Source organism: Pseudomonas sp. TE3899 (genome assembly GCF_056279105.1).
This window is the reverse complement of sequence record NZ_JBWBQR010000001.1, coordinates 4914340-4971035: the sequence shown is the minus strand read 5'-3', so window position 1 is coordinate 4971035 and position 56696 is coordinate 4914340. Positions and strand designations below refer to the sequence as shown.

The following is a 56696-nucleotide window of genomic DNA, read 5'->3' as shown; positions in this document are numbered from 1 at the left end:
TATTTGCCGGTCGCGACGTTGATCAGCGATCCCCAAGGCCGGATTTTGCTCGGCAACCGCAACGCTCGAGACGTGTTTGGCGCTGAGCTGGCCGGTGATGACGTGCTCGAGCAATTGGCGCGCCTGGGTTACCCGGAACTGCTCGATGGATCGCGCCCGCCCTTGTCGACTTTGGCCCTGGTCGAGTTCAGGGATATCAAGGGTCGTAGCCTGCGCCTGGAGCGTGCGGCACTGCTGCCAGTGGACGGTGAGACGCCGATCGGTTGGCTGCTGAGCCTGACCGACCTGAGTGTCGAACGCGATGCCGAGGAACAACGTGGCGTGCTGCTGCGTTTTTTGTCCCATGACCTGCGCGCGCCGCATTCGGCGATCCTGGCCCTGCTCGATGTGCATCGCCAGCAAATCGGCGGCGATACGCAGCTGTTCGATCAGATCGAGCGCCAGGTGCGCAGGGCGTTGGACCTCACGGACGGTTTCGTGCAATTAGCCAGAGCCGAGTCCGAGACCTATGAATTCCAGCCCAGTCTGTTCGCCATGCTGGTGCTGGATGTGTTCGACCAGGCCCTGAGCATCGCGCAGCTGAAACAGATCGAGTTGGTCCATTACCTGGAGGACGATGCCCAGGAAAGCCTGATCATGGCCGATCAGGGGCTGCTGACCCGTGCGTTGTTCAACCTGTTGGAGAACGCCATCAAGTACAGCGATGCCGGCACGCGCATCAGTCTGCAAGTCAGTTGCAGTGCAGGATGGCTGAAGTGTGAACTGGCCGATCAAGGCAAAGGCATCGCCGCCCATGAGTTGCCTGAGCTGTTCAATCAGTACCGACGCTTTTCTTCGGCTCAAGGTATTGATGGCGTGGGATTAGGGTTGTCGATGGTTAAAGCCGTGGTGGATCACCACGGTGGGCAGATCGAGTGCCAGAGTGAGGTGGGCAAAGGCACCCGTTTCAGCCTGCATTTTCCCCTGCTGGATCAGTAAATCGCGGGCATAAAAAACCGGCTATATCAGCCGGTTTTTTTACGTCCGAAAAAAACTTATGCACCTTTTCCGGAATTTTATGAGCTTAAGAAATATGTATATAAATCATAGCTATACAGACTAAATCCGCTGTTTTTCAACAAAACGGTACACAGGTTATCCACAGAATCTCAGACAGCCACTTGATCCGTCGCGGCGGGGGCCTGAGGGGCCGGTGGCAGCGAACCCATATCGCGTTGCATCTGTTCGTTCCAGGCCTGGACTCGATCGTTCAGCGCAGCAATGGCTCGCGGCCCGCTGCCCTCGGCGTACATCGGTTCGCCGATGATCACAGTGATCACGCCTTGCTTCTTTGCCCAACCGGTTTTCGGCCAAAACTTGCCGGCATTGTGTGCAATCGGCAGCACCGGAAGTGCGGCGTTGACCGCCAAAGCGCTACCGCCCCGTGAGAACTTTCCGACAGTGCCGTAGGGAACACGAGTGCCCTCAGGGAAGATCAGCACCCAGACGCCGTCCTTCAGCAACTCATCGCCCTTTTTCGCCACATGCTTGAGCGCGGCTTTCGGGTTATCGCGGTCGATGGCGATCGGTCGCAGCATCGCCATCGCCCAACCGAAGAACGGCACAAAGAGCAGGGAACGCTTGAGGACCTGGCTCAACGGCTCGAAATAAGCCGAGAGAAAGAACGTCTCCCAAGTGCTCTGATGATTCGATTGAATCACGCAAGGTTGGTCCGGCACGTTCTCGGCACCCTTCACTTCATAGCGGATGCCCAGGAACACTTTGCTCAACCACAGCGCGCAGCGGCACCAGTACACATTGATAAAGCGATAACGCGCCTTGAACGGCAGAAATGGCGCGATAAAAAAGCTCAGGCTGCACCAGAGCAACGAGCTGGTGCCCAGCAGCAGGTAAAAGAGGAAGGTTCTGATGGCCTGCAATATCGACATGGTGACGTTTACCGTGCGGGCTCTGCCCGTCTATATAAAGCGCAATCCCGATCAATCCTTGGTCAGGAATCTCGAAACGCTCTAATTGTGGATAAGTTCTGCGGCAATCGCCGCCAGATCGTCAAAAATCAAGGTGCCTGCCGGTAGGGCCTTGCCCAAAGTCTTTTCGCCTTTCCCGGTCTTTACCAAAACTGGCTGAGAATCGACGGCTTTTGCGGCTTCCAGGTCACCAAGGGTATCGCCGACAAACCATAGATCAGTCAGCGACACGTTGTAATGCGCGGCGATGGTTTTCAACATCCCGGGTTTTGGCTTGCGGCAATCGCAGCCGTCGTCCGGCCCGTGGGGGCAATAGACGATCAGCCCGACCTCACCACCCTGCTCCGCCACCAGTGAGCGCAAGCGCTCGTGCATGGCGTCCAGGGTGGCGATGTCGTAATAGCCGCGAGCGATGCCCGACTGGTTGGTAGCGACCGCCACCGTCCAGCCGGCCTTGCTCAACTGCGCGATGGCTGCGATCGAACCGGGGAGCGGAATCCACTCCTCCACCGACTTGATGTAAGCGTCGGAGTCGTAATTGATCACCCCGTCCCGATCGAGAATCAGCAGTTTCAAACTGTCTTACCCCAGCAGCGAAATGTCGGCAACGCCGAGGAACAGCCCACGCAGACGCGACAGCAAGGCATAACGGTTGGCGCGCACCTTGGCATCCTCCGCATTGACCATCACCGCTTCGAAGAACGCATCCACCGGCTCGCGCAAGGCAGCCAGGCGCGCCAGCGATTCGCTGTACTGACGCGCAGCGGCCATCGGCTGGACAGCCTGGTCAGCCTGCTGGATCGCCGAGTACAGGGAGAACTCGTTGGCGTTGTCGAAGTACTTGGCTTCCACTACCGACGGAATCGAGCCTTCGGCTTTGCTCAGCAGGTTCGAAACGCGCTTGTTCACCGCAGCCAGGGCGGCGGCTTCCGGCAATTTGCGGAACGCTTCTACCGCTTGAACACGCTGATCGAAGTCCAGTGCGGAACCCGGTTTCAGCGCACGCACCGACAGGTAAGTGCCGACATCCACGCCTTCGTCTTCGTAACGGGCACGCAGACGGTCGAAGATAAACTCCAGCACCAAATCGTTCAGGCCGGCAGCCTTGATCTTGGCGCCGAACGCGTTCACGGCAAAAGCCACGGCGTCGTTCAGGTCGAGGTCGAGCTTCTTGTCGATCAGGATGCGCAACACGCCCAGTGCCGCACGGCGCAGGGCATACGGGTCTTTGCTACCGGTAGGCAGCATGCCGATGCCGAAGATGCCGACCAGGGTGTCGAGTTTGTCGGCGATGGCCACGGCCGCACCGGTCAGGGTGGTCGGCAGTTCAGCGCCGGCACCGCGAGGCATGTACTGCTCGTTCAGGGCCAGAGCGACTTCTTCCGGCTCGCCGTCGTTGAGGGCGTAGTAGTAACCGGCGACGCCTTGCATCTCCGGGAACTCACCGACCATCTCGGTCGCCAGGTCGCACTTGGACAGCAGGCCGGCACGGGAGGCCCAGGCTGCGTTGCCGCCAATGCGCTGCGCGATGTACGCGGCCAGTTTGGAAACGCGCTCGGCCTTGTCATAGACGCTGCCGAGTTTTTCCTGGAACACCACGTTTTGCAGGCGCAGGTTGAAGTCTTCGAGTTTCTGCTTCTTGTCTTGCTTGAAGAAGAACTCGGCGTCGGTCAGGCGTGGGCGAACCACTTTCTCGTTACCGGCGATGATCTGCTGCGGGTCTTTGCTTTCGATGTTGGCCACGGTAATGAAACGTGGCAGCAACTTGCCGTCGGCATCCAGCAGGCAGAAGTACTTCTGGTTGTCCTGCATGGTGGTGATCAGGGCTTCTTGCGGCACATCGAGGAAACGCTCCTCGAACGAGCACACCAGCGGCACCGGCCATTCAACCAGCGCGGTCACTTCATCGAGCAAGGCTGGAGGAACGATGGCGGTGCCTTCCTGCATGGTCGCCAGTTCTTCGGTGCGCTTGCTGATGATGGCGCGACGCTCGTTGGCATCGGCCAATACGTAGGCTGCACGCAGGTCGGCCAGGTAGTTGGCCGGCGCCGTGATGCGCACGCTTTGTGGGTGATGGAAGCGGTGGCCACGGGAATCGCGGCCAGCCTTCTGGGCGAGGATCGTGCAGTCGATGACCTGGTCACCGAGCAGCATCACCAGCCACTGGGTCGGACGCACGAATTCTTCCTTGCGAGCGCCCCAGCGCATGCGCTTCGGGATCGGCAGGTCGTTCAGGGAGTCTTCGACGATGGTCGGCAGCAGGCTCGCGGTCGGTTTGCCGGCGATGCTCTGGCTGTAACGCAGTTTCGGACCGCTCTGATCGATTTCGCTCAGGTCGACGCCGCACTTCTTGGCAAAGCCCAGTGCTGCTTGGGTCGGGTTGCCATCGGCATCGAAGGCAGCCTGACGCGGCGGGCCGTCGAGGTTGATGCTGCGATCCGGTTGCTGGGTCGCCAGTGCGGTGATCAGCACGGCCAGGCGACGCGGCGCGGCGTACACGGTTTTGGCTTCGTAGTTCAAGCCAGCGGCTTGCAGGCCTTTGTCGATACCGGCCAGGAACGCATCGGCCAGGGTGTTCAGGGCTTTGGGTGGCAGTTCTTCGGTGCCCAATTCAACCAGGAAATCCAGAGCACTCATTGTGCAGCCTCCAGCTTAGCCAACACTTCATCACGCAGGTCCGGGGTTGCCATCGGGAAGCCCAGCTTGGCGCGAGCCAGCAGGTAGGCTTGCGCAACGGAACGCGCCAGGGTGCGTACACGCAGGATGTATTGCTGACGCGCAGTCACCGAGATTGCCCGGCGCGCATCCAGCAGGTTGAAGGTATGGGACGCCTTCAACACCATTTCGTAGCTCGGCAACGGCAGCGGCTGGTCGAGTTCGATCAGGCGCTTGGCTTCGCTTTCGTAGAAATCGAACAGCTCGAACAGCTTCTCGACGTTGGCGTGTTCAAAGTTGTAGGTCGATTGCTCGACTTCGTTCTGGTGGAACACGTCGCCGTAGGTGACTTTGCCCATCGGGCCGTCAGCCCAGACCAGGTCGTAAACCGAGTCCACGCCTTGCAGGTACATGGCCAGACGCTCAAGACCGTAAGTGATCTCGCCGGTCACCGGGTAGCATTCGATGCCGCCCGCTTGCTGGAAGTACGTGAACTGCGTCACTTCCATGCCGTTGAGCCAGACTTCCCAGCCAAGACCCCAGGCGCCCAGGGTTGGCGACTCCCAGTTGTCTTCGACGAAGCGAATGTCGTGGACCAACGGGTCCAGGCCAACGTGCTTGAGGGAGCCCAGGTACAGTTCCTGGAAGTTGTCCGGGTTCGGCTTCAGGACTACCTGGAACTGGTAGTAGTGCTGCAGACGGTTCGGGTTTTCGCCGTAGCGGCCGTCAGTCGGGCGACGACTGGGCTGCACATAAGCGGCGTTCCAGGTTTCCGGGCCGATGGCGCGCAGAAACGTGGCTGTGTGGAAAGTGCCGGCGCCTACTTCCATATCGTAGGGCTGAAGTACCACGCAACCTTGCTCGGCCCAGTATTGCTGGAGGGCGAGGATCAAGTCTTGGAAGGTACGCACGGCTGGCGTAGGCTGGCTCACGTAATTCACCTGTTTCTTGGGCTGCGATTTAAAGAGCGGGAGTATACCCGATTCGTTGCTGCGCACGCCCCCTGGAGCCTTATGCCACGCTGCTTTTGGTGTTCCGAAGATCCGCTGTACATGGCTTATCACGATCAGGAGTGGGGCACGCCGCTACGCGATGCGCAGGGATTGTTCGAGTTGCTTTTGCTCGAAGGGTTCCAGGCCGGCCTTTCATGGATCACCGTGTTGCGCAAACGTGAGCGTTATCGCGAGGTGTTGTTCGGCTTCGACGTACAACGCGTGGCGCAGATGAGCGACGCGGAAATCGATGAATTGATGCTCGATCCCGGCATCATCCGCAACCGCCTCAAACTCAACGCGGCCCGGCGCAACGCCCAGGCCTGGCTGGCGCTGGAGGACCCGGTGGCGTTTCTCTGGTCCTTCGTGGGTGGCAAACCGCTGATTAATCATTTCAAGGATCGCAGCCAGGTGCCGGCCGTGACGCCGGTCGCCGTGGAGATGAGCAAAGGCCTGAAAAAGGCTGGCTTTACGTTCGTTGGCCCGACCATTTGTTACGCGCTGATGCAGGCCTCGGGCATGGTCATGGACCATACCCAGGATTGCGATCGCTACGCGACGCTGGCGAACGGCGGTTAGAATGGCCGCCTCGCACACAGCACAAGATCAGGAGTGACCTGTGGATAAGTTTAAAGGCGCCTTGCTGGTAGGCGCTCTGCGGCTGTTTGCCCTGCTTCCGTGGCGGGCCGTGCAAGCCGTCGGTTCGGCCATTGGCTGGATGATGTGGAAAACCCCCAACCGTTCCCGCGACGTGGTGCGGATCAACCTGGCCAAGTGCTTCCCGGACATGGACCCGGCCGAACGCGAGCGTCTGGTGGGCCAGAGTCTGAGAGACATCGGCAAGTCCCTGACCGAAAGCGCCTGCGCCTGGATCTGGCCGGCCCAGCGCTCCATCGACCTGGTGCGTGAAGTCGAAGGCCTCGACGTATTAAAAGACGCACTCGCTTCCGGCAAAGGTGTGGTGGGCATCACCAGCCACCTCGGCAACTGGGAAGTGTTGAACCACTTCTATTGCAACCAGTGCAAACCGATCATTTTCTATCGTCCGCCGAAATTGAAAGCCGTGGACGATTTGCTGCGCAAGCAGCGGGTGCAATTGGGCAACCGCGTGGCCGCTTCCACCAAGGAAGGCATCCTCAGCGTGATCAAGGAAGTGCGCAAAGGTGGTGCAGTGGGCATCCCCGCTGACCCGGAGCCGGCCGAATCCGCCGGGATCTTCGTGCCGTTCTTCGCCACCCAGGCGCTGACCAGTAAATTCGTACCGAACATGCTCGCCGGCGGCAAAGCGGTCGGCGTGTTCCTGCATGCCCTGCGCCTTCCGGACGGTTCGGGGTACAAAGTGATCCTCGAAGCCGCACCAGACGCCATGTACAGCACCGATACCGAGACGTCCTGCGCAGCGATGAGCCAGGTGGTCGAGCGCTACGTGCGGGCGTATCCGAGCCAGTACATGTGGAGCATGAAGCGCTTCAAGAAGCGTCCACCGGGTGAAGAACGCTGGTACTGACATAAATGGCACGATCTGTGGATAACTACGCCCTGTAGGAGCGAGGCTTGCCCGCGAAGGCGGTGTGTCAGTCAACACAGATGTTGAATGTACCGGCCTCTTCGCGGGCAAGCCTCGCTCCTACAAGTTCAGGTTATCCACAACCCACGTTCAGCAAGGGCGCAGAAGATGTCCGAACACCGCAAATCATTGCGCATCAAGATCAGTCACGAAAGCTTCGGCGAATGCCTGGGCCAGACCCGTAACCTCTCGACGACGGGCGTCTACGTCCAGCATCCGACCCTGTCGGCGTTGCCCAAGGGCGCGGTGGTCTATGGCCAGGTGCAGGGCTTACCCACAGGCGCGCCGCGCGTGCGCATGGAAGTGGTGCTGGTGGACGCCGAGGGGATTGGCCTGCGCTATCTCTGATCAGTGGGCCTGACGATCAAGCTTCTTCAGGAACACCGTCATCTCCTTTTCCGCCTGCTTGTCGCCATGGGCGCGGGCGGCTTCCAGGCCTTGTTCCCAGGCCTGACGCGCGGCGGCATGATCCGACAGCGCCAGATGGGCCTTGCCCAGCAACTTCCACGCCGCCGAATACTTCGGATCGAACTCGACGCAACGCTGGAAATGCTCGGCGGCCTTGGCATTTTCCCCAAGATCCAGATACCCCTTGCCCAGGCCGAAGCGCAGCAATGAGTTATCCACACCCTTGGCGAGCATTTTTTCCAGGGATTCGATCATTTGTTTACCTCTTTCGACAGCGATCGTTCCCACGCTCCGCGTGGGAACGATCAGCTATTCAATCTGTAGGAGCGAGGCTTGCCCGCGAAGAGGCCCTCGGATCAGAAGAAGCTCAACCCGACATGAAAAAGCTTCTCCACATCCCGAATGTGCTTCTTATCCACAAGGAACAGAATCACATGGTCGCCGGTTTTGATCACCGTATCGCCGTGGGCAATGATCACTTCTTCGTCACGAATGATCGCGCCGATGGTGGTGCCCGGCGGCAAACCGATGTTCTCGATGGCCTTGCCAATCACCTTGCTCGACTTCGCATCGCCATGGGCAATCGCCTCGATGGCTTCCGCCGCGCCCCGGCGCAGTGAGTGCACGCTGACGATATCGCCACGGCGCACGTGGGCCAACAGGGTGCCGATAGTCGCCAATTGCGGGCTGATGGCGATGTCGATGTCGCCGCCCTGGATCAGATCAACGTAGGCCGGGTTGTTGATGATCGTCATCACCTTCTTCGCGCCCAAGCGCTTGGCCAGCAACGACGACATGATGTTGGCTTCGTCGTCGTTGGTCAGGGCCAGGAACAGGTCGGCGTCGGCGATGTTCTCTTCCAGCAGCAGGTCCCGGTCCGAAGCGCTGCCCTGCAGGACGACGGTGCTGTCGAGGGTGTCCGAGAGATGACGGCAGCGCGCCGGGTTCATCTCGATGATCTTCACCTGGTAACGGCTTTCAATGGCCTCGGCCAGCCGTTCACCGATCTGTCCGCCACCGGCGATGACGATGCGCTTGTAGCTTTCATCGAGGCGGCGCATTTCGCTCATCACCGCGCGAATATTCGCCTTGGCCGCGATGAAAAACACTTCGTCGTCGGCCTCGATTACCGTATCGCCCTGGGGCAGGATGGGTCGGTCGCGACGAAAAATCGCCGCTACGCGGGTTTCGACGTTCGGCATGTGCTCGCGCAATTGTCGCAGTTGCTGACCCACCAACGGCCCGCCGTAATAGGCCTTCACCGCCACCAATTGCGCTTTGCCTTCGGCGAAGTCGATCACCTGCAAGGCGCCGGGGTGTTCGATCAGGCGCTTGATGTAGTTGGTGACCACTTGTTCCGGGCTGATCAGCACGTCCACCGGGATCGCGTCGTTGTTGAACAGCCCGCCGCGCGTCAGATACGCGGCTTCGCGAACCCGAGCGATTTTGGTCGGGGTGTGGAACAGGGTGTGGGCGACCTGGCAGGCGACCATGTTGGTTTCGTCGCTGTTGGTCACGGCGACCAGCATGTCCGCGTCGTCGGCGCCGGCCTGACGCAGCACCGTCGGAAACGACGCGCGGCCCTGCACGGTGCGGATGTCGAGACGATCACCGAGGTCGCGCAGGCGTTCGCCATCGGTGTCGACCACGGTGATGTCGTTGGCTTCGCTGGCCAAGTGTTCCGCCAGCGAACCGCCGACCTGCCCCGCGCCGAGGATGATGATCTTCATCCAGTCACTCCCTTGAAAATCCGGTTAACCGCGTGCGGCGGCAATCTTGATCAGCTTGGCGTAGTAGAACCCGTCGTGACCGCCCTGCTGGGCCAGCAATTGGCGACCATGGGGCTGCTTGATCCCGGCTGTGGTGGCGAGGTCCAGTTCACGGGCACCCGGCGTGCGGGCGAGGAAGGCTTCGATGACTTCGGTGTTCTCGGTCGGCAGCGTCGAGCAGGTGGCGTAAAGCAGAATCCCGCCCACTTCCAGAGTTATCCACATGGCGTCGAGCAATTCGCCTTGCAGCACCGCGAGTGCGGCGATGTCGTCCGGTTGGCGGGTCAGCTTGATGTCCGGGTGGCGACGGATCACGCCGGTGGCCGAGCACGGCGCGTCGAGCAGGATGCGCTGGAATGGCTTGCCGTCCCACCAGGTCGCGGTGTCGCGGCCGTCGGCGGCGATCAGTTCGGCGCTCAGGCCCAGACGCGCGAGGTTTTCCCTCACCCGCACCAGACGCTTGGCTTCCAGGTCCACCGCCACCACGCCGGCCAGTGCCGGCTCGGCTTCGAGGATGTGGCAGGTCTTGCCGCCGGGGGCGCAGCAGGCGTCGAGTACCCGTTGGCCCGGCGCCAAGTCAAGTAGATCGGCGGCCAGTTGCGCGGCTTCGTCCTGCACGCTAATCCAGCCTTCGGCGAAACCCGGCAGGCTGCGTACGTCGGCGGCGGCGTCGAGAATGATGCCGTCGCGGCTGTAAACGCATGGCGTGGCGGCGATGCCCGCGTCACTCAGCAAGCCGAGGTACGCATCGCGCGTCTGATGGCGACGGTTGACCCGCAGAATCATCGGCGGATGCGCGTTGTTCGCCGCGCAGATGGCTTCCCACTGCTCAGGCCAGAACGCTTTCAGGGATTTTTGCAGCCAGCGAGGATGGGCGGTGCGCACTACCGGGTCGTGTTCCAGCTCGGCCAGCAGCGCTTCGCTTTCCCGTTGGGCGCGGCGCAGCACGGCGTTGAGCAAGGCCTTGGCCCAGGGCTTCTTGAGCTTGTCGGCACAACCGACGGTTTCGCCAATGGCGGCGTGGGCCGGGACGCGGGTGTAAAGCAATTGATAGAGGCCGACCAGCAACAACGCCTCGACATCGGCATCCGCCGCTTTGAACGGCTTCTGCAACAACTTGGCCGCCAGCGCCGACAAGCGTGGCTGCCAGCGCGCAGTGCCGAACGCCAGGTCCTGGGTGAAGCCACGATCGCGGTCTTCGACCTTGTCCATCTGCGTCGGCAGGGAACTGTTGAGCGAAGCTTTTCCGTTCAGGACAGCGGCAAGTGCCTTGGCGGCGGCCAGACGCGGGTTCATTGAGCGTCCACCACTTGGCCGAGCACGGTGCCGACGGCGAATTTCTCACGGCGGCTGTTGAACAAGTCGCTGAAGTTCAGCGCCTTGCCGCCGGGCAATTGCAGACGGGTCAGGCACAGCGCCTGTTCACCGCAGGCGACGATCAGACCGTCCTTGCTGGCGCCGAGGATTTGCCCCGGATTGCCCTGCCCTTCGGCGAGATTGGCGGCCAATACTTTCAGCGCTTCGCCATTCAGCGTGCTGTGGGTGATCGGCCACGGGTTGAAGGCGCGGACCAGGCGTTCCAGCTCAACCGCCGGACGGCTCCAGTCGATGCGTGCTTCGTCTTTGTTCAATTTGTGAGCATAAGTGGCGAGGCTGTCGTCCTGCACTTCGCCTTCCAGCGTTCCGGCAGCGAGGCCGGCAATCGCTTGAATCACGGCGGGCGGGCCCATATCCGCCAGACGGTCGTGGAGGCTGCCGCCAGTGTCTTCGCCAGTGATCGGCGTGGTGACTTTCAGCAGCATCGGGCCGGTATCCAGGCCCAGTTCCATGCGCATCACCGTCACGCCGCTTTCGGCATCGCCCGCTTCAACGGCGCGCTGGATCGGCGCCGCCCCACGCCAGCGTGGCAGCAGCGAGGCGTGGCTGTTGATGCAACCCAGGCGCGGAATATCCAGCACCACTTGCGGCAGGATAAGACCGTAGGCGACCACCACCAGCAAGTCGGGCTTGAGTGCGGCCAGTTCAGCCTGGGCGTCTTCGTTGCGCAGGGTCGGCGGTTGCAGCACCGGGATGTTGTTTTCCACAGCCAGTTGCTTGACCGGGCTCGGCATCAGTTTTTGCCCGCGGCCCGCCGGACGGTCCGGTTGGGTGTAGACCGCGACGATCTCGTAAGGGCTGGCGAGCAGGGCCTTGAGGTGTTCGGCGGCGAATTCCGGGGTGCCGGCAAAGACGATGCGCAGTGGCTCAGTCATGGGAGCAATCTCTGAAAAGAAAAAGGCTTGCCGCAGCAAGCCTTTGAAAGGAGGGCATCAAGCGTTCTGGCGATGGAGCTTTTCCAGTTTCTTCTTGATTCGGTCGCGTTTAAGGTTCGACAGGTAATCGACGAACAACTTGCCGTTGAGGTGGTCGCATTCATGCTGGATGCACACGGCGAGCAGGCCTTCGGCGATCAGTTCGTAGGGTTGGCCATCGCGGTCCAGGGCTTTGATCCTGACCTTTTGCGGGCGATCGACGTTTTCGTAGAAGCCCGGCACCGAGAGGCAGCCTTCCTGGTATTGCTCCATCTCGTCGGTCAGGGTTTCGAACTCGGGGTTGATGAACACCCGGGGTTCGCTGCGGTCTTCGGAGAGGTCCATCACGACGATACGTTTGTGCACGTTGACCTGGGTCGCGGCGAGGCCGATGCCTGGCGCTTCATACATTGTTTCAAAACATGTCATCGACCAACTGACGCACTTCGTCGTCCACTACGGCCACGGGTTTGGCGATAGTGCGCAGGCGCGAGTCGGGAAATTCGAGGATGTCTAAAATGGCCATAAGCTTAATTGCTGCACATGTGAGGTAAAGTCGGGTCGATGGCCTGGCGGGTCCGAAGATGCAGGCTACCGTTGTAAAACGTAGCTCCTTTCTTTGTGAAGAGCCAGGAGCGAGCCACGGGGGCTCTGGCGTTTTACGCGAACGCACATAATAAAGGGATTCACCGCATGAGGAAATCACTACTCGCCTTGCTCCTTCTGGCCTCGGCCGGTTTGGCGCACGGGCAAGTGCAGCTCAAGGAAGGTTTTCCGCAGCAATACACAGTGGTAAGGGGCGACACACTTTGGGACATCTCCGGCAAATTCCTGCGTGAGCCGTGGAAATGGCCCGAACTCTGGCAGGTCAATCCGCAAATCCAGAATCCCAATCTGATCTATCCCGGCGACTTGCTGACGCTCACTTACGTCAACGGCCAGCCGCGCCTGACCCTCAATCGCGGCGAGTCCCGCGGCACCATCAAGCTCTCGCCACGGATCCGCAGCAGCCCGGTGGCCGACGCGATACCGAGCATTCCGCTGCAATCGATCAATAGCTTTCTGTTGAGCAACCGCATCGTCGACAAGGTAGAGGACTTCGACAAGGCGCCTTACATCGTCGCCGGCGATGCCGAACGCGTCCTCAGCGGCACCGGCGACCGCATCTTCGCCCGCGGCCACTTCGACCCGAACCAGCCGGTGTACGGCATCTTCCGCCAGGGCAAGGTCTACACCGATCCGCAGAGCAAGGAGTTCCTGGGGATCAACGCCGACGACATCGGCGGCGGCGAGATTGTCGCGACCGAGGGCGATGTCGCCACCCTGGCGCTGCAACGCACCACCCAGGAAGTGCGCCTCGGTGACCGCTTGTTCAGCGGCGAAGAACGGGCGATCAATTCGACCTTCATGCCCAGCGCGCCGAAGAACGACATCAACGGCTTGATCATCGATGTGCCGCGCGGGGTCACGCAGATTGGCGCGATGGACGTGGTCACGCTGAACAAGGGGCAACGGGACGGCCTGGTCGAAGGCAATGTGCTGGTGGTGATGAAAACCGGCGAAACCGTGCGTGATCGCGTGACCGGCCAACCGCTGAAAATTCCCGATGAACGCGCCGGTTTGCTGATGGTTTTCCGCACCTACGACAAACTTAGTTTCGGGTTGGTTCTTAACGCATCGCGCTCGCTTGCGGTGATGGATAAGGTGCGAAATCCTTAGCCTGCTCCACAAGTTACCAACAGAGTTATCCACAGCTTATTCCCGTTTGAACGGGGCTCATAACGATCAAGGATGATCCATGTCGCTCACTGCTTTTACCCCAGTTTCTCCTGCGGAACTGGAAGCCCGTCTACGCCTGCATCGCCTGCCCGAACTCGGACCGGCGCGATTTAAAAAACTCCTCGAAGCCTTTGGTTCGGCCTCAAAAGCCATTAGCGCGCCCGCCAGTGCCTGGCGTGCGTTGGGGTTGCCGGCGGCCAGCGCCGAGGCTCGACGCTCCAGTGAAATCCGCGACGGCGCCAGCCACGCATTGGCCTGGCTAGAGCGTCCGGCCCAGCATTTACTGATGTGGGACCAACCCGAGTACCCGGCGTTACTGGCGGAAATCAGCGATGCACCGCCGCTGTTATTTGTCGCCGGCGATCCGGGCATCCTCGAAAAACCGCAACTGGCGATGGTCGGCAGCCGCCGTGCTTCACGGCCGGGGATGGACACGGCCGCTGCGTTTTCCCGCAGCCTGGCCGGTGCCGGATTCGTCATCACCAGCGGCCTGGCCCTGGGCATCGATGCTGCCGCACATCAGGCGGCTTTGGACGTGGGCGGGCGAACGGTCGGGGTACTTGGCACGGGACTTGAAAAGTTTTATCCACAGCGCAACCGTCGACTGGCGGACGCCATGATTGCCTCGGGCAGCGCGGTGCTTTCCGAGTTCCCGCTGGACGCCGGCCCGAGCGCCAGCAACTTCCCCCGGCGCAACCGGATCATCAGCGGTTTATCCCTCGGCGTGTTGGTGGTCGAGGCCAGTGTCGCCAGCGGTTCGTTGATTACGGCCAGGCTTGCGGCGGAACAGGGGCGCGAGGTGTATGCGATTCCGGGATCGATTCATCACCCCGGCGCCAAGGGCTGCCATCAACTGATCCGCGAAGGCGCGATGCTGGTGGAAACCATCGACCACATTCTCGAAGCCCTACGCGGCTGGCAACAATTGCCGTTATCCACAGAAACTCCGCAGGCGACCCATCCGTTGCTGATGTTGCTGCACGCGGCGCCGCACACCAGTGAAGCGTTGGCCCACAGTAGCGGGTGGGCCCTGCCCAAAGTGCTGGCGGCGTTGACGGAACTGGAAATGGACGGCCGGGCCGTGTGCGAAAGCGGACGCTGGTTCGCGCGGGTGAGCTAGGTTTTATAAGGAAGATCGGTAAACTGCGCAGAGCCTTATTCCGGAGAGTTTTTTCATGGTCAACAGTTGGCGTGTGCAACAAGCCGCGCAAGCCGTTCGCGCAGGGGCGGTGATTGCCTATCCAACCGAAGCCGTCTGGGGCCTGGGTTGTGATCCGTGGAACGAAGAAGCGGTCAGCCGTTTGTTGATGATCAAGGGCCGGGCCATGGGTAAAGGCCTGATCCTGGTGGCCGACAATATTCGGCAGTTCGACTTCCTGTTCGAAGATTTCCCTGAACTGTGGATGGACCGTATGGCCAGCACCTGGCCGGGGCCAAACACTTGGTTGGTGCCACACCAGAATCTGTTGCCGCAATGGATTACCGGCGTGCATGAAACGGTGGCGCTGCGGGTCAGCGATCACCCGTTGGTGCGGGATTTGTGCGCAGCAGTGGGGCCGCTGGTGTCGACGTCTGCCAACCCGCAGGGCCGGCCGGCGGCGCGCACGCGGATTCGCGTCGAGCAGTATTTCCGTGGGCAAATCGATGGCGTGCTGGGCGGTAATCTCGGTGGGCGCAAGAACCCGAGTGTGATTCGGGATGTGGCGACCGGGCATGTGGTGCGCCCGGGCTAACACCTGAGTGACTTGTGGCGAGGGAGCTTGCTCCCGTTGGACTGCGCAGCAGTCCCCTTCTTTTTAGGGAGAAGCGGGGCCGCTTCGCAGCCCAGCGGGAGCAAGCTCCCTCGCCACAGTGCGGCGTTACGGCAACAACACCGTAGAACCCGTCGTGCGCCGCGCCGACAACTCGGTCTGCGCCTTCGCCGCTTGTGCCAATGGATACTTCTGGCTGATATCGACCTTCAACTTGCCGCTGATGATCATCTCGAACAGTTCATCGGCCATGCGCTGCAAGTTCTCGGCGTTGTTGGCGTAAGTCGCCAGGGTTGGCCGGGTCACGTACAGCGAACCCTTCGCCGACAGAATCCCCAGGTTCACCCCGTCCACCGCGCCCGACGCATTGCCGAAGCTCACCACCAAGCCCCGAGGCTGCACGCTATCGAGCGACGTCAGCCAGGTGTCTTTACCGACGCCGTCATACACCACCGGGACTTTTTTCCCGTCAGTCAATTCCAGCACGCGTTTTGCGACATCTTCGTGGCTGTAATCGATCGTCGCCCAGGCGCCGTTGGCCTTGGCCAGCGCGGCTTTCTCCGCTGAGCTGACAGTGCCGATCAGCTTCACGCCCAGAGCCTTGGCCCACTGGCAGGCCAGGGAACCGACACCACCCGCTGCTGCATGGAACAGGATGGTTTCGCCACCTTTGAGTTCATACGTTTGACGCAACAGGTACTGCACGGTGAGGCCCTTGAGCATCACGCCGGCGGCCTGCTCGAAGCTGATCGCATCCGGCAGGCTCACCAGATTGGCTTCCGGCAGCACATGGACTTCGCTATATGCACCCAGCGGTCCGCTGCCATACGCCACGCGATCACCGACTTTGAAGCGGGTGACTTCACTGCCCACGGCTTCGACGATGCCGGCGCCTTCCGAACCCAGACCGGACGGCAACGCTGGCAGCGGATAGAGGCCGCTGCGGTAGTAGGTGTCGATGAAGTTCAGGCCGATCGCCTTGTTGGTGACGCGCACTTGCTGCGGGCCGGGCTCGGCGGGCTGGTAATCGACATACTCAAGCACTTCGGGGCCGCCATGGGCGCGGAATTGAATACGCTTTGCCATCAGAACTCTCCTTAGGTCGCATTACGAAGCTCCCTATCGGACTCCTATGCTTGATCTTCGTCAACTGCGGCAGGTGTATCGGCGATGTTATGCTACGCGCCCATTTGCGCCGGCCCCCGCTCCCGTGGCGCGCCGCGTAGTTTTGCCCGATTCAAGGTGATGACATGACGACCCGCACCGAGGCCGTAAAAGCCTACCTGCTCGACCTGCAAGACCGCATTTGCGCCGCCCTGGAAACCGAGGACGGCGGCACGCGCTTCGTCGAAGACGCCTGGACCCGCCCGGCCGGCGGTGGCGGTCGCACCCGGGTGATCGAAAACGGCGCCGTGATCGAAAAGGGCGGCGTCAACTTTTCCCACGTCTTTGGCAGCGGTCTCCCACCGTCCGCCAGTGCCCATCGGCCGGAATTGGCCGGGCGCGGCTTCGAAGCACTGGGCGTGTCGTTGGTGATTCACCCGCACAACCCCCATGTTCCGACGTCCCACGCCAATGTGCGCTTTTTCATCGCCGAAAAAGAAGGCGAAGAACCGGTCTGGTGGTTCGGCGGCGGCTTCGACCTGACCCCTTACTACGGCAATGAAGAAGACTGCGTGCACTGGCACCGCATCGCCGAGCAGGCCTGCGCGCCGTTCGGGGCGGACGTCTACCCGCGCTACAAGGCCTGGTGCGACACGTACTTCCACATCAAGCATCGTCACGAACCTCGGGGCATTGGCGGTCTGTTTTTCGATGACCTGAACGAATGGGACTTCGACACCAGTTTCGCCTTCATGCGCGCCATCGGTGATGCGTTCATCGACGCCTACCTGCCGATCGTGCAGCGGCGCAAGAACGATGCGTTCACTGAGAAACAGCGTGAGTTCCAGGAATTCCGCCGGGGTCGTTATGTCGAGTTCAACCTGGTTTACGACCGTGGCACGTTGTTCGGCCTGCAATCGGGTGGGCGTACCGAGTCGATCCTCATGTCTCTGCCGCCGCAAGTGCGCTGGGGCTATGACTGGAAGGTCGAACCGGGCAGCGAGGAAGCGCGGTTGACCGAGTATTTCCTGCAAGATCGTGATTGGTTGGCCAAGGCTTGAACGAGGAATCCTGATGGATCGTTATGTCGTATTCGGTAACCCGATTGGCCACAGCAAGTCGCCGTTGATCCATCGCCTGTTTGCCGAGCAGACCGGTGAGCAATTGGACTACAGCACGTCGCTGGCGCCACTCGACGACTTTTCCGACTTTGCCCGGGCATTTTTCGCTGAAGGGCGTGGGGCGAATGTCACCGTGCCGTTCAAGGAAGACGCCTTTCGCCTGGCCGACAGCCTGACCGAGCGTGCGCAACGGGCCGGTGCGGTGAACACCCTGAGCAAACTGGCTGACGGCACGTTGTTGGGCGACAACACCGACGGCGCCGGGCTGGTGCGGGACCTGACGGTCAACGCCGGTTTCAGCCTCAAGGGCAAACGCATCCTGCTGCTGGGTGCTGGCGGCGCGGTGCGCGGTGCGCTGGAGCCTTTGCTGGCCGAGCAACCGGCGTCGCTGATCATCGCCAACCGCACCGTGGAAAAAGCCGAGTTGCTGGCGCATTTGTTTGCCGATTTGGGGCCGGTATCCGCCAGTGGTTTCGACTGGTTGCAAGAGCCGGTGGACCTGATCATCAACGCCACCTCCGCCAGCCTGTCAGGCGATGTACCACCGATTGCCGCAAGTTTGATCGAACCGGGCAGGACGCTGTGCTACGACATGATGTACGGCAAGGAACCGACCTCGTTCTGCCGCTGGGCCAGCGAACACGGCGCGGCAATGGCGATGGACGGCTTGGGGATGCTGGCCGAGCAGGCGGCGGAAGCCTTCTACCTGTGGCGCGGCGTGCGGCCGGATACGGCGCCAGTGTTGGCCGAACTGCGCCGCCAACTCGGCGCCTAACCCCGCCCTTGTAGGAGCGAGGCTTGCCCGCGAAGCTTTTGGCGTACCTGAGGACGCCTTCGCGGGCAAGCCTCGCTCCTACAGGGGGTCGTGTTTCAATCTTCGAATCGGATTGGGCACCTCTCCGCCCCTTCGAGTTTCCGCAACTCCTCCACCACCGGTGGCCTCGCCCCGCGCAACGTCAGGCTGCGATCCTGTTTAAGCAACCGCCGCGCCTCCTGGTGCAGCATCTCCACGCCTGAATAGTCGATGAAGTTGATGTGCTGCGCCTCTATCACCACCCGCGCGCCATGCATCCGTTGCAGACGCACTTGCAGGTAATGGCTGGCGCCAAAGAAGATCGAGCCGCCGACCCGCAGGATGTCTTCATCGCCATCACGCCAATGCTGCACCCGCGGTTGCGAGGTGCGTTTGAGGTAGAAGAACAGCGAGGCCAGCACTCCGGCGTAGATCGCGGTTTGCAATTCCAGCAGCAATGTCGCGACACAGGTCAGGGCCATGACCACGAATTCGGCGCGGCTGACCCGCAGCAACGCACGAATACCGCGATGGTCCACCAGCCCCCAGGCGATCAACAAAATGCTGCCGGCCATGGCCGGGATCGGAATGTGCGCGATCAACCCGGCACCGAAGATCGCGAACAACGCCACCCACAACGCCGAGAACACCCCGGCCAGCGGTGAGCAGGCGCCCGCTTCATAACTCAGCCCCGAGCGAGTGAATGAACCGGCGGACAGCGACCCGGAAAAAAACGCCCCGACGATGTTGGATAACCCTTGGGCGCGGACTTCCTGGTTGGCGTCGAGCAATTGCTGCGAACGTGCCGACAGGGAACGGGCGATCGACAGGCTCGTCACCAACCCGAGCATGCCCACGGCGACCGCGCTCGGCAGCAGACGCAGGATCAATTCGAGGTCCAACGGCAGCGCGCTGAAGGGCGGCAAGCGTCCGAAAAACGCACTGACCAATTTCACATGGCCGAACATCGACGGCCACAGCCACACCAGCAAACCGCTCAGGACCAGGGCGATCAGCAGCGTCGGCCAGCGCGGCAGTAACAGTTTCAACACGATACCGACCACCACCGTGGCCAGGCCCAGCACCAGCGAAGGTTTATCCACAGCCCCGAGATGCGTGATCAAGGTCATCAGGCTGTTGAGCGCCGTGGCCTGATTGGGCAATTCCAATCCCAGCAGGTTCGGCATCTGCCCGATGGCAATCACCACCGCCGCGCCGAGGGTGAACCCCAGCACCACCGAGTGCGAGACGAAATTCACCAGCGCGCCGAAACGCAGCATCCCCAGCAACCACTGGAAAATCCCGGCCAGGAGTGTCAGAAGCAGGATCAGCGTGATGTAGTCCTGGGACGCGGGCACGGCCAGAGGACTGACGCTGGCGTACAAGACAATGGAGATGGCGGCTGTAGGACCGCAGATCAAATGCCACGACGAACCCCACAAACAGGCGATCAGCACCGGGATGATCGCGGCATACAAGCCGTATTCCGGTGGGAGACCGGCAATCAGCGCGTAGGCAATGGATTGCGGCAGCGCGAGAATCGCGCCGCTGAGGCCGACGATCAAGTCACGCCCGACGCTGGCGCGGGTCTGCCGGGGCAGCCAACTGAGAAACGGGAAGAGTGAATGGCGGCTGGGGAAGGCCATGGGTCCTCTCGGGTGGGAGTTTGCGCAAAGGGTAACAGGACAGACGCTGATCGTTCCCACGCTCTGCGTGGGAATGCCGCCATGGACGCTCCGCGTCCGCTTCGGGAGGTGACGCGGAGCGTCACGGGATGCATTCCCACGCAGAGCGTGGGAACGATCAGTGGAGAGTGTTAAAGCTTGGCTTTGACCGCCCCCAACGCATCCTTGCCATCCACGGTCTTCACCCCATCCAGCCACTTATCCAGTACCGCCGGATTGGCCTTGATCCACGCCTTCACCGCCTCGGCATTGCTGACTTTCTTGTTCACCACCTCAGCCATGATGCTGTTTTCCATTTCCTGGGTAAAACTCAGGTTGGTCAGCAGCTTGCCCACGTTCGGACAGGCCTGTGCATAACCTTTGCGGGTCAGTGTATAAACCGCGCCGGTGTCGCCGAAGTACTTCTCGCCGCCCTTGAGGTAATGCATTTTCAGCTGCACGTTCATCGGGTGCGGGGTCCAGCCGAGGAAGGTCACGAACTTCTGTTTTTTCACCGCGCGGGACACTTCGGCCAGCATCGCCTGCTCGCTGGACTCGATCAGCTTCCACTGGCCCAGCTCGAAGTCGTTCTTCTTGATGATGTCCTGCAACGAGATGTTCGCCGGGGCGCCGGAGCCGATGCCGTAGATCTTTTTCTCGAACTTGTCGGCGTATTTGTTCAGGTCGGAAAAGTTATGCACACCCGCGTCCCACACATAGTCCGGGACCGCCAACGTGAATTCGGTGCCATCAAGGTTTTTCGCCAGTTGCGTGACATCGCCCGTGGCTACGAACTTGTCATAGAAGCCCTGCTGCGCTGGCATCCAGTTACCCAGGAACACATCCACCTGGCCCTCCTTCAAACCGCCAAAGGTAATCGGCACCGCGAGGGTGTCGACCTTGGCCTTGTAGCCCATGCCGTCCAGCAGAAACCCGGTGATGGCGTTGGTGGCGGCGATGTCGCTCCAGCCAGGGTCGGCCATTTTCACCGTGTCGCATTGATCGGCGTAAACCGATGCACTGCCCAGAGCCAGAAGCCCGACCGTCAGTACTGTGGATAACCTTTGCATGGACTTCCCCTTCACATTATTGGTTTTGGCAGGGTTGTGGATAACGTGCTTTGCGCTCCAGATCATCGAGGTCGATGTGGTTGCGCATGTACTGCTGACTGGCGTCCACCAGCGGCTGGTGATCCCAGCTCTTCAGTTTGCCGATGGTCAGGGCGTCGGCGACGAAACGCCGGCGCCGTTGGCTGTCGAGCACCTGTTGGTGGATCGCCGGAATATTCCATTTGGCCCGGGCTTCGGCGAGAAAATCGTCGAAAAGCTGGCGATGTTGCGGCGAATGGCTCAGTTCTTCCTGCTCGCGCGGGTCGTTGTGTACGTCGAAGAGTAGACAAGGGTCGTCTTCGCTGTAGATGAATTTGTAGGCGCCACGGCGGATCATCATCAACGGACTGATGGTGCCTTCGGCCATGTATTCGCCGAACACTTCGTCGTGACCGCCCTGCCCTTGCAGATGTGAAACCAGCGAGCGGCCGTCCAGCGGCAGATTGGCTTCCAGCGTTCCGCCCGCCAGTTCGACGAAGGTTGGCAGCAGATCCGCCGTGGAAACCGCCGCGCTGACCCGGCCTGCCCCGAATTGTCCCGGCGCACTGATCAACAGGGGCACGCGGGCGGCCATTTCGAACCAGTGCATTTTGTACCAGAGGCCACGCTCGCCGAGCATGTCGCCATGGTCGCCGGAGAACACGATGATGGTGTCATCGATCAGACCGGTTTCTTCGAGTGTTTGCAGGAGTTTGCCGACGTTGCTGTCGATATAGCTGCATGCTCCGAAGTACGCCCGACGTGCGTCGCGAATCTTATCCACAGGCAAAGGCTTGTTCCACAGGTCGTAGACCTTGAGCAAACGCTGGGAGTGCGGGTCGAGTTCAGTCTGGGCCGGCGTTGTAGGCAACGGGATGTCGGCGTCGTCGTACATATCCCAAAACGCCTTGGGAATGGTGTACGGGTCGTGTGGGTGAGTCATCGACACGGTCAGGCAGAACGGCTGGTCGCCATCCTCGCGGATGTGGTCGAACAGGTATTGCTGGGCCTTGAACACCACCTCTTCGTCGAAATCCAGCTGATTGGTACGCACGCATGGCCCGGCTTGCAGCACCGACGACATGTTGTGATACCAAGTCGGGCGCACGTCCGGTTCGTCCCAGTTCACTGACCAACCGTAGTCGGCCGGGTAAATGTCACTGGTCAGGCGTTCTTCATAACCGTGGAGTTGATCGGGACCGCAGAAATGCATCTTGCCCGACAGCGCGGTGCGGTAACCGAGGCGCCGCAGGTAGTGGGCGTAAGTCGGGACATCGGCGGGGAAATCGGCCGCGTTGTCGTAGGCGCCGATCTTGCTCGGCAACTGACCGCTGACCAGGGTAAACCGCGACGGCGCGCACAACGGGCTGTTGCAATACGCGGCGTCGAACACCACGCCTTCGGCGGCGAGGCGGCTCAGATTCGGGAGTTTGATCGGCGAAGGCCCGTAGAACGGCAACATTGGCGCGGCCATCTGATCGGCCATGATGAAAAGAATATTCTTGCGCTTCATGTGATCGCGGCATTCCATAGTGAATATTTATGCGAGAGTGCTGCGATCGAGCATGGAGTCCATGCGTTTTACGGTAAAGCCCATGCACGGCAATGACTAGGATAAGCACAGCTTATGTATGACGCCCTTGGTGATTTGTCCCTGGACCTGCTGCGCGCCTTCGAGTCAGCGGCCCGTCAGCACAGCTTCACCGCGGCTGCGGTGGAGCTCGGCACCACGCAGCCTGCGATCAGTCAGCAGATCAAGCGGTTGGAGGAACAGCTCGGCACGCGGCTGTTCGATCGCATCTATCGCGGTATCGAATTGACCGAAACCGGGATGATCCTTTTCGAGCAGGTTCAGCTCGGTTTGCAGAATATCGATGCAGGGTTGACCGCAATCAGCGCTCAGCAATCACATGAAGTGCTGCAAGTCGCCACCGATTTCGCCTTCGCGGCGTATTGGCTAATGCCGCGCCTGCACCGCTTCCATGAAGCCAATCCGCAGGTCGACGTCAGCCTGGTTACCAGCGAGCGCAATCACAACATGCTGCGCACCGATATCGACGTGGCGATCCTGTTTGGCGATGGCCGCTTTAAACAGGGCGAAAGCCATTGGCTGTTCAGCGAGGAAGTGTTCCCGGTGTGCAGTCCGCTGTTGTTAAAGGAGCGCGCCCTGCCCTTGCCGATCCAGTCGCTGCTGGAGTTGCCGCTGCTGCACCTTCGCGGTGAAAACAGCGCCAATTGGTTCGACTGGAGCGGCGTATTCCGTGAGCTGGGGTTAACGTCCGCACCGGCACCGGGGCAGCTGCGTTTCGACAATTACACCTTGTTGATCCAGGCGGCGATCGGCGGACAGGGCGTGGCCATCGGTTGGCGGCACCTTGTGGATAACTTGCTGGCCCAGGGTTTGTTGTGCCGGCCGATTGCCGACACGATTATTTCCCGGTTGGGTTATTACGTGGTGTTGCCCCAGCGCAAACGCCGTGGGGTGTTGATTAAACAGTTTGTGGATTGGTTGATGGCGGAGCAGGCCAGCAGTGCGCAGTCGTTGAACGGTTTGCCGTTACCGTCGATTGCGGTGTGAAAGGCTGGAATCTTTACGGTCCGGAAGCCGCCACAAAACTCACATGCTCCCCGAGGTGCAGATTCAACCGCAGCTCATCGGCAATACCGACGGCCACCCGATTCAATCGCTCTAGCGCTTCGCCCAACCCCGGCTCCAGGCTGCTGCTGACCTGGCTGAAATGCTCGATGGTCAGCCCGGCAGCCCCGCGCGGCGCATCCACCAATGTCCAGTGCAGGCCGCTGCTTTGCAGGGCTTCGAGGATTTCTTCGGCGGCATGATGCTGAAGGTCGTCCTCGACTTCCGCTTCATCGAGTTCGGCAAAATCCCCCACTACGAACAACCGGCCAATGCCGGCGGCTTGCATGCCGTCAATCAGCGCATCCACCGCCAGCACCTGCTCGACCGGACCCGGCACGATGGTTTTTTCCACATGTTCGCTGTTGATCGGCAGGCCCGGTGCGTCCAGCAAACAGATCACCGCCGAACACCCGGCCACGCTTTGCTTGACCCGCTCGGCGTCGAACAGATCACCGTTCTTGGTGCGCAGGCCCGGACGTGGCGCCAGCGCGGTCAGGTCATCGAGAATCGCGATCACTTCATGCTGGCGCCGCAGCATTTCAGCCATCAGCGCACTGCCCAGGCTACTCATGGCACCATAGAGCACCACTTTCACCACCGGGGTTTCGGCATTTTTCATGGCTGAGTTCCTTGTTTCCTAACTATATGGTGTGTGACCTGTAGGAAACGGCAACGGTTCGACCGGGTTTTTCGAGAGGTTCAAATGCAGCAAATCACGGGCTATCACGCCCACGTCTATTTCGACGCCAGTACGATCGACCAGGCAAGGGCCTTGTGTGAACAGGCCGCAACCTTATTCCCTTTGAAGATGGGCCGCGTGCATGAGCGCCCGGTCGGTCCGCACCCGGACTGGAGCTGCCAGTTGGCGTTCGGGCCGGAACTCCTTGGCGAGGTGCTGCCGTGGCTGGTGCTAAACCGCAACGGTCTGGTGGTATTCCTGCACCCGGACACTGGCGATGACCTGCTCGATCACACCGAACACGCCGTGTGGATGGGCGCGATCCGGCCGTTGAACCTGTCTATTTTCTGATCAGATGTTTTCCTCGGCTTCACTGGGCAGGTGCTCGTCCAGGTGCAGCCAGGGCAAGCGGCTGTCGGTCCAGATGTGCCGGTCGGCCGGGGCCTGCTCCGGGTGATCGAGGGTGGCGATCGTCAGGTCAATGCTCTCGGGGCTGAGCTGCGTGATCAGGGCCACCTGTGCCCCACAGGTCGGGCAGAAATATCGCGCGCAGTGTTCAGAAGAGTCGTACCGCGCCGGTGTCCCACCTTTCCATTCAAACGCTGAAACGGGCACGGTGATCCAGGTGGTCACGATCCCGCCGCTGACCCGCCGACAGATCGAGCAATGGCAGTGGGCGATGTCGTGCAGCGGCCCGCTGAATTGATAGCGCAGATGTCCGCAGTGGCAGCCGCCGGTATGAATTTTGTCCATTTTTTGCCTCCTGCCCCGTGTTTCGGGACGTTGAGCCCGTCCGACGGCCGGTTGCCCATCCGGTCAATGCTTTCACCAGCGAAAGCTGGCTGAAAGCTTTCCCCATTAGGATCGCCCCCACTACCGGCAACAGACCGGTTGGCCACTGCCTGTGTTTTATCGCTCGCACGGCCCAATTAACAACAACAATGGTGATTCTGATGTCTTCTGCTACCCGCCGCTTTGCCGCAACTCCCCCCGTACGCCTCGTGCTTCCCGTTCTGCGCTGACCCCACCCGGTTCGCCCATTCCCTAGCCGCGCTACGCCTGGAGTATTCCCATGCTGACTTTCCTTGGCTTTGCCATGGTCATCACGTTCATGTTCCTGATCATGACCAAGCGCCTGTCCGCGCTGATCGCCCTGATTATTATTCCAATCGTCTTTGCCCTGTTCGGCGGTTTTGCGCCGAAGATCGGCCCGATGATGCTCGAAGGCATCACCAAGCTTGCGCCGACCGGCGTGATGCTGATGTTCGCCATTCTGTACTTCGCCCTGATGATCGACTCCGGCCTGTTTGACCCGGCCGTGCGCAAGATCCTCAAACTGGTCAAGGGCGACCCGTTGAAAGTTTCGGTCGGTACCGCCGTTCTGGCGCTCGTTGTCTCCCTCGATGGTGACGGCGCGACCACTTATATGATCTGCGTGGCCGCCATGCTGCCGCTCTACAGCCGCATCGGCATGAGCCCGCGGATCATGGCCGGCTTGATCATCCTGGCCGGCGGCGTGATGAACATGACCCCGTGGGGCGGCCCGACCGCTCGTGCGGCGAGTGCGCTGCACGTGGACCCATCGGACATTTTCGTGCCGATGATTCCGGCGATGCTGGCCGGTGTGGTGGCGATCCTGGCGATTGCCTACTTCTACGGTAAACGTGAGCGCGCGCGCCTGGGTGAATTGCACCTGGCAGGCGACGAAGTGGACCACAGTGAAATCAGCGTTTCGCAGTTCCCGGACGCCCGTCGTCCGAAGCTGATCTGGTTCAACGGCGCACTGACCCTGGCCCTGATGGGTACCTTGATCGCCGGCCTGTTGCCGCTGCCGGTGCTGTTCATGGTGGCCTTCAGTATCGCGATGATCGTCAATTATCCATGCCTGCAACAGCAGAAGGACCGTGTCGCGGCCCACGCCGGCAGCGTGCTGGCGGTGGTCGGTTTGATCTTCGCGGCCGGTATCTTCACCGGTATTCTGTCGGGCACCGGCATGGTCGATGCCATGTCGAAAAGTCTGTTGGCGGTTATCCCGGATTTCCTCGGCCCGTACCTGGCGGTGATCACGGCGCTGGTGAGCATGCCGTTCACGTTCTTCATGTCCAACGATGCATTTTATTACGGCGTGTTACCGGTTCTGGCCGAAGCCGCCAGCCATTACGGCATCACCGCCGTGGAAATGGCCCGTGCCTCGATTGTCGGCCAGCCCGTCCACTTGCTTAGCCCGCTGGTTCCATCGACTTATCTGTTGGTGGCCCTGGCCGGTATTGAATTTGGTGACCACCAGCGCTTCACTCTGAAATGGGCCGTTCTGGTGTGCCTCTGCATATTGGTTGCGGCGTTGCTGATGGGGATTTTCCCGGTTTTCAGCACTCTATAAATCAAAGACTCACCCCGACGGGCCGCGCTTCGCTGGTTGAAGCCCGGCTCTTCTGGGTTTAACACTCGCTCAAAGGAATACACATGGAATGGCTGACCAACCCTGAAATCTGGGTTGCCTTCTTTACCCTGACTGCCCTGGAGATCGTCCTGGGCATCGACAACATCATCATGATTTCGATCCTGGTCAGCCGCATGCCCAAGCACATGCAAAAGCGCACCCGGCTGTTCGGCCTGGCCCTGGCCATGGTCACGCGGATCCTGTTGCTGCTGTCGATCACCTGGGTCATGCGCCTCACCGCCGACCTGTTCGAAGTGTTCGGCCAGGGCATTTCCGGGCGTGACCTGATTCTGTTCTTCGGTGGTCTGTTCCTGCTGTGGAAGAGCTCGCAAGAGATGTACCACGCGCTGGAAGGCGAAGACGAAACCAACGAAGAGCCCAGCGGCAAGGGCGGCAACTTCCTCTACACCATCATCCAGATCGCGATCATCGACATCGTGTTCTCGCTGGATTCGGTGATCACCGCCGTCGGCATGGTTTCCCACGTACCGGTCATGATCGCGGCGATCATCGTCGCCGTGCTGGTGATGATGTGGGCGTCCGGCACCATCAGCGAGTTCATCGACAAGCACCCGTCGCTGAAGATGCTGGCGCTGTCGTTCCTGCTGATCGTCGGTACCGTGCTGATTGCCGAATCCTTCGACGTGCACGTGCCAAAAGGCTACGTCTACTTCGCCATGGCGTTCTCGCTGGCCGTGGAAGCGATCAACATCAAGATGCGCACCGCGATTGCGAAAAAGAAGAAACAGCAGGATCCGGTGAAACTGCGCAAGGACATTCCGGGCCAGTAATCTGCTGTGATGGAGCCGGTGTGGCAAAGCTGCTTTTGTGGCGAGGGAGCTTGCTCCCGCTGGGCCGCGAAGCGGCCCCCATATCGGCGACGCGGTTTATCAGACGAACCGCATTCGCCGGTTTTACGACTGCTGCGCAGCCGAACGGGAGCAAGCTCCCTCGCCACAGTCATGCGGTGACTCCAAATATTGCGCAGGGGCCTTCGGGCCCCTTTTTCATCTCTGTATCAAGCTGTTTTTATGACAGTTTTGTTTCAATCACTTCTTTAGCTATGCGATGCTGGCGCCCAGACCGTTAGCCAACTACAGCTTAAGTACAGAACGTAGAACGTCGCGCGGTACCGTCAACTTGTCCCTTTGGGACGCTACCACCACAGGGGGCCCAGCATGCTGACCCTGCTCAATTTGCTTTCCGCCGTGACCTTGCTGATCTGGGGCACGCACATCGTCCGAACCGGCATCCTGCGGGTCTACGGTTCCAATCTGCGCCATGTGATTGGCCAGAACATGTCCAAGCGTGGCCTGGCGTTCATCGCCGGTATCGTCGTGACCGCCATGGTCCAGAGCAGCAACGCCACGGCCATGCTGGTTACTTCCTTCGTCGGGCAGGGCCTGATGGCGCTGACCCCGGCGCTGGCGACCATGCTCGGCGCCGACGTCGGTACGGCGCTGATGGCGCGGGTGCTGACGTTCGACCTGTCGTGGCTGTCGCCGCTGCTGATCTTCCTCGGGGTGATTTTCTTCCTGTCGCGCAAACAGACCCGCGTCGGACAAATGGGCCGGGTCGCCATCGGCCTGGGCCTGATCATCCTCGCGCTGCAACTGATCGTCGAAGCCGCCGCCCCGATCACCCACGCCCAAGGGGTGAAGGTGATCTTCGCCTCCCTGACCGGCGACATCCTGCTCGATGCCCTGATTGGCGCGCTGTTCGCGATGATTTCCTACTCCAGCCTGGCCGCCGTCCTGCTGACCGCGACCCTGGCCGGTGCCGGTGTGATCAGCCTGCCGGTGGCCATCGGCCTGGTGATCGGCGCCAACATCGGCAGCGGTGTACTGGCGTTCATGAGCACCAGCATGCAGAACGCCGCCGGGCGCCAGGTGGCGCTGGGCAGCCTGTTGTACAAACTGATTGGGCTGTTGCTGATCATCCCGGTGCTCGACCCGCTGGTGCACTGGATCGACAGCCTGGATTTCAGCCCGCAGGAAATGGTCATTGGCTTCCACTTGCTCTACAACACCGCGCGTTGCCTGATCCTGTTGCCCAGCGTCGGGCCGATGGCCAGGCTCTGCGCCTGGTTGTTGCCGGAGCGCCCGGAACTCAACGGCATGGCCAAGCCCCGGCATCTGGACGCGACCGCGCTGGTCACCCCGAGCCTGGCGCTGGCCAACGCCGCCCGGGAAACCCTGCGCATTGGCGATCTGATCGACAACATGCTCGAAGCCATGCTCGACGTGTTGCACGGCAAACAGACCGCCGTCACCCAGGAAATGCGTCGCCACACCGATGACGTCGAAGCGCTCTACAGCGCGATCAAGCTCTACCTGGCGCAGATGCCCCGGGAAGACCTCAGCGATCAGGACAGTCGGCGCTGGGCGGAAATCATCGAGCTGGCGATCAACCTCAAACTCGCCAGCGACTTGATCGAACGCATGCTGCGCAAGGTCCAGCAGCAGAAGACTTCGCAGCGCCGGTCCTTTTCCGACGTCGGCCTGGAAGAGTTGGCGGGGTTGCACAGTCAGTTGATCTCCAATTTGCGCCTGGGGCTGTCGGTGTTCCTCAGCAGCGATCCGGAAAGCGCCCGGCAGTTGCTGCGCGAGAAACGTCGCTTTCGCGCACAGGAACGCCGCCTGGCCCATGCTCATGTCAGCCGTTTGCAACGTAAGATCGTGCAAAGTATCGAAACCAGTTCGTTGCACCTGGAGTTGATCGCCGACATGAAACGCTTGAATTCGCTGTTTTGCAGCAGTGCCTACGCGGTATTGGAAACGTCCGACACCGGTGCGCTGGCGGCTGACGATTTGGCGGACATCACGCATTCACCTTGAACGTCTGACGGTGTGGCCAGTCAGTAACAATGGTTCAGCCTGGAAGCTCGTTATGCGTTGTCTGTTGTTCGCCTGTCTGTTGCTCGGTTCATTCCCTTCGTTTGCCCTGGATCGTTTCCAGGTCGAAGGCTATGCGCTGCCCAACGGCCTGCAATTGCTGCTCAAGCCCGGCAATGACCGTGGGCATGTGGCGATTCGGCTGGTGGTCGGCGTCGGCATCGATGACTTCAAGTGCGATGAAAAGGAACTGCCGCACCTGCTCGAACACCTGCTGTTCAGCGGCATCGACGCCAGCGGTGAAGGGGGGCTGGAAGAACGCATGCAGGCCCTGGGCGGTGAATGGAACGCCTTCACGAGCAACGCCGATACCACCTTCGTGATCGAAGCCCCGGCGAAAAACCAGCGCAAGGTCCTCGACCTGTTGTTGGCGCTGCTGACCCAGACCCGATTTGACGACAACGCGATCAACGCCGCCAAGCAAGTGGTCGAGCGTGAAGACGGCGGCCACTATTCGCACCTGCAGCGCTGGATGGATCGTCAGGACCTGGGCCACACCGCCAGTAATCAACTGGCGGTGGAGCTGGGCCTCAAATGCCCCGAGCGGGCCGAAGTCGATCACCTGACCCGCGAGCAGCTGGATAAGGTGCGCAAGGCCTGGTACGCCCCCAACAACATGACCCTGATCGTGGTCGGCGACCTCGACAAGCTGCTGCCGGCCTATCTGGAACGGGCCTGGGGGCCGCTTGAGGCGGTCGATCCGTCCGAGCATTTGCCGTTGCCGGACATCAAGACCAGCGCGGCCCATGAACGCAGCCTGATCCACGGTTTCGTCGGCGGTGGGGCCAAGCTGCACTGGCTGGTGCCGGAGCCGGTGCTGGAAGACATCCCCGATCAAGCCTTTGACCTGCTCAAGGATTACCTGGATTGGGCGCTCTATCGGCAGATGCGCCTGGCCCATGGTTTGTCCTACGGCCCGTGGGCCGAGCGCGAGTTGTTCGGCAGCGTCGGTTTCATGAGCCTGAATGCCGACCTTGAGCGCGAAAACGTCGACGAAGCCAAGCAAGTGCTGGAAGACATGAAGGCCGAGCTGCTCAAGAACGGCCTCGACGCCGAGACCTTCGACCGCCTCAAGCAAGCCGCTATCGCTCGCCAGTCCTGGGCCGTGCAAGGCAACAGCGCCCTGGCCGATTACTACTGGAGCGCCCTGGGGGATTACGAGGACGGACGCTTCACCAACCCGGCCAAGGAACTGCAAGGGGTGACGCTGGAAGAAGCGAACAAGGCCATGCGCGAGTTGCTGCTGCAGCCGGGGTATTTGCGGATCGAGAAGCCGTTGATCAGTGATGATCAGTTGTTGTGGGTGTTGGCAGGGGTGTTTGGGTTGCTGGTGCTGGGTGTGCTGGGCTGGCGCTTGCATCGCAAACACTAACTACCCTGTGGCGAGGGAGCTTGCTCCCGCTCGGCTGCGCAGCAGTCGTAAAACCAGCCAGCAAGATTTACCTGAAGAAATGCAGTGAATGGTTTTGGGGGCGCTTCGCACCCCAGCGGGAGCAAGCTCCCTCGCCACAGGTCATCATTCACTCTGGTTTTGTGGTTGCCTGAATGTGATCGCCACAAAAGCTCCTCGGCGTTACCCTGTCGAGGATTTTTCCTACGACTAATGTGAACCGCCGAATGCCTACCCTGCCCCTTATCGTCCAGCGCGGTCTTGAATTGATGAAGCGCTATCCGGGGGTGATTGCGCTCGGTGGTTTTATCTCCGGCGTCGGCAGTTTCATGCTGGTGGATCGCCAACAGGGTCTGGCGACCTGGATCACTACGATCATGCTGGTCAGCTGGGTGTGGCTGATGCTGGAAAACAGCCTCACGCAGCTGTTTACCCGGGTGTTCAAACGGGAAATCCCCCAGCCGCTGCTGCGTTACGCGACGCAGATGATCCACCAGGAAAGCCTGTTTTTCGTCCTGCCGTTCTTCTTCATCACCACCACCTGGAACAGCGGCCAACTGTTTTTCACCGGGCTGCTGAGCATCTCGGCGCTGATTTCCATCATCGACCCGCTCTATTACAAATGGCTGGCCCCACGGCGCTGGGCGTTCCTCGCGTTGCACACCCTGACCCTGTTCGCCGCCCTGCTCACCGCCCTGCCCGTGATCCTGCACCTGACCACGTCCCAGAGTTTCAAACTGGCCCTGGGCATCGCCATGTTGTTGTCGTTCCCGAGCCTGGCGTCGATTTTCCCGATCCGCACCGTGCGCAACGCCCTGGCGATCCTGAGCATCACCCTCGGCATCGGCGCCCTCGGCTGGGTCCTGCGTTCGTGGGTGCCGCCGGCGACGCTGTGGATGACCGACGTCGCCATCAGCACGCAAATGCAGGACCGCACCCCCGGCGAGAGCCTGGACGAAGTCAGCGCCGAGCAGATTCGCGGCGGCGGGCTCTACGCCTACACCGCGATCAATGCGCCGCGCGGGCTGGATGAGCGGATTTATCACGTGTGGCAGTTCAACGGCCAAGAAGTCGACCGCATCCCGCTGGATATCCACGGCGGGCGCAAGGAAGGCTACCGGGCCTGGACCCACAAGCAGAACTTCCCCGGCAACCCGGCGGGCAAATGGCAGGTTCGGGTGCTGACCGAAGACGGCCAAGTGATCGGCGTATTGCGCTTCGTGGTCAAGGACAGCACACCGATCAAAGAAAAGTAATCCGGTTCGTGCTATTACGTTAGACCTGCGTAACAACCGAACAAGCACGGAGCTTATGACCAGCAGCACATTGCCCGGCAGTGCCCAACTGGACACCTCCCACACCCCTGCACAGTTGCGGGTCACAGGTGACTGGACGCTTGCCCATTACGCTGACCTCAAGCGCCTGGGCGACAAACTGCGCGGCCAGTACGACGACAACACCCACATCGACCTCAATGGCCTCGGCGCGCTCGACACCGCCGGCGCCTCGCTGCTGGTGGAGCTGCTGGGTTCCGAGCGTCTGGGCCGATCGGCCGAACACCCCGAGTGCACGATCTCCAGCGCCGATCGCGCGTTGCTGCACACCGTCTATTGCTCGCTGACCGATTTCTGCGTACCGCTCAAGGAACCGGAAACCAGCACCGGCATTCAACTGCTGACCCGCATCGGCCGCGCCGTCGACATGGTCTGGCAGGACACTCTGCAACTGCTCGGCTTTGTCGGCCTGATCCTCGAAACCATCGCTCGTGGGTTGTTCCGCCCCAAGCGCTGGCGCATTACGCCGATGGTCGCGCACATCGAGCAGACCGGCCTCGATGCCGCGCCCATCGTCGCCCTGCTGACCTTTCTGGTCGGCGCGGTGGTGGCGTTTCTCGGGGCGACGGTGCTGGCGAGTTTCGGCGCGAGTATTTTCACCGTCGACCTGGTGGCGTTCTCCTTCCTGCGCGAGTTCGGCGTGTTGTTGACGGCGATCCTGATGGCCGGCCGCACCGCCAGTGCGTTTACCGCGCAGATCGGCTCGATGAAGGCCAACGAAGAAATTGACGCGATCCGCACCCTCGGTCTCGATCCGATGGAATTGCTCGTGGTCCCGCGTGTGTTGGCGTTGCTGGTGGCGCTGCCGATGCTGACCTTCCTGGCGATGATCTCCGGGATTGTCGGTGGCGGCGTGGTGTGTGCGGTGTCGCTGGGGATTTCCCCGGCGATGTTCCTGTCGCTGCTGCAAACCGACATTGGCGTTCAGCATTTTCTGGTGGGGATCGTCAAAGCGCCGATCTTCGCGTTCCTGATTGCGGCCATCGGTTGCCTGGAAGGCTTCAAGGTCAGCGGCAGCGCCGAATCCGTCGGTGCCCACACCACGTCCAGCGTGGTCCAGTCGATTTTCGTGGTGATCGTGCTCGATGCCGTGGCCGCGTTGTTTTTCATGGAGATGGGCTGGTGAGTCGACAACCCCGAGCGCCTTCCGAGGCGGTGATCGAAGTCCGTGGGCTGTGCAATCGCTTCGGCAGCCAGAGCGTGCACGAAAACCTCGACCTGGATTTGTACAAAGGTGAAATCCTCGCGGTGGTCGGTGGCTCCGGCAGCGGCAAGTCGGTGTTGCTGCGCAGCATTGTCGGCTTGCGCCAGCCCAGCGAAGGGGTGGTGAAGGTCTTCGGCAAGAACCTGCCGACGCTCTCCGAACACGAGCGCTCGATGGTTGAGCGGCGCTTCGGTGTGCTGTTCCAGAAAGGCGCGCTGTTCTCCTCGCTGACCGTGACCGAGAACGTCGCCCTGCCCTTGATCGAACACGCCGGCCTCAGCCGTGCCGATGCCGAGCACCTGGCGGCGGTGAAACTGGCGTTGGCCGGGTTGCCGCTGTCGGCGGCAGACAAATACCCCGCGTCCCTGTCCGGCGGCATGATCAAGCGTGCGGCGCTGGCCCGTGCCCTGGCGCTGGACCCGGACATCCTGTTTCTCGACGAACCCACCGCCGGCCTCGATCCGATTGGCGCCGCCGCGTTTGATCAACTGATTCTGACCCTGCGCGATGCCCTGGGCCTGAGCGTGTTCCTGGTGACTCACGACCTCGACACGCTCTACACCATCACCGACCGGGTGGCGGTGCTGGCGCAGAAGAAAGTGCTGGTGGCGGACGCCATCGACAAGGTCTCGGAAACCGACGACCCGTGGATTCACGAATACTTCCATGGCCCACGGGGCCGCGCGGCGCTGACGGCCGCTCAACAGCTTAACGAGGTCTGACATGGAAACCCGAGCCCATCATGTATTGATCGGCCTGTTCACCGTGATTGTGGTGGCGGGCGCCCTGCTCTTCGGTTTGTGGCTGGCCAAGTCCAGCGTCGACACCGAGTTCAAGGATTACGAAATCGTCTTCAATGAGGCGGTCAGCGGTCTGTCCAAGGGCAGCGCCGTGCAGTACAGCGGGATCAAGGTCGGTGACGTAGTGACCCTGCGCCTGGACCCGAAAGACCCGCGTCGGGTGCTGGCACGGATTCGACTTGGCGGCGACACGCCGATCAAGGAAGACACCGAGGCCAAACTGGCGCTGACCGGGATCACCGGCACCTCGATCATCCAGCTCAGTGGCGGCACGCCGCAAAGTCCCAAGCTGCGGGGCAAGGACGGCGAGTTGCCGACGATTGTCGCGGCGCCCTCGCCCATCGCCCGCCTGCTGAACGACAGTAACGACTTGATGGCCGGGGTGAACGTGTTGATGCACAACGCCAATCAGATGTTTTCGTCGGAGAACGTCGAGCGCATCAGCAAGACCCTGGAGCACCTGGAGCAAACCACCGGGACCATCGCCGAGCAGCGCGGCGATATTCGTCAGGCGATGCAGCAACTGGCGTCGGTCGGCAAACAGGCCAACACCATGATGGAACAGACCTCGGCGCTGATGCGCAACGCCAATGGCCTGCTCAACGATCAGGGCAAGCAGATGTTCGGCAGTGCCGAGCAGGCGATGAAGTCGCTGGAGCAGAGCAGCGCGACCATCAATAAGTTGCTGACCAACAATCAGGATTCCCTCAACAGCGGCATGCAGGGCCTCAATGGCCTGGCCCCGGCGGTGCGTGAATTGCGCGACACCCTGACCTCGCTGCGAGCCATTTCCCAGCGCCTGGAAGCCAACCCCAGCGGTTACCTGCTGGGCAGCGACAAGAACAAGGAATTCACGCCATGAAGCTGACTCACCTCGCCCTCCTCGCCGGTTTTGTGTTGGTCAGCGCCTGCTCGATCCTGCCCAAGGCCGAGCCGTCGGATGTCTATCGCTTACCGTCGGCTCAGAGCAGCGCAACGGTCAGCCACGGCACGCCGCAACGCTGGTCGTTGCGCCTGGCCAAGCCCCAGGCCAGCGAAGTGTTGAACAGCCCGAAAATCGCTGTAATCCCTCAAGGGGATCTGATCAGCAGCTACAAGGCGTCGCGCTGGAGCGATCCGGCACCGGTGCTGCTGCGTAATCGATTGCTGGACGGGTTTCAGCGCGATGGTCGGGTGTCGTTGTTGAGCACCGATGACAGCAATTTCCAGGCGGACCTGGAGTTGGGCGGGAGTCTGCAAGCGTTCCAGACGGAGTATCAGGGCCCGAACGCGAGTGTGGTCGTGCGCCTGGATGCGTTGTTGGTGCGTGGGTATGACCAGCGCATCCTCGCGAGCCGGCGCTTTGAAGTGCGTCAGCCGCTGAGCGATATGAAGGTGCCGGCGGTGGTGGCCGGGTTTGGCCAGGCCAGCGATCAGTTGACGGCGCAGGTGGTGAGTTGGGCGGTGGAGCAAGGGCAGAAGCTGGCGCCATCGCCAAGGCCCTGAAGGTCAGGCGTCTCATTGTGGCGAGGGAGCTTGCTCCCGCTGGGTCGCGAAGCGGCCCCAAAAGATGGGACTGCTGCGCAGTCCAACGGGAGCAAGCTCCCTCGCCACACAAGCCTTCTCCCATAAGGTGGTGTGGTTAGCCGAAGAACCAATAACAAACCCCAATCGCCCCCAGCACCCCGGCAAATTCCGCCAGCAACGCACACCCCACCGCGTGCCGCGCCCGCTGGATCCCCACTGCACCGAAGTACACCGCCAGTACATAGAACGTGGTTTCGGTACTGCCCTGGATCGTCGCCGCCACCAGCGCCGGGAAGCTGTCGACCCCGGAGGTCTTCATGGTTTCGATCAGCATCGCCCGGGCGGCGCTGCCGGAGAACGGTTTGACCATCGCCGTCGGCAAGGCGTCGACGAAGCGTGTGTCCCAACCGGCCCACTCCACCAGGTGCCGAATCCCGTCCAGCCCGAAGTCCAACGCCCCGGACGCGCGCAATACGCCCACCGCACACAGCATCGCCACCAGGTACGGCAGCAGGTTCTTCGCCACGTCGAAGCCTTCCTTCGCACCTTCGACGAACGCTTCGTAGACCTTCACTTTGCGCAACGCGCCAATGATCAGGAACAGCATGATCAGGCCGAACAGCGTCAGGTTGCCGAGGATCGAGGACAGCCCCGCCAACGCAGTCGCTGAGAGCGTCCCCAGCAGCGCCATGAAGGCACCCAGTGCCAACGCACCGGGAATCAGATACGCAAGCACCACCGGGTCCCACAGGCGCAGGCGTTGCATGAATGCCACGGACAACAGGCCGACGATGGTCGAGCAACTGGTGGCGAGCAGAATCGGCAGGAACACCAGCGTCGGGTCCGGCGCGCCTTGCTGGGCGCGGTACATGAAGATCGTCACCGGCAGCAGGGTCAGGGACGAGGCGTTGAGCACCAGGAACAGGATCTGCGCGTTGCTGGCGACCGTGGCGCTGGGGTTGAGTTCTTGCAGCGCCTTCATGGCCTTGAGGCCGATCGGCGTGGCGGCATTGTCCAGGCCCAGGCCATTGGCGGCGAAGTTGAGGGTGATCAGGCCGATGGCCGGGTGACCGGGTGGCACTTCCGGCATCAGGCGCAGGAACAACGGGCCCAGGGCCTTGGCCAGCCAGTCGACGATGCCAGCCTTCTCGGCAATCCGCAGAAAGCCCAGCCACAGGGTCAGGGTGCCGAACAGCAGGACCATGACCTCCACCGACAGCTTGGCCATGGCGAAGATGCTTTCCACCATCGCCGCGAAGATCCCGGCATTGCCGCCGATCAGCCACTGCGCCAGCGCCGACACGGCAGCCACGATGAAGAAGCCAAGCCACAGGCCATTGAGCATCAGTTAAATCCCCCGAAGAATGCGGCGAATGATAGCGGGGTCGCCAGAAACGACAAACCCCGGATTTCTCCGGGGTTTGGTTTGGCACTGCACCGATCACATCTATCCCCTGTAGGAGCGAGGCTTGCCCGCGAAGAGGCCGGTACATTCAACATCTGTGTTGACTGACACACCGCCTTCGCGGGCAAGCCTCGCTCCTACAAGGGCAACGCATCAACTCTTGGAAATTTCACCTGCCGGCAGTTTTTCCTTGCTGCGCCAGTGCGGCAGGGAGTTCCAGTAGCGCTCGCCCTTGGCGTCGTCGTACATGCCTTCCCAGCGCGAGATAACCAATACGGCCAGGGCATTGCCGATCACGTTCAACGCGGTACGGGCCATGTCCATGATGCGGTCGACACCGGCGATGAACGCCAGGCCTTCCAGCGGAATGCCGACGCTGCCCAGGGTGGCCAGCAGCACCACGAAGGACACGCCCGGTACACCGGCGATGCCTTTGGAGGTGACCATCAGGGTCAGCACCAGCAGCAATTGCTGGCTGATCGACAGGTCGATGCCGTAGAGCTGGGCAATGAAGATGGCCGCGATGCTCTGGTACAGGGTCGAACCGTCGAGGTTGAACGAATAACCGGTCGGCACCACGAAGCTGCAAATGGCTTTCGGCGCGCCGTAGGCTTCCATCTTCTCGATCACGCGCGGCAGCACGGTTTCGGAGCTGGCGGTGGAGTAAGCCAGTACCAGCTCATCCTTGAAGATGCGCATCAGCTTGATCACCGAGAAGCCGAACAGCTTGGCGATCAGGCCCAGCACCACGAAGGCGAAGAAGGCAATGGCGAAGTAAACCAGTACCACCAGTTTGGCCAGCGGCAGCAAGGAGGCGAAACCGAAGTTGGCCACGGTCACCGCGATCAGGGCGAACACGCCGATGGGCGCGTAGTTCATGATCATGTGGGTGACTTTGAACATGCTCTCGGACACGCCCTGGAACATCTTCACCAGCGGCTCACGCAGGTCCGATTGCAGGCTCGACAGGCCGAGACCGAACAACACGGAGAAGAAGATGATCGGCAGCATCTCGCCGCGGGCCATGGCCGCGAAGATGTTCGACGGGATCAGGTTGAGGATGGTTTCGATGAACGCGTGTTCATGCTGAACCTCGGCGGCAGTCGCCTGGTACTTGGAAATATCCACCGTACCCAGGGTGCTCATGTCGATGCCGGTGCCCGGATGGACCACGTTGGCCAGCACCAGACCGACCAGGATGGCGATGGTGGTGACGACTTCGAAGTAAAGGATGGTTTTGAGGCCGATGCGCCCGAGTTTCTTCGCATCACCCACGCCGGCAATACCCACCACCAGCGAGGAGATCACGATCGGGATCACGATCATCTTGATCAGACGGATAAAGATATCGCCCGCAGGTTGCAGGACGTTACTGATCCACCAGGCTTTTTCGGCGCTGAAATGGTTGAGCAGCGCACCGATTGCTATCCCCAATACCAGACCGATGAGGATCTGCCAGGCGAGGCTAAGCTTTGCCTTCTTCATATCATTACCCTTACTTCAGTTTGACTCGGGCAGATGCGCGAACTGGAACGCTCAGTAGCGGAAAAGTCTGTGCATCTGCCCCCGTATAAGGTGCCCCGAAGCGCGTATTTACGGCTCTTCGGCAGGCGAAAAAAGGCGCAACTATTCCGATGCAAGTAAGCGACGTCTAATGCCGTAAACGCCTACCCTATGCCGAATCGGCATGAGCTTTTTCAAATGAAACTGGCGTCCCAACCGGTTCGAATACGACATTTCGGCAGGCATAAGTGCCGTGAACCGGCCATTTCAGAGCAGCTTGGTTGTTTTTTAAACAGGATGATTCAGGTTAAAACTTGGGAAAAATCCTACGTTTAGCGACGAAATGTCATCGCACGAAAGGCGCAGGTTTCTCGATATACGGTCGCGAAGAAACACCGCGAAACGGTTTTGCGGGGAATATGCAGCAGAAGGGAATGAGCGAAATGCTCTAGATCAACGTTTTGCGCGTTTAAGCTCTTCGCAAGTCCGTCGAGCCACTCGGGGCCGGCGAACTTGCGTCGCAGCTTTTAATACCTGACCCGGCCCTTGCGCAGGCACTCCATGTGCCCGTAGGTCACTCCGACCCTGAAACAGTCAGAACGTCCCGACCCCTTGGTCATGCGCCGGCCTTCCTCGGGTGGCGCACTGGAGAGAAGCAAGGCTGCTCCTCTCGTGTTTCAAACTCAGTACCAGTTCGGATCTTTTTTCAGCGTTTCCATCAACAGCTTCTGCATGCCTTCATCTGGCTTCCCGAGGAAGCGGTAATCGGCATGGCGCGTCGGCGACTTGTCGGCGGGCAGACCCGCTGGCACTTGGATCCACATCGCGTACGCATCTTTCTTGTCGAGACTGAATGCAACGATCAAGCGATTGCTCAGGCAGGTGTCCTGTTTCTCACACAACGGCCCGACCAGATACCCATCGCCATCTTCAGTAACGGCATTCATTTGGTCAGAGGTACCGGTCAGGTTCATCACCCATTCCGGCAGACGCTCTTCCTTCTTGACGACCTTTGTCCATGTTTCACGGTACTGCGGGTCCGAGCTCAACAGCTCATTGACCCGCGCTTGGCCATCATTGGCCGCCATCGCCATGGCACTACCGCCCAGAAGCAGGGCGGCTGCCAGTGTCTTGAACAAAACGCTCATATTCAGCCTCGACCGCGACGGCCAAAGAAGAACGATGCGATGAACATCACCAGGAATACGACAAAGAGAATCTTGGCGATACCCGTGGCGGTGCCCGCGATACCACCGAAGCCCAGTACGGCGGCGATGATGGCAATGATCAGGAATGTGATTGCCCAACTCAACATGGTGATTCTCCTTACGCTTCTATTTAGAGGTGATGCAGGTGGTGCTTTTCCCGGCGCAGCCATCGCGCCAAGTCCGGTTCTTTAGAACACCCAACGTTCCTGACGGGGCATCTGATCCACAGGCTGGGCCTGGTCGACGTCCATCATTCGCATTGGAGCGCTGTCAGCCAGGTTGCTGCTGACGGCGCTGAAGTGGGTCTGGGTAGCGTGTTGAATCGACAGGCGCGGCGCCTCTGGCTGCTGGCTCTGTTCCCAACGGACAAACTGCTGGCCGCCGATCAAGGTGATCGTGAGGGCGAGCATCGCGAACAAGCCCTGCTGGATATGCAGAGGCGAGATACGCAATTGGGCGGCACGTTGGCGATTCATCCTGTAGCTCCTCCACCTGAGTGGTCATCTTGTTGAAGGCGCTCATTCCGTGAATGCCTTGCGTTAACAAGACTATTGCAGCCTGCATGCCAGCTTTTTTATTAAAAAAATATCAATTAAATCAATTAGTTATGATTTAGTCGAAAATCGTTTCGCACGCATCCTGCACGATGGGGTCGTGGCAGTCGTGCGTAATGCACGAAAGATTTGTAGGAACTTTCAAAAAATTTGAATTGCGAGGAGGGCGCGGATGTCAGACGTTCACGTAGGCAATCGCTGAAAGACTGGTTTTTTTATAAAAAACCAACGAAATCAGGCTATTAATGAGTAGAGCAGCAGATATCTACCCTGCCGGTGCTGGAATGGACCAGAATCAACCATGCAACTTGCCCGATTTCTCCGGGACTAACCAAAATCATTCAGAAAGGAGCGTAGGAAAATGGAATCAGCCACTGAGCATCAAGGCCGCATTCTGCTGGTAGACGACGAGTCCGCCATCCTTCGTACCTTCCGCTATTGCCTCGAAGACGAAGGTTATACCGTCGCCACCGCCAACAGTGCGGCCCAGGCTGATGCCCTGTTGCAGCGCCAGGTATTTGATCTGTGTTTCCTGGATTTGCGCCTGGGCGAGGACAACGGCCTCGATGTCCTGGCGCAGATGCGTATTCAGGCGCCGTGGATGCGCGTGGTGATTGTGACCGCGCATTCCGCCGTCGACACCGCCGTCGATGCGATTCAGGCCGGCGCCGCCGATTACCTGGTCAAACCGTGCAGCCCGGATCAATTGCGCCTGGCCACCGCCAAGCAACTGGAAGTGCGCCAACTCTCGGCGCGCCTGGAAGCCCTCGAAGGTGAAGTGCGCAAGACCAAGGATGGCCTGGATTCCCACAGCCCGGCCATGAAAGTCGTACTGGAAACCGCCCGCCAGGTGGCCGGGACCGACGCCAACATCCTGATCCTCGGCGAGTCCGGGACCGGTAAAGGTGAGCTGGCCCGGGCCATTCACGGCTGGAGCAAGCGCGAGAAAAAATCCTGCGTCACCATCAACTGTCCGTCCCTGACCGCCGAACTGATGGAAAGCGAACTGTTCGGCCATAGTCGTGGTGCGTTTACCGGGGCCAGCGAAAGCACCTTGGGTCGCGTCAATCAGGCGGATGGCGGCACGCTGTTTCTCGACGAGATCGGCGACTTTCCCCTGACGTTGCAGCCCAAGTTGCTGCGTTTTATCCAGGACAAGGAATACGAGCGGGTGGGCGATCCGGTGACCCGTCGCGCCGATGTGCGGATTCTTGCCGCGACCAACCTCAACCTTGAAGACATGGTCCGCGACGGTCGTTTCCGTGAAGACTTGCTCTATCGCCTGAACGTCATCACCTTGCACCTGCCGCCGTTGCGCGAGCGCAGCGAAGACATCCTGAACCTGGCGGATCGCTTCCTCGCGCGCTTCGTCAAGGAATATGCGCGCCCGGCCCGAGGCTTCAGCGATGAGGCTCGGGAAGCGCTGCTCAGCTATCGATGGCCGGGCAACATTCGGGAGCTGCGCAACGTGGTGGAGCGGGCGAGCATCATTTGCCCGCAGGAGCGCGTGGAAATCAGCCACCTGGGCATGGCCGAGCAACCGGCCAACAACTCGCCACGGGTAGGCGCCGCGTTGAGTCTGGATGAACTGGAAAAAGCCCATATCGGCGCCGTTCTCGCCACCGCCGGAACCCTGGACCAGGCGGCCAAGACCTTGGGCATCGACGCCTCGACCCTGTACCGCAAACGCAAGCAGTACAACCTGTGAGCACCTTATGAAACTGGCGATGAAGTTGCGGACCCGGCTATTCCTGAGCATTTCCGCACTCATCACCGTGGCGTTGCTCGGGCTGTTGCTCGGGCTGGTCAGCGTGATGCAGATGGCTGGCAGCCAGGAAGCGTTGGTGCGCAATAACTTCGTGACCCTCGACCTGGGCCTGAAGCTGCGCCAGACCCTCGGCGATCAATTGATCATCATGCTGAGCGAGAAACCGGATCCGGCGGCATTCGAGGCCTCCAAGCAGCACTACTTTCAATTGCTCGATGAAGGCATCGCCCATGAGCAACCTGGCGATGATGCCCACTACGGTTTCACTCAAGCCAAGACCGATTACCTGAGTTTTCTCCAGGCATACAGCGAGTCCCGCGACCCGACCCACGTGCTGAGTGGCAATGAAGCGCTCACGGAAAAATTCAATGCGTTGCGTAACGGTTTGATCGCCGAACACAAACGCTCGCTGGACAACATCAACGATACCCAGCGCAAGGCCCGTGACCGGGCGCTGCTGATCGCCGGCCTGCTCGGGTTGGTGGGGCTGGCGGTGCTGATCATCGGTTTCATCACGGCCCATGCAATTGCCCGGCGTTTCGGCGCGCCCATCGAGGCGCTGGCCCAGGCGGCGGACAATATTGGCCAAGGCAACTTCGAGGTGACCCTGCCGATTTCCTCGGCGGTGGAGATGAACCAGCTGACCAAGCGCTTCGGGATCATGGCCGAGGCCCTGCGTGAGCATCAGGCGACCAATGTCGACGAATTGCTGGCCGGTCAGCAACGCTTGCAGGCGGTGCTCGACAGCATCGACGACGGTTTGCTGATGATCGACCGCGAAGGGTATCTGGAGCACTTAAACCCAGTGGCGCAACGGCAACTGGGTTGGGACACCGACCGCCTCGGCCAGGGTTTGGGTTCGGCGCTCGAACGGCCGGAGCTGGATGAACAACTGCAATTGGTCTTGCGTGGTGGCACGCTGGAACGGGCGCCGGAAGACCTGGCCGTCGAAGTCGATGGTGAGTCGCGGTTGTTGACCTACAGCCTGACCCCGGTGAGCCATACCCAAGGGCATATCCTCGGTGCGGTGATGGTGTTGCATGACGTCACCGAACAGCGGGCGTTCGAACGGGTGCGCAGTGAATTCGTCTTGCGTGCCTCCCACGAGTTGCGCACGCCGGTCACCGGGATGCACATGGCATTCGGCCTGTTTCGCGAGCGAGCCAAGTTCCCGCCGGATTCCCGCGAAGCTGACTTGCTGGATACAGTGAACGAAGAAATGCAGCGCTTGATGCAGCTGATCAACGACTTGCTGAATTTCTCCCGCTACCAGAACGGCTTGCAGAAACTCACCCTGGGGCCGTGCTCCATCGAAGACTTGCTGGAGCAGGCCCAAGGGCGGTTTGCGGCGTCGGCCGCTGAAAGAGGCATCGACCTGTTGGTGGAAGTGCAGGGGCCGTTGCCGCGCTTGCAGGCCGATCAGGCGCAACTGGATCGAGTGCTGGACAACTTGATCGACAACGCCCTGCGCCATACCGCCGAGAAGGGGCAGATCCGCTTGCAGGCCCGGCGCCACGGCGAGCGGGTGATTATCAGTGTCGAAGATAACGGCGAAGGCATTGCCTATGGTCAGCAGGGGCGGATTTTCGAACCGTTCGTGCAGGTCGGGCGCAAGAAGGGTGGTGCTGGACTGGGCCTGGCGTTGTGCAAGGAAATCGTGCAATTGCACGGCGGTCGAATGGGCGTTTATTCGCGGCCGGGGCAGGGCACGCAGTTCTATATGGCGCTGGCGGTGTAGGGCGCAGTTACGCTTCGTCATCCAGGCGCCGGCCTGTCACCCGGCGACCACGGGTAATCAGTTCGATGAACTGCACGGCGCTCAACGCATGGGCAAACAGCCAACCCTGCCCGAACTTCACCCCTTCACTGCTCAGGAACTCCGCCTGGGCTTCATGCTCGATGCCCTCGGCGATCACCTTGAGTTGCAGGGCCTGGGCCATGTGAATGATGTACGGGGCCACGCCACTGCTGGCGGCGTCATGGCCCAGGGCATCGATAAAGGCCTTGTCGATTTTCAGGCAGTCCACCGGCAGGGTTTGCAGGTACGCCAGGCTGCAATAGCCGGTGCCAAAGTCGTCGATCAGCACTTGATGCCCGACATCGCGCAGGGCTTGCAGGTTTTCCCGCGCCACTACCACGTCGATCAAGCCGCGCTCCGTCACCTCGAAGGCAATCTGTTTGGCCGCCACCCGGTGCAAGGTCAGCAGCCGCGCCATCACCTGGCCGATACGCGGCACCATCACATCGCAGGCCGCCAGGTTGACCGAGATGTACAGCTGCGGATTAGCCCGCAGCAGCTGACCTAACTGTTCCAGCAAGCGCTGCAAGACGAAGTCGGTCATCTGGCGAATCTGACCGGTGTTCTCCGCCATCGGGATAAACAGATCGGGACTGGTCAGCGTGCCATCGGGTCTACGCCAGCGCAGCAGGGCTTCGGCACCGACGCAGTTGCGACTGGCGAGGTCGAAGATCGGTTGATACAGCACCTGCAACTCGCCTCGGCGTATGGCGCCTTGCAGCTCGGCATCCAGCGACTGACGCTGGCGCACCAGCAGAAATACCAGGAAGCCGACGATAATCCCCAGCACCAGGCTCGTCGGCAGCAGCCACCACCAGATCGCCGGCACATGCATGGCTGTACGCGGGGTGATCAGTACCAACTGATATTCCGGATTACTGGTGGGCATGCGGTAAATCAGGCGAGTTTGAGTCACTTGCAGGGCATCTAGGCTTTTCGGTGGCCAGGGCTCGGTGGGCGGCCAAGCCTGCTCGACGCCCAGCACCGGGATCGCTCGCTTACCGTGGTCGAGCACCACCAGAAGGCTGCTGCCAGGGGAGAGGTCGACCATATCGGTCAGATGCCCGCGCGAAGTTGCCACCCGGAAATTGCCGCGACTGAGCATCAGCGCGGCGCGGTTTTCATCGGGTTCGGTGGTGGTGTTCAGCCAATAACTGTAGATAGGGCCTTTGATGTCCGACGGCCGGATCATCGACACGCCTTCCTGGCGGGGGCGGTTGGAGCAAATCCGGGTGCCGTCCATATAGGCGGCTTCGTAGACGAAGCGATAACTGAAGCTGATTTGCTGCAAGGTGGCGATCATTTCGTCGTCGCACCTTCGCAGCGGTTGGGCTTCCAGATCATCCAGGCTTTCGCGCAACTGCCCGAACATCTGCTCCAGGCGGGCGAGGAAGCGCTCACCCTGGGCGTTCATTTCCTGACTTTCGTTTTGCTCGACCTGATTCATGGCGATGAACAGACTGCCGGCCATCAACAGCGTTGCGCTCAAGGCAGCAGCCAGCATCGCCAAAAACCAGGGGCGATAGAACCAACTACGCAACCTCTCTCGAGCAGCAGGCATATGGAAATATCCGAAGAATTACCAATGAGTTATAGCTGCTGATTGAGAAAAAGCCCGGACCGTCGGGCGGCGTCATTATTTTGTCTGATTCAACACCAGCAGCATGGCAGCGGTTTGCGCATCCGGCATGCCGTCGAAGCGGGAAGGGCGGTAATGCATCTGGAAGGCCGCCAACACATGGTGTGTCGCCACATCCAGTTCGCCGGTTTGCGGCGTCGCGTAACCCAGGCGCGCCAGTTGTTCCTGGAACCAGCCGATGCTCGGCAGCTCTACCTCGAATTGCACTTGCCGACGGGCGACCGCCTGCTCGTCCGGCCAGATGCCCAGGCCTTCGGCGGCCAGGCGCTTCCAGGGAAACAACGGACCCGGATCCAGCTTGCGCAGCGGGGCGATGTCGCTATGACCGATGATGTGCCGAGGGCTGATGCCATTGCGTTTGCTGATGTCCTTGAGCAGGACGATCAGGGATTGGACCTGGGCTTCGCTGTAGGGGTACCAGAACCGGCCGCCGGTCGGCGTTTCGCGGAAGCCCGGATTGACGATTTCGATGCCGATGGAGCTTGAGTTCAGCCACGTCCGGCCTTGCCATTCGCTTTCCCCGGCGTGCCAGGCGCGCAGGTTTTCATCCACCAGTTTGTAGATGGTCGCGCCTTGATCGTCACCGATCAGGTAATGGCTGCTGACCTCGCCGTGGGTCAACAGCTGCAGCGAACGCTCCAGCGAGGCGGAGGTGTAATGCACGACCACGAACTGCACGCGGCTGTCGAAGTTGGCGGAAGGGTGGCTGGTGTCGAAGCGCGGACCGCTGGCACAACCAGCCAGCAGTAGAAGCGACAGAGCGAGAGCAAGATATTTCATGGCAGAAGGCAATACACGCAGGACTGTAATGCAACAGTGTAACGTAATGCCTTGCGCCACGAAGGCCGAAGAGCCGCTTTAAACAAAATGGAACAATTGGCGCTTAGCCCAGTTCCACCCGGTTGCGCCCGGCATTTTTGGCTCTATAGAGCGCCTGATCGGCTCTTTTAAGCACCATATCGCTATGTTCTCCGGGTTTGAACGCGGTCAGCCCCATGGAAATCGTGATGGTGACGCGCTCGCCCTTGAAGTGAAACGGGCAGGCTTCAATCGACGCGCGCAGGGTTTCCAGCAGTTTTGCGCCGGCTGCCGGCACCGTCGCGGGCATCAACAGCACAAACTCTTCGCCACCAAAGCGGGCAATGAAATCCGAACCGCGCAGGCGTTTGCGCAACACGCTGGCGATGATCTTCAGTACTTTGTCGCCCGCCAGGTGGCCGTAGTTGTCGTTGATGCGTTTGAAGTGGTCGAGATCGAGCATCGCCAGCATCAGCGTATTGCCATGCTGCTGCCATTCGCCGATTTCGTGGTCCAGCCTTTCGCCCCAGGCGGCGCGGTTGGGCAGGCCGGTCAGCGGGTCGATCAGGGCTTTTTGCCGCTGTTCTTCAAGGTGTTCACGGTAGCCCATGGCTTCCTGCTCCATGTGCGCCACCCGTTCGGCCAGGCCTTGCAGGCGCGCCGCGACTTCCTGCTCGCGTTCGTCGCGCTGCTTCTGATGCTGGTCCATGGTGCCCAGCAGGCCTTCGAGATGGTTTTCCAGTACGTGCTTGAGGTCTTCCAGGTCGGCGGCGTCCTGCATGCTGGTTTGCAAACCGTCGACTTGTTCGCGGATCTGCGTGTCCATCTCCCGCGCCGCGGAACGGGTATCGGCATGGCCGGCACTGGCGGCTTGCAGGTTGCTCTGGAACGACTCAAGGCGCTCATTGAGCTGCTGCAAGTAGGCTTCGAACTCATGCTGGCCGCTGTCGGTGATCGCCAGCATCAAAGTCGCCAGATCGTCGAGAATCGGCAGCAGTTCATACCAGTTCAAACCATTTTGCAGGCGTTCGCGCATGGCTTCGGCCTGCGGGCGATGGCGTTCTGGCAGGGTCAAGTCATCGAGCAGGCCCAGCAACGTCTCTTCGATGTGCGTGGCCACGGAGCTGTAGGACGGCTCGGGTGAATCCGGTAGCGCGTAAAGTATGTCTTGCTCGGGGTGCTCAGGATCGATGGCGGCCAGTGCCTGAGCCATCACGGAAGGCAAGGGCAGGCTGTCGAGGAAAACGGGTGTTTCGGGGGTGGCCGTTGGAGTCAGTTCGTCCGGATTAAAGGCCGGTTGAGTGTGGACGGCGGGTGTGATGATCGGTGGCGTTGGTGCTTGGGGCTGTTCAGCTTCTGGTTGCGGCACGGGCGGTTGGGCGCGGGTAACTTGCGGCTCCAGAACTGGCGGGACAAATGCCACGATTTCCGGTGATGGTACGGGTGTCGACTGCGGTGCTGGTGGTTCGGGAATGACGGCGGCGATTGGCGCGGCTTGGACTGTTGGCGGCACCGGTACCGGTACCGACTGCGGCGCAGTGGCGACTGGCGTGATGTCGGCCTTGGTCTGCGGTTCCTCAGCAGGGGGGGCAGAAAGCGGCGCGGGAGAGGGCGGGGCCGGCGCCTGCACCTGCACCACTGGAGCCGCGACCTGTGCCACGGCTTCTTCCGTTTCGCGACTGCCAAACAGTCGCTGGAGCAAACCCGGTCGGCCGGGTTCGGCAGGGTTTTCCAATTGGTTCAGGGCTTTGCCTTGCAAGCCACTCAGTTCGCTGAGCAGCAAGGGAATCTCGCGGGCCTGACCCACGCGCCCATCCAGTTGCTTGGCGAAGGTCTTGAGCGGCCGGCTGACTTCCCGGGGCAGCGGCAATGCCTGGAGCTGCGCAACCAGCGCGTTCAGTGCCGCGCTGACCTGATCGACCCGGGTTTCGCGGCGTTGCTCGGAGTCGAGCACGGCTTTTTCCAGGCGTGGCAGCAGCGCGGCGAGGCCGGCGTCCATGTCATCGGTGCGCACGACTTCGCGCATTTCCTTCATGCACAGGTCAACGGCGCGGTCGGTGCCCTCGGCCGCCAGGGTGCTGCGTACCAGGCCGCGGCGCAGCAGGTCGAGCCGGGCGTCCCAGCGACGCTCGAGTTTTTCCTGTTGTTCGATGCTTTTGAGGTACTTCTCTTTCCAGCGCTGTGCTTCGTCGCTCATTCATGGGATCCGCGAGGGTCAGGACTCAACGCGGGGAATGCATCGGCCGTGAGCGAACCCGGCAAACGAATCTCTACCGCGACCGGCAGGTGATCGGAAATCGGTTGTGCCAGCACTTGGACTCTTTCCAGGGTCAGGGTCGGGCTGAGCAGAATGTGGTCCAGGCAGCGTTGCGGGCGCCAGCTGGGGAACGTCGCTTCCAGTTGCGGCGCCAATAGGCCGAGGTCGCGCAACGGGGAGTTTTGCAGCAAGTCGCTGGCGTGGGTGTTCATGTCACCCATCAGCACCTGGTGTTTGTAGCCGCCGATCAATTCGCGGATGTAGGCCAGTTGCAGGCTGCGCACGCGGGCGCCGAGGGCCAGGTGCATCATCACGACCACCAGCGCCTCCGGACCTTCGCCGAAACGCACCAGGATTGCCCCGCGGCCCTTGGGCCCCGGTAGCGGGTGATCTTCAATCGCCCATGGGCGCAAGCGGCTGAGCACGCCATTGCTGTGCTGGCCGAGGCGACCGAGGTTGCGATTGAGTTGTTGATACCAGTAGGGGAAGGCCCCGAGTTGGGCCAGGTGTTCGACTTGATTGACGTAGCCTGATCGCAGGCTGCCGCCATCGGCTTCCTGCAAGGCGACCAGATCGAAGTCGCCCAACAGGTTGCCGATCTTTTGCAGGTTGTCGGCACGCCCGGTGTGCGGCAACAGGTGTTGCCAGCCACGGGTCAGGTAGTGCCGATAGCGTTCGGTACTGATGCCGACCTGGATGTTGAAGCTGAGCAAGCGGAGACGGCTGTCTGCGGGCAGGCCCGTCGTTTCCAGGTGATGCGTGTTGATCTGCGGTTCATGCAGGCCAACGACGCGTTCAGTACCCCAGCGGCGCATGGCAGGGGCCGCGCTTAGTTGGCGGCAGCCTTGTTAGCCGCTCGCTCTTTGTCGACCAGTTTGTCGGCCAGTTTCAGGGCTTGTTCGGCACCGCCGGCAGAGCCCACGTCAAAGCGGTATTTGCCGTTGACGATCATGGTTGGAACACCGGAGATCTCATATTTCTTGGCCAGTTCTTTGGCCTGGACGATCTTGCCCTTGATGGCGAAGGAGTCGAAGGTGGCCAGGAACTTGTCCTTGTCTACGCCTTGGGTGGCCAGGAAGTCAGCCATGTCGTTCTTGTCGGTCAGTTTCTTGTGTTCTTTCTGGATGGCTTCAAATACTGCCTTGTGCACTTTGCTCTCGACGCCCATGGCTTCCAGGGTCAGGAACATTTGCCCGTGAGCGTCCCAAGGGCCGCCGAACATGGCAGGGATGCGGACGAAGTTGACGTCGGAAGGCAGTTTCTCAACCCATGGATTGATCACTGGCTCGAATGCGTAGCAATGCGGGCAGCCGTACCAGAACAGCTCCACCACTTCGATCTTGCCAGGGACAGCCACCGGAACAGCATTGGCTAGTTCGACGTAAGGGGCAGCAGGTGCTTCGGCGGCTTGGGCGGCGTTCATGCCGAACAGGCTGGCAGCGACGAGTGCGGCGCTGATGATCAGATTACGCATGCTTTACTCCTGGACAAATTGGGTCGCCTCGCGCGACCTGTTTTCAGACAGGTCCTGGCGGGCTTGAGTTCTGTAGTGTAACGGCAGCGGCCACAAAAAAGGGCGGCCAAAGCCACCCTTTTTATGCTTGCATCGACGGATTAATCGAGCGTTAACGTTGCAGGGGATGTCCATCCCGCGCAACGCTCGATCCGCAGGCCTTAGTGCAGGCCCTGGATGTAGCTGGACACCGCGGCGATGTCTTCGTCGCTCAGCCGTTTGGCGATGGTCTGCATGGTTTTGGTGTCGCCGTCGTTGTTGCGCCCGCCTTCTTCCTTGCGGAAGTCGGTCAGTTGCTTGGCCACGTATTGAGCGTGCTGGCCACCCAGGTGCGGGAAACCGGCGGCGGCGTTGCCTGCGCCATTGGGCGAATGGCAGCCGGTGCAGGCTGGCAGGCCCTTGGCCAGGTCACCACCGCGGAACAGTGCTTCACCGCGAGCCACGACTTTAGGGTCGGCGGCGCCAACGCTGCCTTTCTGGCTGGCGAAGTAGGCGGCGATATCGGCCAGGTCCTGATCGCTCAGGTTGGTCAGCAGGCCGGTCATTTCCAGTACCGTGCGTTTGCCGGACTTGATGTCGTGCAACTGCTTGTTCAGATAACGCTCGCCCTGACCTGCCAGTTTCGGAAAGTTAGGCGCCATGCTATTGCCATCCGGGCCATGACAGGCGCCACACACTGCGGCTTTCGCCTGGCCAGCGGTTGCGTCACCTGCAGCATGGGCTATGCCGGAGATCCCCACGGTCAACAGCAGACTCACGATCAATTTGTTCATCAGCTAATCCAACTACGGCTAAGGGTTAAAGAGTTATGGGCCGGGTTTACTCGCTCATCCAGTGGATGATGGCTTGGTAATCCTCGGCACTGCAGTCCATGCACAAACCACGCGGCGGCATCGCCTTGAAACCCTGGGTCACGTGTTGCACCAGCGTCTCCATACCTTTCGCCAACCTCGGCGTCCAAGCTTCCTGATCGCCCTTCTGAGGCGCCAAGGGTAGTTGGCCGGAATGACAGGCACCACAAACACGGTTGTACACAGCTTCCGGATCCTGTGTAGCCTGAGCGCTGTAAAGCGGCATCAAGACACCGGCAGCTAGCAGCCATTTCGTCATAAAACGACCTTTTCAGGGTAGAGAGCATTCTGCGTTCTAGTGCGCAATCAAGGTCTTTCGCTCTCGTGAACTTCATCCTACGCTGGGACAAAGCGCACACAAAATCTGCGGCATTATATACTGGCGCTACTGAAACGGAAACGACACTGCTCGCCGCGTCCATTCCCGGCGCCGCCCACATCGGAAATCCCATGCAACTCAAGAACCCCATCCTCGGCCTGTGCCAACAGTCCACCTTCATGCTCAGCGCTGCCAAAGTCGACCAATGCCCGGACGACGAGGGCTTTGAAGTAGCCTTCGCCGGGCGTTCTAACGCCGGCAAATCCAGCGCGCTGAACACCCTGACTCACGCCAGCCTGGCGCGGACCTCGAAAACGCCGGGTCGCACGCAGTTGTTGAACTTCTTCAAGCTAGACGATGATCGGCGTCTGGTCGACCTTCCGGGCTACGGTTACGCAAAAGTACCTATCCCATTGAAGCTGCACTGGCAGCGTCACCTGGAAGCTTATCTGGGCGGTCGCGAGAGTTTGAAGGGTCTGATCCTGATGATGGACATCCGTCATCCAATGACCGACTTCGATTTGCTGATGCTCGATTGGGCAGTCGCCAGCGGCATGCCGATGCACATTTTGCTGACCAAAGCCGACAAGCTGACCTACGGCGCGGCGAAAAACGTCCTGCTCAAGGTTCAGGCCGACATTCGCAAGGGCTGGGGTGATGCGATCACCATCCAATTGTTCTCGGCGCCAAAACGCCTGGGCCTGGAAGACGCCTACACTGTATTGGCGGGCTGGATGGAATTGGCGGACAAAGGCACCGAGATTGCCCAGATTGCCGAGTAGAACTTTTCTACAGGCAAAAAAAACCCCGGACTTCTTATGGGGAGGGGGAAGTTCCGGGGTTCAAGTTCCGGACCGCTAGGGCGGGGTCCAGATTATCTGCCAACACTTAACACAACATAGGAGCATCGAAGGGCTTCACCAGCCATTCAGTAACTCTGAGTGGCGATTTGGAAGATTAGTTCAGAATATTTTCAAATGCCTTTGGAATAACCCGGCGCATTTTTCGAACTAAGCACCCTTCGATCCTTTTCCGCCGCGGCACTATGCCGCGGCACAAAGCCCGGTTCAGACGGCTCAGTGAGCCTCATCCCAGTTATTACCCACGCCCACCTCTACCAACAGCGGTACATCGAGCTTCACGGCGTTGCTCATGTGCGCACGAATTTCTTCACGTACCTGATCGACCAGGTCTTCGCGCACCTCAAGCACCAATTCATCGTGTACCTGCAGGATGACTTTGGCGTCCAGGCCTGACGACGTCAGCCAGTTATCCACCGCCACCATGGCCTTCTTGATGATGTCCGCCGCCGTGCCTTGCATCGGGGCGTTGATCGCCGTGCGTTCGGCGCCTTTGCGTAAAGCCGGGTTTTTCGCATTGATGTCCGGCAAGTACAGGCGACGACCGAAGATGGTTTCGACGAAGCCCTGCTCGGCAGCCTGGGTACGGGTGCGCTCCATGTACTCCAGAACACCGGGGTAGCGGGCGAAGTAACGGTCGATGTACGCCTGGGATTGCTTGCGATCCACACCGATCTGCTTGGCCAGGCCAAACGCGCTCATGCCGTAGATCAGGCCGAAGTTGATCGCCTTGGCGCTGCGACGCTGATCGGTGGTGACCTCCGTCAGCTCAACGCCGAAGACTTCCGCCGCCGTGGCCTTGTGCACGTCCAGGTCGTTGCGGAAGGCGTGCAGCAAGCCTGCGTCCTTGGCCAGGTGCGCCATGATTCGCAGTTCAATCTGCGAGTAGTCCGCCGCCAACAGTTTGTAGCCCGGTGGCGCGATGAACGCCTGGCGAATCCGCCGGCCTTCAGCCGTGCGGATCGGGATGTTCTGCAGGTTTGGATCGCTGGAGGATAAGCGCCCGGTCGCGGCAACGGCTTGGTGATAAGAGGTGTGAATCCGCCCGGTGCGCGGGTTGATCTGCTCCGGCAAGCGGTCGGTGTAGGTGCTTTTCAGCTTGCTCATCGAGCGGTACTGCATCAGTACCTTGGGCAGCGGGAAATCCTGGTCGGCCAGTTCCGCCAGCACGGCTTCGGCGGTGGAAGCCTGGCCCTTGGCGGTTTTGCTGAGGACTGGCAGGCCGAGTTTTTCGTACAGGATCGCGCCCAATTGCTTCGGCGAGCCGAGGTTGAATTCTTCGCCGGCGATGGCGTAGGCCTCACGCTCCAGCTCGACCATTTTCGTGCCCAGCTCAACGCTCTGGATCCCCAGCAACTCGGCATCGACCAGCGCGCCCTGGCGCTCGATCCGTGCCAGCACCGGCACCAGCGGCATTTCGATCTCGCTCAAGACCTTGCTCAGGCTCGGAATCGCATTGAGCTTGGCCTGCAAGGTTTGATGCAGGCGCAGGGTCACGTCGGCGTCTTCGGCGGCGTAAGGCCCGGCCAGTTCCAGGGCAATCTGATCGAATGTCAGCTGCTTGGCACCCTTGCCGGCGATATCGGTAAAACCGGTGGTGGTGTGATTCAGGTACTTGAGCGCCAGGCTGTCCATGTCGTGGCGGGTCGCGGTGGAGTCCAGCACGTAGGATTCGAGCATGGTGTCGAAGGCGATGCCTTGCACGGTGATGCCGCAGCTCTGATCGCCACCGATGGCGCAGTTGGCCAGGATGTTCATGTCGAATTTGGCGTGCTGGCCGACCTTGAGCTTGCTCGGGTCTTCGAGGATCGGTTTCAGGGCGCGCAGAACGGTGTCGCGATCCAGCTGCTCCGGCGCGCCCATGTAGGAGTGGGTCAGCGGAATGTAGGCTGCTTCGTTGGCTTGTACCGCGAACGACAGGCCGACCAGTTGGGCCTTTTGCGCATCAATCCCGGTGGTTTCGGTATCGAAGGCGAAGAGCTTGGCGTCGTTCAACTTCTTCAGCCAGAGATCGAAATCGGCCTGGGTGAGGATCGTCGTGTACTTGAGTTCAACAGCTGCGGCGACCTCTTCTTCAGCCACTGGCGCGACCACTTCCTGGCCGGAACGCTTGGCATCGCGCTGGTTGTCTTCGAACCAGCTCTTGAATTCGAGCAGGGTGTAGAGCTCGGCGAGTTTGTCGTGATCCGGTTGGCCCATTTGCAGGTCGTCGAGGCCGATGTCCAGCGGTACGTCGATCTTGATGGTTGCCAGGCGATAGGAGAGGAACGCCATCTCCTTGTGTTCTTCGAGCTTGGCCGGCAGGGTCTTGGCCCCGCGAATCGGCAGGGTCGGGACGATGTCGAGTTGCGCGTAAAGCTCGGTCAGGCCGCCATTCACGCCGACCAGCAGGCCGGAAGCGGTTTTTGGGCCGATGCCCGGAACGCCCGGGATGTTGTCGGACGAATCGCCCATCAGTGCCAGGTAATCGATGATCTGCTCGGGAGCGACGCCGAATTTCTCCTTCACGCCCTCCACGTCCATGCTGCTACCGGTCATGGTATTGACCAAGGTAATGTGCCCGTCGACCAGTTGCGCCATGTCCTTGTCGCCGGTGGAGATCACCACCGGACGGTCGGCGGCCGCGCTGCTGCGGGCCAGGGTGCCGATCACGTCATCGGCTTCTACGCCTTCGACGCACAGCAGCGGGAAGCCGAGGGCGATCACGCTCTGGTGCAGCGGTTCGATTTGTACGCGCATGTCATCGGGCATGCTCGGGCGATTGGCCTTGTACTCGGCGAACATCTCGTCGCGGAACGTCCCGCCCTTGGCGTCGAACACCACGGCGAACGGACTGTCCGGGTACTGCTTGCGCAGACTCTTGAGCATGTTCAACACACCCTTGACCGCGCCGGTCGGCAGGCCTTTGGAAGTGGTCAGCGGTGGCAGCGCGTGAAAGGCTCGGTACAGGTAAGAAGAACCGTCCACCAGGACGAGGGGGGCTTGGCTCATGAGCAGGATCAACCTTTTCGGCGGGTCCGGGGCTAGAATAGCGGGACCATTGACGACAAAGGGACAAGGTTATCATGCGCACACTAAATCGCCTGTTGCTGGCTGGGTTGTTTGCAACCGTTCCATTGGCCGTCATGGCGGCGGATGACGCGCCGTCGGCAGAGCCGGAAGTTACTATTAGCACGCACAAGGAAGGCGATAAGGTCATTCAGGAGTACAAGAAGGGCGGGTTTACCTACGCCATCAAGGTGACGCCGAGCGTTGGGAAGCCGTATTTCCTGGTGCGTGCGGACGGGACTGATGCCAATTACATCCGTTCGGACCAGCCGGATATGCTGATTCCCGCGTGGGAAATCTTTACCTGGAAGTAGTTTCTTAACTTTAATCGGCGCCGCTTTACATAGCGGCGCCCGAACTGAGCAGTTTTTAACCATGTCTGTGTTCACCCCCCTGGCTCGGCCCGAGCTGGAAACCTTTCTCGCCCCATACGGGCTCGGCCGCCTGCTTGATTTCCAGGGGATTGCCGCCGGTAGCGAAAACACCAATTTCTTTATCAGTCTGGAACAGGGCGAATTTGTCCTGACCCTGGTTGAGCGCGGCCCGGTTCAGGAAATGCCGTTCTTCATCGAACTGCTCGACGTGTTGCACGACGCCGACCTGCCGGTGCCCTACGCGCTGCGCACCACTGACGGCGTGGCTCTACGTGAACTGGCCGGCAAACCGGCGCTGTTGCAGCCGCGCCTGGCCGGCAAACACATCAAGGATGCCAATGCCCAGCATTGCTCTCAGGTCGGCGAGCTGCTCGGCCACCTGCATCTGGCGACCCAGGCCAACATGATCAAGCGCAAGACCGATCGCGGCCTGGACTGGATGCTGGAGGAGGGCACGCAGTTGCTCTCGCACCTGAATGCCGAGCAGAGCGAACTGCTGCAACGGGCATTGGACGAAATCACTCAACAGAAGACGAAAATTCTGGCGTTGCCCCGAGCCAACATCCACGCCGACCTGTTCCGCGATAATGCGATGTTCGAAGGCACACACCTGACCGGGTTGATCGACTTCTACAACGCCTGTTCCGGGCCGATGTTGTACGACGTGGCGATTGCCTTGAATGACTGGTGCTCGGACGAGCAAGGCGTGATCGATGGGCCGCGCGCCCGGGCGCTATTGGGCGCCTATGCGGCGCTGCGACCCTTTACGGCGGCCGAAGCTGAGCTGTGGCCGACCCTGCTGCGGGTCGCATGTGTGCGGTTCTGGTTGTCGCGGCTGATTGCTGCTGAGTCGTTCGCCGGGCAGGACGTGTTGATTCACGATCCGATGGAGTTTCAGCAGCGCTTGGCGCAGCGGCAGAAAGTTAATACGCCGTTGCCTTTCGCCCTTTAAATTGTGGCGAGGGGG

The 56696-nt window shown here is 60.7% G+C and carries 52 protein-coding genes and 1 pseudogene (1 of these 53 running past the window's edge); 25 read left to right on the top strand and 28 right to left on the bottom strand.

Features of this window, described 5'->3' with window-relative positions; all coding sequences use genetic code 11:
- On the top strand, positions 1-978 hold the 3' portion of the coding sequence (locus ACZ89E_RS22580) for a sensor histidine kinase (protein ID WP_149659332.1). 555 nt of this gene lie to the left of the window's left edge; only the last 978 of its 1533 coding nucleotides appear in the window; its start codon lies beyond the left edge, outside the window; its stop codon occupies positions 976-978.
- A gap of 170 nt (positions 979-1148) precedes the next feature.
- Here ACZ89E_RS22580 and ACZ89E_RS22575 read toward each other — a convergent pair whose 3' ends face one another.
- The 4 genes from ACZ89E_RS22575 to glyQ all read right to left on the bottom strand — a co-directional run bounded on the left by ACZ89E_RS22575 (position 1149) and on the right by glyQ (position 5554).
- Positions 1149-1928 carry a lysophospholipid acyltransferase family protein gene (locus ACZ89E_RS22575; RefSeq protein ID WP_476256483.1) on the bottom strand — a complete coding sequence of 260 codons (780 nt, stop codon included), beginning with the start codon at positions 1926-1928 and terminating at the stop codon, positions 1149-1151.
- 81 nt (positions 1929-2009) lie between these two features.
- Positions 2010-2543 (bottom strand): D-glycero-beta-D-manno-heptose 1,7-bisphosphate 7-phosphatase, encoded by a 534-nt coding sequence (gmhB, locus tag ACZ89E_RS22570; RefSeq protein ID WP_149659330.1) that lies wholly within the window; start codon positions 2541-2543, stop codon positions 2010-2012.
- A gap of 6 nt (positions 2544-2549) precedes the next feature.
- Complete coding sequence (glyS, locus tag ACZ89E_RS22565; protein ID WP_476256482.1) at positions 2550-4604, bottom strand: glycine--tRNA ligase subunit beta; 2055 nt, start codon at positions 4602-4604, stop codon at positions 2550-2552.
- Complete coding sequence (gene glyQ / locus ACZ89E_RS22560) at positions 4601-5554, bottom strand: glycine--tRNA ligase subunit alpha (RefSeq protein WP_008155694.1); 954 nt, start codon at positions 5552-5554, stop codon at positions 4601-4603. The genes glyS and glyQ overlap by 4 nt, the downstream gene beginning before the upstream one ends.
- A gap of 81 nt (positions 5555-5635) precedes the next feature.
- Between glyQ and tag the strand changes: the two genes are divergently transcribed.
- The 3 genes from tag (at position 5636) to ACZ89E_RS22545 (ending at position 7529) form a co-directional block, all read left to right on the top strand.
- Positions 5636-6193 (top strand): DNA-3-methyladenine glycosylase I, encoded by a 558-nt coding sequence (tag, locus tag ACZ89E_RS22555; RefSeq protein ID WP_476256481.1) that lies wholly within the window; start codon positions 5636-5638, stop codon positions 6191-6193.
- 40 nt (positions 6194-6233) lie between these two features.
- Complete coding sequence (locus ACZ89E_RS22550) at positions 6234-7121, top strand: lysophospholipid acyltransferase (protein ID WP_149659327.1); 888 nt, start codon at positions 6234-6236, stop codon at positions 7119-7121.
- Positions 7122-7289: 168 nt separating this feature from the next.
- Entirely contained in the window at positions 7290-7529 is a 240-nt protein-coding gene (locus ACZ89E_RS22545; RefSeq protein WP_476256480.1) for a PilZ domain-containing protein, read from the top strand.
- On the opposite strand, the gene ACZ89E_RS22540 is transcribed toward ACZ89E_RS22545, so the two are convergent.
- The 5 genes and pseudogenes from ACZ89E_RS22540 to def form a co-directional block, all read right to left on the bottom strand.
- Positions 7530-7844 (bottom strand): tetratricopeptide repeat protein, encoded by a 315-nt coding sequence (locus tag ACZ89E_RS22540; RefSeq protein WP_476256479.1) that lies wholly within the window; start codon positions 7842-7844, stop codon positions 7530-7532.
- Between the two features lie 101 nt (positions 7845-7945).
- Positions 7946-9319, bottom strand: a complete 1374-nt coding sequence (gene trkA / locus ACZ89E_RS22535) for a Trk system potassium transporter TrkA (protein WP_149659324.1) — start codon at positions 9317-9319, stop codon at positions 7946-7948.
- 24 nt (positions 9320-9343) lie between these two features.
- Complete coding sequence (gene rsmB / locus ACZ89E_RS22530; RefSeq protein WP_149659323.1) at positions 9344-10654, bottom strand: 16S rRNA (cytosine(967)-C(5))-methyltransferase RsmB; 1311 nt, start codon at positions 10652-10654, stop codon at positions 9344-9346.
- Positions 10651-11610, bottom strand: coding sequence for a methionyl-tRNA formyltransferase (gene fmt / locus ACZ89E_RS22525; protein ID WP_476256478.1), 960 nt, complete (start codon positions 11608-11610; stop codon positions 10651-10653). Before fmt ends, rsmB begins: the two co-directional genes overlap by 4 nt.
- A 57-nt stretch (positions 11611-11667) precedes the next feature.
- A pseudogene (def, locus tag ACZ89E_RS22520) lies at positions 11668-12175 on the bottom strand (peptide deformylase).
- A 167-nt stretch (positions 12176-12342) separates the two neighbouring features.
- Between def and ACZ89E_RS22515 the strand changes: the two are divergent.
- The 3 genes from ACZ89E_RS22515 to tsaC all read left to right on the top strand — a co-directional run bounded on the left by ACZ89E_RS22515 (position 12343) and on the right by tsaC (position 15161).
- Positions 12343-13368 carry a LysM peptidoglycan-binding domain-containing protein gene (locus tag ACZ89E_RS22515; protein ID WP_476256477.1) on the top strand — a complete coding sequence of 342 codons (1026 nt, stop codon included), beginning with the start codon at positions 12343-12345 and terminating at the stop codon, positions 13366-13368.
- A gap of 79 nt (positions 13369-13447) precedes the next feature.
- Positions 13448-14548, top strand: coding sequence for a DNA-processing protein DprA (gene dprA, locus ACZ89E_RS22510; RefSeq protein ID WP_476256476.1), 1101 nt, complete (start codon positions 13448-13450; stop codon positions 14546-14548).
- Positions 14549-14603: 55 nt separating this feature from the next.
- On the top strand, positions 14604-15161 hold the full coding sequence (gene tsaC, locus ACZ89E_RS22505; protein ID WP_149659319.1) for an L-threonylcarbamoyladenylate synthase type 1 TsaC: 558 nt from the start codon (positions 14604-14606) through the stop codon (positions 15159-15161).
- Positions 15162-15287: 126 nt separating this feature from the next.
- Here the strand turns inward: tsaC and ACZ89E_RS22500 are convergent, their stop codons facing one another.
- Entirely contained in the window at positions 15288-16265 is a 978-nt protein-coding gene (locus tag ACZ89E_RS22500; RefSeq protein WP_149659318.1) for an NADPH:quinone reductase, read from the bottom strand.
- 164 nt (positions 16266-16429) lie between these two features.
- Between ACZ89E_RS22500 and hemF the strand changes: the two genes are divergently transcribed.
- Positions 16430-17344, top strand: a complete 915-nt coding sequence (gene hemF / locus ACZ89E_RS22495) for an oxygen-dependent coproporphyrinogen oxidase (RefSeq protein ID WP_149659317.1) — start codon at positions 16430-16432, stop codon at positions 17342-17344.
- Between the two features lie 13 nt (positions 17345-17357).
- On the top strand, positions 17358-18179 hold the full coding sequence (gene aroE, locus ACZ89E_RS22490) for a shikimate dehydrogenase (protein WP_476256475.1): 822 nt from the start codon (positions 17358-17360) through the stop codon (positions 18177-18179).
- Positions 18180-18274: 95 nt separating this feature from the next.
- Here the strand turns inward: aroE and ACZ89E_RS22485 are convergent, their stop codons facing one another.
- The 3 genes from ACZ89E_RS22485 to betC form a co-directional block, all read right to left on the bottom strand.
- The gene (locus ACZ89E_RS22485) at positions 18275-19843 is read right to left on the bottom strand and encodes a SulP family inorganic anion transporter (RefSeq protein WP_463258965.1); all 1569 of its coding nucleotides are present in this window, start codon (positions 19841-19843) and stop codon (positions 18275-18277) included.
- 170 nt (positions 19844-20013) lie between these two features.
- Complete coding sequence (choX, locus tag ACZ89E_RS22480; protein WP_476256474.1) at positions 20014-20931, bottom strand: choline ABC transporter substrate-binding protein; 918 nt, start codon at positions 20929-20931, stop codon at positions 20014-20016.
- 16 nt (positions 20932-20947) lie between these two features.
- Positions 20948-22462, bottom strand: coding sequence for a choline-sulfatase (betC, locus tag ACZ89E_RS22475; RefSeq protein WP_476256473.1), 1515 nt, complete (start codon positions 22460-22462; stop codon positions 20948-20950).
- A 114-nt stretch (positions 22463-22576) separates the two neighbouring features.
- On the opposite strand from betC, the gene ACZ89E_RS22470 reads away from it, so the two are divergent.
- Complete coding sequence (locus ACZ89E_RS22470) at positions 22577-23527, top strand: choline sulfate utilization transcriptional regulator (protein ID WP_149659312.1); 951 nt, start codon at positions 22577-22579, stop codon at positions 23525-23527.
- 13 nt (positions 23528-23540) lie between these two features.
- Here ACZ89E_RS22470 and ACZ89E_RS22465 read toward each other — a convergent pair whose 3' ends face one another.
- Positions 23541-24206 carry an NAD(P)-dependent oxidoreductase gene (locus ACZ89E_RS22465; protein WP_463258968.1) on the bottom strand — a complete coding sequence of 222 codons (666 nt, stop codon included), beginning with the start codon at positions 24204-24206 and terminating at the stop codon, positions 23541-23543.
- A gap of 84 nt (positions 24207-24290) precedes the next feature.
- Here ACZ89E_RS22465 and ACZ89E_RS22460 point away from each other — a divergent pair, with 84 nt between their 5' ends.
- Positions 24291-24617 (top strand): DOPA 4,5-dioxygenase family protein, encoded by a 327-nt coding sequence (locus ACZ89E_RS22460; protein WP_149659310.1) that lies wholly within the window; start codon positions 24291-24293, stop codon positions 24615-24617.
- Here ACZ89E_RS22460 and ACZ89E_RS22455 read toward each other — a convergent pair whose 3' ends face one another.
- Positions 24618-25019, bottom strand: a complete 402-nt coding sequence (locus tag ACZ89E_RS22455; protein ID WP_476256472.1) for a GFA family protein — start codon at positions 25017-25019, stop codon at positions 24618-24620.
- Between the two features lie 319 nt (positions 25020-25338).
- Here ACZ89E_RS22455 and ACZ89E_RS22450 point away from each other — a divergent pair, with 319 nt between their 5' ends.
- The 9 genes from ACZ89E_RS22450 (at position 25339) to ACZ89E_RS22410 (ending at position 35813) form a co-directional block, all read left to right on the top strand.
- Complete coding sequence (locus ACZ89E_RS22450; protein WP_149659308.1) at positions 25339-26646, top strand: CitMHS family transporter; 1308 nt, start codon at positions 25339-25341, stop codon at positions 26644-26646.
- A gap of 83 nt (positions 26647-26729) precedes the next feature.
- Positions 26730-27497, top strand: a complete 768-nt coding sequence (locus tag ACZ89E_RS22445) for a TerC family protein (protein WP_149659307.1) — start codon at positions 26730-26732, stop codon at positions 27495-27497.
- Between the two features lie 387 nt (positions 27498-27884).
- Positions 27885-29543: a Na/Pi cotransporter family protein gene (locus ACZ89E_RS22440; RefSeq protein WP_149659306.1), complete on the top strand. Its 1659-nt coding sequence runs from the start codon at positions 27885-27887 to the stop codon at positions 29541-29543.
- Positions 29544-29595: 52 nt separating this feature from the next.
- Positions 29596-30972 carry a M16 family metallopeptidase gene (locus tag ACZ89E_RS22435; RefSeq protein ID WP_149659305.1) on the top strand — a complete coding sequence of 459 codons (1377 nt, stop codon included), beginning with the start codon at positions 29596-29598 and terminating at the stop codon, positions 30970-30972.
- A 245-nt stretch (positions 30973-31217) separates the two neighbouring features.
- A complete protein-coding gene (locus ACZ89E_RS22430) occupies positions 31218-32246 on the top strand; it encodes a DUF5924 family protein (protein WP_149659304.1) in 1029 nt (342 codons plus the stop codon).
- Between the two features lie 55 nt (positions 32247-32301).
- Entirely contained in the window at positions 32302-33450 is a 1149-nt protein-coding gene (locus ACZ89E_RS22425) for an ABC transporter permease (RefSeq protein ID WP_476256471.1), read from the top strand.
- The gene (locus ACZ89E_RS22420) at positions 33447-34250 is read left to right on the top strand and encodes an ABC transporter ATP-binding protein (protein WP_123515405.1); all 804 of its coding nucleotides are present in this window, start codon (positions 33447-33449) and stop codon (positions 34248-34250) included. The genes ACZ89E_RS22425 and ACZ89E_RS22420 overlap by 4 nt, the downstream gene beginning before the upstream one ends.
- A 1-nt stretch (position 34251) precedes the next feature.
- Positions 34252-35190, top strand: a complete 939-nt coding sequence (locus ACZ89E_RS22415; RefSeq protein WP_463258978.1) for an MlaD family protein — start codon at positions 34252-34254, stop codon at positions 35188-35190.
- Positions 35187-35813 (top strand): ABC-type transport auxiliary lipoprotein family protein, encoded by a 627-nt coding sequence (locus ACZ89E_RS22410; RefSeq protein ID WP_463258979.1) that lies wholly within the window; start codon positions 35187-35189, stop codon positions 35811-35813. Before ACZ89E_RS22415 ends, ACZ89E_RS22410 begins: the two co-directional genes overlap by 4 nt.
- Positions 35814-35949: 136 nt before the next feature.
- Here ACZ89E_RS22410 and ACZ89E_RS22405 read toward each other — a convergent pair whose 3' ends face one another.
- The 5 genes from ACZ89E_RS22405 to ACZ89E_RS22385 all read right to left on the bottom strand — a co-directional run bounded on the left by ACZ89E_RS22405 (position 35950) and on the right by ACZ89E_RS22385 (position 40426).
- Complete coding sequence (locus ACZ89E_RS22405) at positions 35950-37179, bottom strand: nucleoside recognition domain-containing protein (protein ID WP_476256470.1); 1230 nt, start codon at positions 37177-37179, stop codon at positions 35950-35952.
- Positions 37180-37392: 213 nt separating this feature from the next.
- On the bottom strand, positions 37393-38724 hold the full coding sequence (gene gltP, locus ACZ89E_RS22400) for a glutamate/aspartate:proton symporter GltP (protein ID WP_123408509.1): 1332 nt from the start codon (positions 38722-38724) through the stop codon (positions 37393-37395).
- A 701-nt stretch (positions 38725-39425) separates the two neighbouring features.
- Positions 39426-39890: an inhibitor of vertebrate lysozyme family protein gene (locus tag ACZ89E_RS22395; RefSeq protein ID WP_149659299.1), complete on the bottom strand. Its 465-nt coding sequence runs from the start codon at positions 39888-39890 to the stop codon at positions 39426-39428.
- 2 nt (positions 39891-39892) lie between these two features.
- Positions 39893-40057 carry a DUF1328 domain-containing protein gene (locus ACZ89E_RS22390; protein ID WP_003177151.1) on the bottom strand — a complete coding sequence of 55 codons (165 nt, stop codon included), beginning with the start codon at positions 40055-40057 and terminating at the stop codon, positions 39893-39895.
- Positions 40058-40138: 81 nt separating this feature from the next.
- Positions 40139-40426 carry a hypothetical protein gene (locus tag ACZ89E_RS22385; protein ID WP_149659298.1) on the bottom strand — a complete coding sequence of 96 codons (288 nt, stop codon included), beginning with the start codon at positions 40424-40426 and terminating at the stop codon, positions 40139-40141.
- A gap of 439 nt (positions 40427-40865) precedes the next feature.
- Here ACZ89E_RS22385 and algB point away from each other — a divergent pair, with 439 nt between their 5' ends.
- Together algB and ACZ89E_RS22375 are read left to right on the top strand one after the other, a co-directional pair.
- A complete protein-coding gene (gene algB, locus ACZ89E_RS22380) occupies positions 40866-42212 on the top strand; it encodes a sigma-54-dependent response regulator transcription factor AlgB (RefSeq protein WP_149659297.1) in 1347 nt (448 codons plus the stop codon).
- A gap of 7 nt (positions 42213-42219) precedes the next feature.
- Positions 42220-44010 (top strand): KinB sensor domain-containing domain, encoded by a 1791-nt coding sequence (locus ACZ89E_RS22375; protein ID WP_149659296.1) that lies wholly within the window; start codon positions 42220-42222, stop codon positions 44008-44010.
- 7 nt (positions 44011-44017) lie between these two features.
- Here ACZ89E_RS22375 and ACZ89E_RS22370 read toward each other — a convergent pair whose 3' ends face one another.
- The 7 genes from ACZ89E_RS22370 to ACZ89E_RS22340 all read right to left on the bottom strand — a co-directional run bounded on the left by ACZ89E_RS22370 (position 44018) and on the right by ACZ89E_RS22340 (position 51387).
- A complete protein-coding gene (locus tag ACZ89E_RS22370; RefSeq protein ID WP_149659295.1) occupies positions 44018-45631 on the bottom strand; it encodes an EAL domain-containing protein in 1614 nt (537 codons plus the stop codon).
- Positions 45632-45706: 75 nt separating this feature from the next.
- Positions 45707-46489, bottom strand: coding sequence for an N-acetylmuramoyl-L-alanine amidase (locus ACZ89E_RS22365; RefSeq protein ID WP_149659294.1), 783 nt, complete (start codon positions 46487-46489; stop codon positions 45707-45709).
- Positions 46490-46592: 103 nt separating this feature from the next.
- Entirely contained in the window at positions 46593-48704 is a 2112-nt protein-coding gene (locus tag ACZ89E_RS22360) for a diguanylate cyclase (protein ID WP_476256469.1), read from the bottom strand.
- The gene (locus tag ACZ89E_RS22355) at positions 48701-49579 is read right to left on the bottom strand and encodes an endonuclease/exonuclease/phosphatase family protein (RefSeq protein WP_149659292.1); all 879 of its coding nucleotides are present in this window, start codon (positions 49577-49579) and stop codon (positions 48701-48703) included. The genes ACZ89E_RS22360 and ACZ89E_RS22355 overlap by 4 nt, the downstream gene beginning before the upstream one ends.
- A 14-nt stretch (positions 49580-49593) precedes the next feature.
- On the bottom strand, positions 49594-50238 hold the full coding sequence (locus tag ACZ89E_RS22350) for a thiol:disulfide interchange protein DsbA/DsbL (protein ID WP_149659291.1): 645 nt from the start codon (positions 50236-50238) through the stop codon (positions 49594-49596).
- A 200-nt stretch (positions 50239-50438) separates the two neighbouring features.
- A complete protein-coding gene (locus ACZ89E_RS22345) occupies positions 50439-51050 on the bottom strand; it encodes a c-type cytochrome (protein WP_054617181.1) in 612 nt (203 codons plus the stop codon).
- Between the two features lie 46 nt (positions 51051-51096).
- Positions 51097-51387, bottom strand: a complete 291-nt coding sequence (locus ACZ89E_RS22340) for a c-type cytochrome (RefSeq protein WP_149659290.1) — start codon at positions 51385-51387, stop codon at positions 51097-51099.
- Between the two features lie 191 nt (positions 51388-51578).
- Here ACZ89E_RS22340 and yihA point away from each other — a divergent pair, with 191 nt between their 5' ends.
- Positions 51579-52229: a ribosome biogenesis GTP-binding protein YihA/YsxC gene (gene yihA, locus ACZ89E_RS22335; protein WP_149659289.1), complete on the top strand. Its 651-nt coding sequence runs from the start codon at positions 51579-51581 to the stop codon at positions 52227-52229.
- 294 nt (positions 52230-52523) lie between these two features.
- On the opposite strand, the gene polA is transcribed toward yihA, so the two are convergent.
- The gene (gene polA, locus ACZ89E_RS22330; protein ID WP_476256468.1) at positions 52524-55298 is read right to left on the bottom strand and encodes a DNA polymerase I; all 2775 of its coding nucleotides are present in this window, start codon (positions 55296-55298) and stop codon (positions 52524-52526) included.
- Positions 55299-55372: 74 nt separating this feature from the next.
- Here polA and ACZ89E_RS22325 point away from each other — a divergent pair, with 74 nt between their 5' ends.
- Together ACZ89E_RS22325 and ACZ89E_RS22320 are read left to right on the top strand one after the other, a co-directional pair.
- Positions 55373-55669, top strand: coding sequence for a DUF2782 domain-containing protein (locus ACZ89E_RS22325; RefSeq protein ID WP_123513297.1), 297 nt, complete (start codon positions 55373-55375; stop codon positions 55667-55669).
- Positions 55670-55730: 61 nt separating this feature from the next.
- The gene (locus ACZ89E_RS22320) at positions 55731-56681 is read left to right on the top strand and encodes a homoserine kinase (RefSeq protein ID WP_149659287.1); all 951 of its coding nucleotides are present in this window, start codon (positions 55731-55733) and stop codon (positions 56679-56681) included.
- Positions 56682-56696: the final 15 nt, after the last annotated feature.

Coding starts and splice junctions, on each gene's coding strand:
- ACZ89E_RS22575 (WP_476256483.1), bottom strand. CDS start 1,928: ATGTCGATATTGCAGGCCATCAGAACCTTCCTCTTTTACCTGCTGCTG.
- glyS (WP_476256482.1), bottom strand. CDS start 4,604: ATGAGTGCTCTGGATTTCCTGGTTGAATTGGGCACCGAAGAACTGCCA.
- tag (WP_476256481.1), top strand. CDS start 5,636: ATGCCACGCTGCTTTTGGTGTTCCGAAGATCCGCTGTACATGGCTTAT.
- ACZ89E_RS22545 (WP_476256480.1), top strand. CDS start 7,290: ATGTCCGAACACCGCAAATCATTGCGCATCAAGATCAGTCACGAAAGC.
- ACZ89E_RS22540 (WP_476256479.1), bottom strand. CDS start 7,844: ATGATCGAATCCCTGGAAAAAATGCTCGCCAAGGGTGTGGATAACTCA.
- trkA (WP_149659324.1), bottom strand. CDS start 9,319: ATGAAGATCATCATCCTCGGCGCGGGGCAGGTCGGCGGTTCGCTGGCG.
- rsmB (WP_149659323.1), bottom strand. CDS start 10,654: ATGAACCCGCGTCTGGCCGCCGCCAAGGCACTTGCCGCTGTCCTGAAC.
- fmt (WP_476256478.1), bottom strand. CDS start 11,610: ATGACTGAGCCACTGCGCATCGTCTTTGCCGGCACCCCGGAATTCGCC.
- ACZ89E_RS22515 (WP_476256477.1), top strand. CDS start 12,343: ATGAGGAAATCACTACTCGCCTTGCTCCTTCTGGCCTCGGCCGGTTTG.
- dprA (WP_476256476.1), top strand. CDS start 13,448: ATGTCGCTCACTGCTTTTACCCCAGTTTCTCCTGCGGAACTGGAAGCC.
- tsaC (WP_149659319.1), top strand. CDS start 14,604: ATGGTCAACAGTTGGCGTGTGCAACAAGCCGCGCAAGCCGTTCGCGCA.
- ACZ89E_RS22500 (WP_149659318.1), bottom strand. CDS start 16,265: ATGGCAAAGCGTATTCAATTCCGCGCCCATGGCGGCCCCGAAGTGCTT.
- hemF (WP_149659317.1), top strand. CDS start 16,430: ATGACGACCCGCACCGAGGCCGTAAAAGCCTACCTGCTCGACCTGCAA.
- aroE (WP_476256475.1), top strand. CDS start 17,358: ATGGATCGTTATGTCGTATTCGGTAACCCGATTGGCCACAGCAAGTCG.
- ACZ89E_RS22485 (WP_463258965.1), bottom strand. CDS start 19,843: ATGGCCTTCCCCAGCCGCCATTCACTCTTCCCGTTTCTCAGTTGGCTG.
- choX (WP_476256474.1), bottom strand. CDS start 20,931: ATGCAAAGGTTATCCACAGTACTGACGGTCGGGCTTCTGGCTCTGGGC.
- betC (WP_476256473.1), bottom strand. CDS start 22,462: ATGAAGCGCAAGAATATTCTTTTCATCATGGCCGATCAGATGGCCGCG.
- ACZ89E_RS22470 (WP_149659312.1), top strand. CDS start 22,577: ATGTATGACGCCCTTGGTGATTTGTCCCTGGACCTGCTGCGCGCCTTC.
- ACZ89E_RS22465 (WP_463258968.1), bottom strand. CDS start 24,206: ATGAAAAATGCCGAAACCCCGGTGGTGAAAGTGGTGCTCTATGGTGCC.
- ACZ89E_RS22460 (WP_149659310.1), top strand. CDS start 24,291: ATGCAGCAAATCACGGGCTATCACGCCCACGTCTATTTCGACGCCAGT.
- ACZ89E_RS22455 (WP_476256472.1), bottom strand. CDS start 25,019: ATGGACAAAATTCATACCGGCGGCTGCCACTGCGGACATCTGCGCTAT.
- ACZ89E_RS22450 (WP_149659308.1), top strand. CDS start 25,339: ATGCTGACTTTCCTTGGCTTTGCCATGGTCATCACGTTCATGTTCCTG.
- ACZ89E_RS22445 (WP_149659307.1), top strand. CDS start 26,730: ATGGAATGGCTGACCAACCCTGAAATCTGGGTTGCCTTCTTTACCCTG.
- ACZ89E_RS22440 (WP_149659306.1), top strand. CDS start 27,885: ATGCTGACCCTGCTCAATTTGCTTTCCGCCGTGACCTTGCTGATCTGG.
- ACZ89E_RS22435 (WP_149659305.1), top strand. CDS start 29,596: ATGCGTTGTCTGTTGTTCGCCTGTCTGTTGCTCGGTTCATTCCCTTCG.
- ACZ89E_RS22430 (WP_149659304.1), top strand. CDS start 31,218: ATGCCTACCCTGCCCCTTATCGTCCAGCGCGGTCTTGAATTGATGAAG.
- ACZ89E_RS22425 (WP_476256471.1), top strand. CDS start 32,302: ATGACCAGCAGCACATTGCCCGGCAGTGCCCAACTGGACACCTCCCAC.
- ACZ89E_RS22415 (WP_463258978.1), top strand. CDS start 34,252: ATGGAAACCCGAGCCCATCATGTATTGATCGGCCTGTTCACCGTGATT.
- ACZ89E_RS22410 (WP_463258979.1), top strand. CDS start 35,187: ATGAAGCTGACTCACCTCGCCCTCCTCGCCGGTTTTGTGTTGGTCAGC.
- ACZ89E_RS22405 (WP_476256470.1), bottom strand. CDS start 37,179: ATGCTCAATGGCCTGTGGCTTGGCTTCTTCATCGTGGCTGCCGTGTCG.
- gltP (WP_123408509.1), bottom strand. CDS start 38,724: ATGAAGAAGGCAAAGCTTAGCCTCGCCTGGCAGATCCTCATCGGTCTG.
- ACZ89E_RS22395 (WP_149659299.1), bottom strand. CDS start 39,890: ATGAGCGTTTTGTTCAAGACACTGGCAGCCGCCCTGCTTCTGGGCGGT.
- ACZ89E_RS22390 (WP_003177151.1), bottom strand. CDS start 40,057: ATGTTGAGTTGGGCAATCACATTCCTGATCATTGCCATCATCGCCGCC.
- ACZ89E_RS22385 (WP_149659298.1), bottom strand. CDS start 40,426: ATGAATCGCCAACGTGCCGCCCAATTGCGTATCTCGCCTCTGCATATC.
- algB (WP_149659297.1), top strand. CDS start 40,866: ATGGAATCAGCCACTGAGCATCAAGGCCGCATTCTGCTGGTAGACGAC.
- ACZ89E_RS22375 (WP_149659296.1), top strand. CDS start 42,220: ATGAAACTGGCGATGAAGTTGCGGACCCGGCTATTCCTGAGCATTTCC.
- ACZ89E_RS22370 (WP_149659295.1), bottom strand. CDS start 45,631: ATGCCTGCTGCTCGAGAGAGGTTGCGTAGTTGGTTCTATCGCCCCTGG.
- ACZ89E_RS22365 (WP_149659294.1), bottom strand. CDS start 46,489: ATGAAATATCTTGCTCTCGCTCTGTCGCTTCTACTGCTGGCTGGTTGT.
- ACZ89E_RS22360 (WP_476256469.1), bottom strand. CDS start 48,704: ATGAGCGACGAAGCACAGCGCTGGAAAGAGAAGTACCTCAAAAGCATC.
- ACZ89E_RS22355 (WP_149659292.1), bottom strand. CDS start 49,579: ATGCGCCGCTGGGGTACTGAACGCGTCGTTGGCCTGCATGAACCGCAG.
- ACZ89E_RS22350 (WP_149659291.1), bottom strand. CDS start 50,238: ATGCGTAATCTGATCATCAGCGCCGCACTCGTCGCTGCCAGCCTGTTC.
- ACZ89E_RS22345 (WP_054617181.1), bottom strand. CDS start 51,050: ATGAACAAATTGATCGTGAGTCTGCTGTTGACCGTGGGGATCTCCGGC.
- ACZ89E_RS22340 (WP_149659290.1), bottom strand. CDS start 51,387: ATGACGAAATGGCTGCTAGCTGCCGGTGTCTTGATGCCGCTTTACAGC.
- yihA (WP_149659289.1), top strand. CDS start 51,579: ATGCAACTCAAGAACCCCATCCTCGGCCTGTGCCAACAGTCCACCTTC.
- polA (WP_476256468.1), bottom strand. CDS start 55,298: ATGAGCCAAGCCCCCCTCGTCCTGGTGGACGGTTCTTCTTACCTGTAC.
- ACZ89E_RS22325 (WP_123513297.1), top strand. CDS start 55,373: ATGCGCACACTAAATCGCCTGTTGCTGGCTGGGTTGTTTGCAACCGTT.
- ACZ89E_RS22320 (WP_149659287.1), top strand. CDS start 55,731: ATGTCTGTGTTCACCCCCCTGGCTCGGCCCGAGCTGGAAACCTTTCTC.